At 59.1% G+C, this 55,501-nt stretch carries 58 protein-coding genes and 1 tRNA gene (2 of these 59 only partly in view); 32 read left to right on the top strand and 27 right to left on the bottom strand.

Going from position 1 to position 55,501, the window contains the following annotated elements:
* The 5 genes from AC1RL4_RS08155 to puuE form a co-directional block, all read right to left on the bottom strand.
* Positions 1-208, bottom strand: the start of a protein-coding gene (locus AC1RL4_RS08155) for a urate hydroxylase PuuD (RefSeq protein ID WP_111454644.1). 1,094 nt of this gene lie to the left of the window's left edge; only the first 208 of its 1,302 coding nucleotides appear in the window; it begins with the start codon at positions 206-208; its stop codon lies beyond the left edge, outside the window.
* Between the two features lie 51 nt (positions 209-259).
* Complete coding sequence (locus AC1RL4_RS08150; RefSeq protein WP_018925187.1) at positions 260-763, bottom strand: ureidoglycolate lyase; 504 nt, start codon at positions 761-763, stop codon at positions 260-262.
* A gap of 115 nt (positions 764-878) precedes the next feature.
* Complete coding sequence (gene alc, locus AC1RL4_RS08145; protein WP_007940834.1) at positions 879-1,874, bottom strand: allantoicase; 996 nt, start codon at positions 1,872-1,874, stop codon at positions 879-881.
* A 90-nt stretch (positions 1,875-1,964) separates the two neighbouring features.
* Positions 1,965-2,480 carry a 2-oxo-4-hydroxy-4-carboxy-5-ureidoimidazoline decarboxylase gene (gene uraD / locus AC1RL4_RS08140; protein WP_204125033.1) on the bottom strand — a complete coding sequence of 172 codons (516 nt, stop codon included), beginning with the start codon at positions 2,478-2,480 and terminating at the stop codon, positions 1,965-1,967.
* The gene (gene puuE / locus AC1RL4_RS08135; protein WP_007940832.1) at positions 2,477-3,403 is read right to left on the bottom strand and encodes an allantoinase PuuE; all 927 of its coding nucleotides are present in this window, start codon (positions 3,401-3,403) and stop codon (positions 2,477-2,479) included. Before puuE ends, uraD begins: the two co-directional genes overlap by 4 nt.
* Positions 3,404-3,838: 435 nt before the next feature.
* On the opposite strand from puuE, the gene uraH reads away from it, so the two are divergent.
* Positions 3,839-4,192 carry a hydroxyisourate hydrolase gene (gene uraH, locus AC1RL4_RS08130; RefSeq protein WP_019579699.1) on the top strand — a complete coding sequence of 118 codons (354 nt, stop codon included), beginning with the start codon at positions 3,839-3,841 and terminating at the stop codon, positions 4,190-4,192.
* 189 nt (positions 4,193-4,381) lie between these two features.
* On the opposite strand, the gene AC1RL4_RS08125 is transcribed toward uraH, so the two are convergent.
* From AC1RL4_RS08125 to AC1RL4_RS08115, 3 genes are all read right to left on the bottom strand, one after another.
* On the bottom strand, positions 4,382-5,008 hold the full coding sequence (locus AC1RL4_RS08125) for a LysE family translocator (RefSeq protein ID WP_019579700.1): 627 nt from the start codon (positions 5,006-5,008) through the stop codon (positions 4,382-4,384).
* A 72-nt stretch (positions 5,009-5,080) separates the two neighbouring features.
* Entirely contained in the window at positions 5,081-6,430 is a 1,350-nt protein-coding gene (locus tag AC1RL4_RS08120) for an NCS2 family permease (RefSeq protein ID WP_019648216.1), read from the bottom strand.
* Between the two features lie 361 nt (positions 6,431-6,791).
* On the bottom strand, positions 6,792-7,247 hold the full coding sequence (locus AC1RL4_RS08115; RefSeq protein WP_019648217.1) for a MarR family winged helix-turn-helix transcriptional regulator: 456 nt from the start codon (positions 7,245-7,247) through the stop codon (positions 6,792-6,794).
* 82 nt (positions 7,248-7,329) lie between these two features.
* On the opposite strand from AC1RL4_RS08115, the gene AC1RL4_RS08110 reads away from it, so the two are divergent.
* Positions 7,330-8,496 carry an aminotransferase-like domain-containing protein gene (locus AC1RL4_RS08110; RefSeq protein ID WP_230174216.1) on the top strand — a complete coding sequence of 389 codons (1,167 nt, stop codon included), beginning with the start codon at positions 7,330-7,332 and terminating at the stop codon, positions 8,494-8,496.
* Between the two features lie 100 nt (positions 8,497-8,596).
* Here the strand turns inward: AC1RL4_RS08110 and AC1RL4_RS08105 are convergent, their stop codons facing one another.
* From AC1RL4_RS08105 to AC1RL4_RS08085, 5 genes are all read right to left on the bottom strand, one after another.
* A complete protein-coding gene (locus AC1RL4_RS08105; RefSeq protein ID WP_019579703.1) occupies positions 8,597-8,968 on the bottom strand; it encodes a glutathione S-transferase N-terminal domain-containing protein in 372 nt (123 codons plus the stop codon).
* Between the two features lie 101 nt (positions 8,969-9,069).
* Positions 9,070-9,615: a GTP cyclohydrolase I FolE gene (gene folE, locus AC1RL4_RS08100; RefSeq protein WP_007988130.1), complete on the bottom strand. Its 546-nt coding sequence runs from the start codon at positions 9,613-9,615 to the stop codon at positions 9,070-9,072.
* 77 nt (positions 9,616-9,692) lie between these two features.
* Complete coding sequence (locus tag AC1RL4_RS08095) at positions 9,693-10,250, bottom strand: Smr/MutS family protein (RefSeq protein ID WP_008005647.1); 558 nt, start codon at positions 10,248-10,250, stop codon at positions 9,693-9,695.
* Positions 10,251-10,336: 86 nt separating this feature from the next.
* The gene (locus AC1RL4_RS08090; RefSeq protein ID WP_019579704.1) at positions 10,337-10,657 is read right to left on the bottom strand and encodes a hypothetical protein; all 321 of its coding nucleotides are present in this window, start codon (positions 10,655-10,657) and stop codon (positions 10,337-10,339) included.
* Positions 10,658-10,788: 131 nt separating this feature from the next.
* The gene (locus tag AC1RL4_RS08085; protein WP_007940817.1) at positions 10,789-11,379 is read right to left on the bottom strand and encodes a cysteine hydrolase family protein; all 591 of its coding nucleotides are present in this window, start codon (positions 11,377-11,379) and stop codon (positions 10,789-10,791) included.
* Positions 11,380-11,617: 238 nt separating this feature from the next.
* On the opposite strand from AC1RL4_RS08085, the gene prmB reads away from it, so the two are divergent.
* Entirely contained in the window at positions 11,618-12,526 is a 909-nt protein-coding gene (gene prmB / locus AC1RL4_RS08080; protein ID WP_028941057.1) for a 50S ribosomal protein L3 N(5)-glutamine methyltransferase, read from the top strand.
* Between the two features lie 57 nt (positions 12,527-12,583).
* On the opposite strand, the gene AC1RL4_RS08075 is transcribed toward prmB, so the two are convergent.
* Both AC1RL4_RS08075 and AC1RL4_RS08070 read right to left on the bottom strand, forming a co-directional pair.
* On the bottom strand, positions 12,584-13,375 hold the full coding sequence (locus AC1RL4_RS08075; RefSeq protein WP_096479798.1) for a hypothetical protein: 792 nt from the start codon (positions 13,373-13,375) through the stop codon (positions 12,584-12,586).
* Between the two features lie 87 nt (positions 13,376-13,462).
* Positions 13,463-14,461 carry an alpha/beta hydrolase gene (locus AC1RL4_RS08070; protein ID WP_019579707.1) on the bottom strand — a complete coding sequence of 333 codons (999 nt, stop codon included), beginning with the start codon at positions 14,459-14,461 and terminating at the stop codon, positions 13,463-13,465.
* A gap of 85 nt (positions 14,462-14,546) precedes the next feature.
* On the opposite strand from AC1RL4_RS08070, the gene aroC reads away from it, so the two are divergent.
* The 5 genes from aroC to mtnC are packed head-to-tail and all read left to right on the top strand — an operon-like array spanning position 14,547 to position 18,695.
* Positions 14,547-15,638, top strand: coding sequence for a chorismate synthase (gene aroC, locus AC1RL4_RS08065; protein ID WP_007940813.1), 1,092 nt, complete (start codon positions 14,547-14,549; stop codon positions 15,636-15,638).
* A gap of 28 nt (positions 15,639-15,666) precedes the next feature.
* Complete coding sequence (locus tag AC1RL4_RS08060) at positions 15,667-16,818, top strand: MFS transporter (protein ID WP_019579709.1); 1,152 nt, start codon at positions 15,667-15,669, stop codon at positions 16,816-16,818.
* Positions 16,815-17,441 (top strand): methylthioribulose 1-phosphate dehydratase, encoded by a 627-nt coding sequence (locus AC1RL4_RS08055; RefSeq protein ID WP_019579710.1) that lies wholly within the window; start codon positions 16,815-16,817, stop codon positions 17,439-17,441. The genes AC1RL4_RS08060 and AC1RL4_RS08055 overlap by 4 nt, the downstream gene beginning before the upstream one ends.
* A 20-nt stretch (positions 17,442-17,461) precedes the next feature.
* Complete coding sequence (locus AC1RL4_RS08050; RefSeq protein WP_018925203.1) at positions 17,462-18,007, top strand: 1,2-dihydroxy-3-keto-5-methylthiopentene dioxygenase; 546 nt, start codon at positions 17,462-17,464, stop codon at positions 18,005-18,007.
* Positions 18,008-18,011: 4 nt separating this feature from the next.
* A complete protein-coding gene (mtnC, locus tag AC1RL4_RS08045; RefSeq protein ID WP_230174214.1) occupies positions 18,012-18,695 on the top strand; it encodes an acireductone synthase in 684 nt (227 codons plus the stop codon).
* Between the two features lie 75 nt (positions 18,696-18,770).
* Here mtnC and AC1RL4_RS08040 read toward each other — a convergent pair whose 3' ends face one another.
* Positions 18,771-19,049 carry a DUF3509 domain-containing protein gene (locus AC1RL4_RS08040; protein WP_018925205.1) on the bottom strand — a complete coding sequence of 93 codons (279 nt, stop codon included), beginning with the start codon at positions 19,047-19,049 and terminating at the stop codon, positions 18,771-18,773.
* 343 nt (positions 19,050-19,392) lie between these two features.
* On the opposite strand from AC1RL4_RS08040, the gene AC1RL4_RS08035 reads away from it, so the two are divergent.
* The 10 genes from AC1RL4_RS08035 (at position 19,393) to AC1RL4_RS07990 (ending at position 28,511) form a co-directional block, all read left to right on the top strand.
* Positions 19,393-21,231, top strand: coding sequence for a long-chain-acyl-CoA synthetase (locus AC1RL4_RS08035; protein WP_230174212.1), 1,839 nt, complete (start codon positions 19,393-19,395; stop codon positions 21,229-21,231).
* A gap of 111 nt (positions 21,232-21,342) precedes the next feature.
* On the top strand, positions 21,343-21,861 hold the full coding sequence (locus AC1RL4_RS08030; RefSeq protein ID WP_028941063.1) for an ankyrin repeat domain-containing protein: 519 nt from the start codon (positions 21,343-21,345) through the stop codon (positions 21,859-21,861).
* Between the two features lie 243 nt (positions 21,862-22,104).
* Entirely contained in the window at positions 22,105-22,635 is a 531-nt protein-coding gene (locus tag AC1RL4_RS08025) for a hypothetical protein (protein ID WP_230174210.1), read from the top strand.
* Positions 22,636-22,718: 83 nt separating this feature from the next.
* Complete coding sequence (locus AC1RL4_RS08020; protein WP_019579715.1) at positions 22,719-22,910, top strand: PLDc N-terminal domain-containing protein; 192 nt, start codon at positions 22,719-22,721, stop codon at positions 22,908-22,910.
* Positions 22,911-23,148: 238 nt separating this feature from the next.
* Positions 23,149-24,024: a polyamine aminopropyltransferase gene (speE, locus tag AC1RL4_RS08015; RefSeq protein ID WP_018925208.1), complete on the top strand. Its 876-nt coding sequence runs from the start codon at positions 23,149-23,151 to the stop codon at positions 24,022-24,024.
* 155 nt (positions 24,025-24,179) lie between these two features.
* Entirely contained in the window at positions 24,180-24,413 is a 234-nt protein-coding gene (locus AC1RL4_RS08010; RefSeq protein WP_018925209.1) for a hypothetical protein, read from the top strand.
* A gap of 198 nt (positions 24,414-24,611) precedes the next feature.
* Positions 24,612-24,953 carry a ribonuclease E inhibitor RraB gene (locus tag AC1RL4_RS08005; RefSeq protein WP_018925210.1) on the top strand — a complete coding sequence of 114 codons (342 nt, stop codon included), beginning with the start codon at positions 24,612-24,614 and terminating at the stop codon, positions 24,951-24,953.
* A gap of 379 nt (positions 24,954-25,332) precedes the next feature.
* Entirely contained in the window at positions 25,333-26,742 is a 1,410-nt protein-coding gene (locus tag AC1RL4_RS08000; protein WP_007902187.1) for a circularly permuted type 2 ATP-grasp protein, read from the top strand.
* Between the two features lie 12 nt (positions 26,743-26,754).
* Positions 26,755-27,705: an alpha-E domain-containing protein gene (locus AC1RL4_RS07995; RefSeq protein ID WP_026286340.1), complete on the top strand. Its 951-nt coding sequence runs from the start codon at positions 26,755-26,757 to the stop codon at positions 27,703-27,705.
* Positions 27,702-28,511 carry a transglutaminase family protein gene (locus AC1RL4_RS07990; RefSeq protein ID WP_019579718.1) on the top strand — a complete coding sequence of 270 codons (810 nt, stop codon included), beginning with the start codon at positions 27,702-27,704 and terminating at the stop codon, positions 28,509-28,511. The genes AC1RL4_RS07995 and AC1RL4_RS07990 overlap by 4 nt, the downstream gene beginning before the upstream one ends.
* A 165-nt stretch (positions 28,512-28,676) precedes the next feature.
* Here AC1RL4_RS07990 and AC1RL4_RS07985 read toward each other — a convergent pair whose 3' ends face one another.
* Entirely contained in the window at positions 28,677-29,504 is an 828-nt protein-coding gene (locus AC1RL4_RS07985) for a c-type cytochrome (protein WP_019579719.1), read from the bottom strand.
* A gap of 580 nt (positions 29,505-30,084) precedes the next feature.
* Between AC1RL4_RS07985 and AC1RL4_RS07980 the strand changes: the two genes are divergently transcribed.
* The 3 genes from AC1RL4_RS07980 to AC1RL4_RS07970 all read left to right on the top strand — a co-directional run bounded on the left by AC1RL4_RS07980 (position 30,085) and on the right by AC1RL4_RS07970 (position 34,321).
* On the top strand, positions 30,085-31,290 hold the full coding sequence (locus AC1RL4_RS07980; RefSeq protein WP_028941066.1) for an acetyl-CoA C-acetyltransferase: 1,206 nt from the start codon (positions 30,085-30,087) through the stop codon (positions 31,288-31,290).
* A 38-nt stretch (positions 31,291-31,328) separates the two neighbouring features.
* Positions 31,329-33,473, top strand: coding sequence for a 3-hydroxyacyl-CoA dehydrogenase NAD-binding domain-containing protein (locus AC1RL4_RS07975; RefSeq protein WP_230174208.1), 2,145 nt, complete (start codon positions 31,329-31,331; stop codon positions 33,471-33,473).
* A 107-nt stretch (positions 33,474-33,580) separates the two neighbouring features.
* On the top strand, positions 33,581-34,321 hold the full coding sequence (locus AC1RL4_RS07970) for an amidotransferase (protein ID WP_028941068.1): 741 nt from the start codon (positions 33,581-33,583) through the stop codon (positions 34,319-34,321).
* A 132-nt stretch (positions 34,322-34,453) separates the two neighbouring features.
* Here the strand turns inward: AC1RL4_RS07970 and AC1RL4_RS07965 are convergent, their stop codons facing one another.
* From AC1RL4_RS07965 to AC1RL4_RS07955, 3 genes are all read right to left on the bottom strand, one after another.
* Entirely contained in the window at positions 34,454-35,425 is a 972-nt protein-coding gene (locus AC1RL4_RS07965) for a magnesium and cobalt transport protein CorA (RefSeq protein WP_028941069.1), read from the bottom strand.
* Positions 35,426-35,571: 146 nt separating this feature from the next.
* Positions 35,572-36,294, bottom strand: a complete 723-nt coding sequence (locus tag AC1RL4_RS07960) for a 1-acylglycerol-3-phosphate O-acyltransferase (protein WP_018925219.1) — start codon at positions 36,292-36,294, stop codon at positions 35,572-35,574.
* Between the two features lie 215 nt (positions 36,295-36,509).
* A complete protein-coding gene (locus AC1RL4_RS07955; protein WP_019579724.1) occupies positions 36,510-37,199 on the bottom strand; it encodes a crotonase/enoyl-CoA hydratase family protein in 690 nt (229 codons plus the stop codon).
* A gap of 308 nt (positions 37,200-37,507) precedes the next feature.
* Between AC1RL4_RS07955 and AC1RL4_RS07950 the strand changes: the two genes are divergently transcribed.
* The 8 genes from AC1RL4_RS07950 to AC1RL4_RS07915 all read left to right on the top strand — a co-directional run bounded on the left by AC1RL4_RS07950 (position 37,508) and on the right by AC1RL4_RS07915 (position 41,024).
* Positions 37,508-37,597: transfer RNA gene (locus AC1RL4_RS07950), tRNA-Ser, on the top strand.
* A 315-nt stretch (positions 37,598-37,912) separates the two neighbouring features.
* A complete protein-coding gene (locus AC1RL4_RS07945) occupies positions 37,913-38,095 on the top strand; it encodes a hypothetical protein (RefSeq protein WP_007940783.1) in 183 nt (60 codons plus the stop codon).
* Positions 38,096-38,409: 314 nt separating this feature from the next.
* Positions 38,410-38,730, top strand: a complete 321-nt coding sequence (locus AC1RL4_RS07940; protein ID WP_019579730.1) for a YbjQ family protein — start codon at positions 38,410-38,412, stop codon at positions 38,728-38,730.
* A gap of 148 nt (positions 38,731-38,878) precedes the next feature.
* Complete coding sequence (locus AC1RL4_RS07935; protein WP_007940781.1) at positions 38,879-39,073, top strand: hypothetical protein; 195 nt, start codon at positions 38,879-38,881, stop codon at positions 39,071-39,073.
* Between the two features lie 346 nt (positions 39,074-39,419).
* On the top strand, positions 39,420-39,785 hold the full coding sequence (locus AC1RL4_RS07930; RefSeq protein WP_018925236.1) for a glycine zipper domain-containing protein: 366 nt from the start codon (positions 39,420-39,422) through the stop codon (positions 39,783-39,785).
* Between the two features lie 193 nt (positions 39,786-39,978).
* Positions 39,979-40,404, top strand: coding sequence for a glycine zipper domain-containing protein (locus tag AC1RL4_RS07925; protein ID WP_026331740.1), 426 nt, complete (start codon positions 39,979-39,981; stop codon positions 40,402-40,404).
* A 129-nt stretch (positions 40,405-40,533) separates the two neighbouring features.
* Positions 40,534-40,704: a hypothetical protein gene (locus tag AC1RL4_RS07920; protein ID WP_007940775.1), complete on the top strand. Its 171-nt coding sequence runs from the start codon at positions 40,534-40,536 to the stop codon at positions 40,702-40,704.
* Positions 40,705-40,808: 104 nt separating this feature from the next.
* Complete coding sequence (locus tag AC1RL4_RS07915) at positions 40,809-41,024, top strand: hypothetical protein (RefSeq protein WP_018925239.1); 216 nt, start codon at positions 40,809-40,811, stop codon at positions 41,022-41,024.
* Between the two features lie 607 nt (positions 41,025-41,631).
* On the opposite strand, the gene AC1RL4_RS07910 is transcribed toward AC1RL4_RS07915, so the two are convergent.
* Entirely contained in the window at positions 41,632-42,021 is a 390-nt protein-coding gene (locus tag AC1RL4_RS07910) for a hypothetical protein (protein ID WP_230174204.1), read from the bottom strand.
* A gap of 2 nt (positions 42,022-42,023) precedes the next feature.
* Complete coding sequence (locus AC1RL4_RS07905) at positions 42,024-46,883, bottom strand: RHS repeat-associated core domain-containing protein (protein WP_230174202.1); 4,860 nt, start codon at positions 46,881-46,883, stop codon at positions 42,024-42,026.
* 262 nt (positions 46,884-47,145) lie between these two features.
* On the opposite strand from AC1RL4_RS07905, the gene AC1RL4_RS07900 reads away from it, so the two are divergent.
* A complete protein-coding gene (locus tag AC1RL4_RS07900) occupies positions 47,146-47,841 on the top strand; it encodes an HAD-IA family hydrolase (protein WP_007942158.1) in 696 nt (231 codons plus the stop codon).
* Between the two features lie 89 nt (positions 47,842-47,930).
* On the opposite strand, the gene AC1RL4_RS07895 is transcribed toward AC1RL4_RS07900, so the two are convergent.
* Positions 47,931-48,677 (bottom strand): 3-oxoacyl-ACP reductase family protein, encoded by a 747-nt coding sequence (locus AC1RL4_RS07895; protein ID WP_019579736.1) that lies wholly within the window; start codon positions 48,675-48,677, stop codon positions 47,931-47,933.
* Between the two features lie 124 nt (positions 48,678-48,801).
* Here AC1RL4_RS07895 and AC1RL4_RS07890 point away from each other — a divergent pair, with 124 nt between their 5' ends.
* Positions 48,802-49,725, top strand: coding sequence for a LysR family transcriptional regulator (locus AC1RL4_RS07890; RefSeq protein WP_204125021.1), 924 nt, complete (start codon positions 48,802-48,804; stop codon positions 49,723-49,725).
* 107 nt (positions 49,726-49,832) lie between these two features.
* Here AC1RL4_RS07890 and AC1RL4_RS07885 read toward each other — a convergent pair whose 3' ends face one another.
* From AC1RL4_RS07885 to AC1RL4_RS07875, 3 genes are all read right to left on the bottom strand, one after another.
* Entirely contained in the window at positions 49,833-50,561 is a 729-nt protein-coding gene (locus tag AC1RL4_RS07885; RefSeq protein ID WP_007942162.1) for an aspartate/glutamate racemase family protein, read from the bottom strand.
* Between the two features lie 57 nt (positions 50,562-50,618).
* Positions 50,619-52,160: an NCS1 family nucleobase:cation symporter-1 gene (locus tag AC1RL4_RS07880; protein WP_019648251.1), complete on the bottom strand. Its 1,542-nt coding sequence runs from the start codon at positions 52,158-52,160 to the stop codon at positions 50,619-50,621.
* A 576-nt stretch (positions 52,161-52,736) separates the two neighbouring features.
* Positions 52,737-53,477 (bottom strand): phosphoadenylyl-sulfate reductase, encoded by a 741-nt coding sequence (locus AC1RL4_RS07875; protein ID WP_028941074.1) that lies wholly within the window; start codon positions 53,475-53,477, stop codon positions 52,737-52,739.
* 171 nt (positions 53,478-53,648) lie between these two features.
* On the opposite strand from AC1RL4_RS07875, the gene thrH reads away from it, so the two are divergent.
* Positions 53,649-54,266 carry a bifunctional phosphoserine phosphatase/homoserine phosphotransferase ThrH gene (thrH, locus tag AC1RL4_RS07870; RefSeq protein WP_028941075.1) on the top strand — a complete coding sequence of 206 codons (618 nt, stop codon included), beginning with the start codon at positions 53,649-53,651 and terminating at the stop codon, positions 54,264-54,266.
* A 166-nt stretch (positions 54,267-54,432) separates the two neighbouring features.
* Here the strand turns inward: thrH and pabB are convergent, their stop codons facing one another.
* Positions 54,433-55,501, bottom strand: the 3' portion of a protein-coding gene (gene pabB, locus AC1RL4_RS07865) for an aminodeoxychorismate synthase component I (RefSeq protein WP_028941076.1). Its footprint extends 269 nt past the window's final position; the window shows 1,069 of its 1,338 coding nt (coding positions 270-1,338); the start codon falls outside the window, past its right edge; the stop codon is at positions 54,433-54,435.

The raw sequence follows: 55,501 nt of genomic DNA, 5'->3' as shown, positions 1-55,501 counted from the left end.
GTGGAGCCAGTTTGTATTTTTCCAGGTGGTAGATACCGCCGCCATGGATCGCCCACAAATCGCCCGCCAGCCCGTTTTTCGGGTTGACCCGATTGAGGTTGTTTTCCAGCCAGACGAAATAGAACGACGCGCCGATCCAGGCCACGCCAGTGATCATGTGAACCCAGCGCACGCTCAGGTTCAGCCATTCCAACAGATGTGCTTCCACAGTCTTTACCTCTCGCCTGTCACCCTTGTTGTCGAGTGATCAGACCTTCTCTTATTGGTGGGGGGCGAGGATCAAACACTCATCCTCTTGGAAAAAATGCTCATCGCAGTTATTGCCTGTGCCACTGCGATCAACCACCAGGAAGTCATCCCGCTTTTCGATCGTCAGCACCGGGTGGTGCCAGACGCCGCGATGGTAATTAATGCCCTGCCTGCCGTTGGTGACGAAGGCGCGGACCAAGCCTGATACAGGTGCATCGCCAAGTGGCGCGACCACGATCAGAAAGGGGTTGCCGAGCAGCGGAATGAACGCCTGACTGCCCAGCGGATGGCGCTCCAGCATGCGCACGGTCAACGGCATGTCCTGCGCGTCGGCGCGGAAGATGCTGATGATCGCCTTGTCCTCTGGCGTGGCGGTTTCCACCGTCGCCAGTTTGTGGAAGCGCATGGTCGAACCGTTGTTGATCATGAAGTGATCGCTGCCGTCGGTTTCGATCACGTCACCGAAAGGGGCGAAGGCTTCTTTGGTCAGCGGTTCAATCGTCAATGTGCGCATGCTGGTCTTCTTAATCTCGAGTGTGTTGGGGTACTGCTTTTGTAGGAGCCGGCTTGCTGGCGATGGCGTCAGTGAGGGCGCTATCGCCAGCAAGCCGGCTCCTACAGGCTCAGCATTACTTCGCGACCTTGCCGAGAACGCGCAGGCGGCTCACACCACCATCCGGGAACACGTTCAGGCGGATGTGGGTGATCGGGCCCAGCGCCTTGATCTGCTCGGCGAAGGTGTGTTCGGCGTGCATTTCCAGCTTCTGGCTTGGCAGCAGTTCGCGCCAGAACAGCGATTGGGTTTCGATCTGGCTGTCGGTGCCGCCCTTCACGAATGCGCCCTGGATCGAGCAGCTGTCCGGGTAGTTGCCCTTGAAGTGCAGGGTGTCGACGATGACTTTCTCGACTTCACCGGCATGGCCCAGCGCGACGATCACCCAGTCATTGCCCGGGGTACGACGACGTGCGGTTTCCCAGCCATCGCCCATGTTGATGCCACGGCCCGGGTTGAGGATGTTGCTCATGCGGCCGAAGTGTTCGTCGGAGCAGGCGAGGGCGCGACCGCCGTTCAGGGCGGCAGCCAGGTCGACTTGTTCGTTGTCGCCAACGGCCGACCAGTCGCGGAACGGAATGCCGTACACGCGCAGACGGGCCACGCCACCATCCGGATAGATGTTGAAGCGCAGGTGGCTGAACGCCTGGTCGTTATTGATTTCGTGGTAGTGGTGGCTGTTGCCCTGCAGCTCGACGGCCGACAGCACTTCAGTCCACTGGGTGTTTTCGTCCGGCTCGCCCGAGGCCAGGAAGCAGGCTTCCAGGGACGCCGATGGCGGGTAGTTGCCGGTGAAGAATGAAGTGTCGATGTCCACGCCTTTGATCGAACCCGGTACGCCCAGGCGGATCACCGCGCTGTCGTAGCCTTCGAAGCGCTTGCGGCGCGACTCCCAGCCGTCCATCCACTTGCCGTTGTCATCGAACACGCCCTCCTTCCACACGGCCGGGGTCGGCTGGAACAGACGGTTGGCGTCTGCGAACCAGTCATCGGTGACCGAGATGATTTTGGTGCCCAGGCGGGCGTCGGCCAGGTTGACGAACTTCTCGAAAGGTACGGCGTAAGCTTTCATTCTTCTTGTCTGCCTTTAATAAGTTGGCTTGGGATGCTTGCAGGGCCCTGGGCTCGTTCTGCGTTCGGGAACTCGCTCGGGCCAAGGTCGCTATAGGGTCAGTAATCGGAACAACGCGATTTTGTTGATCTCCGCCAGCGCGCATTTGAATTCGGTGTCGACCGAGTTGTGAATGCGCGTTTCGAACGCCGCGAGGATCTGATGCCGGTTGCTGCCTTTTACCGCCATGATGAAGGGAAACTTGAACTTGGCCTTGTAGGCGTCGTTCAGCTCGGTGAAGCGCTGGAACTCATCGCTCGAGCATTGGTGGATACCGGCGCCGGCCTGTTCATGGGTGCTGGCTTCGGTCAGTTGGCCCTGGACGGCGGCTTTGCCGGCCAGGTCCGGGTGAGCGTTGATCAGGGCCAGTTGGCTGGCGTGATCGGCGCTCAACAGGATGTCGCTCATGCGCTGGTGCAGGGTTTCGATCTGGTCGATCGAAGCGTCCTGGCCCAGGTCGAAGGCCTTCTCGGCTACCCATGGCGAGTGTTCGTAGATGTCGGCGAAGGCGGCGACAAATGCGTCGCGGCTCAGGGTCGAGGGTTTCAGCGTTTGAAAGGTGCTCATTTGGCAGCCCCTTGGTACGGGTGGGTTTGCTGCCAGTGGCGAGCGATGTCGACACGGCGGCTGAACCACACCTGTTCATGACTTTTAGCGTATTCGATAAAGCGCTTGAGCGAGGCCAGGCGCGCCGGGCGGCCGATCAGCCGGCAGTGCAGGCCGATCGACAACATCTTCGGTGCCTCGGCGCCTTCGGCATAAAGAACGTCAAACGCGTCCTTCAGGTATTCGAAGAAGTCGTCGCCCTTGTTGAAGCCCTGGACCTGGGTGAAGCGCATGTCGTTGGTGTCCAGGGTGTATGGAATCACCAGGTGTGGCTTGCCGGTCGGGTTGTTCGGTTCCCAGTAGGGCAGGTCGTCGTCGTAGGTGTCGCAGTCATAGAGGAAACCGCCTTCTTCCATCACCAGCCGACGGGTGTTCGGGCCGGTGCGGCCGGTGTACCAGCCCAGCGGGCGCTCGCCGGTGATTTCGGTGAGGATGCGGATCGCTTCGAGCATGTGCTCGCGTTCTTGCGCTTCGTCCATGTACTGGTAGTCGATCCAGCGATAGCCGTGGCTGCAGATTTCGTGGCCGGCCTCGACCATCGCGCGGATCACGTCCGGGTGACGCTGGGCGGCCATGGCCACGGCGAAGATGGTCAGCGGGATGTCGAATTCCTTGAACAGTTTCAGAATCCGCCAGACGCCGGCACGGCTGCCATACTCGTAAAGGGATTCCATGCTCATGTTGCGCTCGCCTTGCAGCGGCTGCGCCGAGACCATTTCCGAGAGGAAGGCTTCGGACTCTTTATCGCCGTGAAGGATATTGCGCTCGCCACCTTCCTCGTAGTTGAGCACGAAGGACAGGGCGATGCGGGCATTGCCCGGCCAGTGTGGGTGAGGAGGGTTACTGCCGTAACCGATCAGGTCGCGTGGGTAGTCAGCGCTCACTGCAGTCTTCCTTCTTGTTCGTGTCGACTTGTTCAAAGTCAGGGTGTGTGTGGCGGCCTGGCGATGAGAGGGCAGGCTGGCGTCACAGCGATGGAGTGATTGTATACAACTTTATATTCACTTTGTAAGCCTGATTTTTTGCATTTTTCACTGACTGCTCTCATTGGAGGGTACTGCAAGAAACCTGCCTGACTGGTCAGCTAATGGATAGAAGGTCCACTGATCTTATGGTTTGGCGCAAGATTCGCCTGCAAACCCTGAATGCCGTTGGTGGCAGTAAAAATGTCGTTTTTATTGTGTACAATTTTTTTGAAAAATGTCTTAATCAGTCGCTCGCCGCAACGTTTCGTGCTCCGGAACGGTGCGGTCTCCTTTACAACTGACTTCGGGAGGCGCGAGGTCTGACTGCTCCACGCAGGCAGGCGCGCAGAATCAATGGGACGTTTGACTACACACGTTTTGGACGCTGCACACGGTTGCCCGGGCAGTTCGATCAAGGTCGAGCTGTACCGCGTCGAAGGCTCGCAGCTGGAACTGGTCGCCACGGTGCTCACCAACAGCGACGGCCGGGTCGATGCGCCGTTGCTGCAAGGCGATGACTACCGTTCCGGGGTCTATCAGCTGCAATTTCATGCGGGCGATTACTACCGCGCCCGGGGCGTTCAGCTGCCTGAGCCTGCGTTCCTCGACGTGGTGGTGCTGCGGTTCGGCATCTCTGCCGAACAGGATCACTACCATGTGCCTTTGCTGATTTCGCCATATAGCTATTCCACGTATCGCGGCAGCTGATCCCCCAAGCAGCTGCCTCAACCTGGAAGCGACTGCGCATATAGCTTCTTTGGTCTTTCGCCCGCTCACACTGCGGGCTTTTTTTCGCCTGGTGGAAAGTCAAAAGATCGCAGCCTTCGGCAGCTCCACATGGAAACGCATTCCCCCTGTAGGAGCTGTCGAGTGCAACGAGGCTGCGATCTTTTGCCCTTAGCGGCTCAACAATGAGGCCGCGCCCGCACCGCTGAACAACCCGGCACTCACCCGGTTAAACCAGCTCTGCCCCTTGCCGCTACGCAGATACCGCGCCGCGCCATGAGCCCCCAGCCCATAAGCCAGCTTGCACAGCAGATCCAGCACGGTCCAGGTGGCAATCATCACCAGCAACTGCGGCAGGAACGGTTGTTCGGCACTCAAAAACTGCGGCAGGAACGCGGCAAAGAACAAAATGTCTTTCGGGTTGCTGGCGCCGAGCATGAACGCGCGCCCGAACAGTGCACGAAAGCGTGGCACCGGCGCAGCCTGGGGCACTTCGGCGCCCTGGGAGGGTTGGCGTGATTGCTGCCAGCTCTGCCAGGCGAGGTAGAACAGATACAGCGCGCCGACGATTTTCAGGGCGCTGAACAGCTGTTCCGACGCCAGCAGCAATGCACCCAAGCCGAGCGCCGAAGCGCTGAGCAGGCAGATCGAGGCAAACACGCCTCCGAGAAACGCCGGATAAGAACGGCGCAAACCGTAATTCAGACTGTTGCTGATCATCAGCAAAGACAGTGGCCCCGGTATCAGGATCACCACCAGCGCAGCGCCGCTGAACAGCAGCCAGGTTTCCAGACTCATCACTTTCCTCCCTATGCACAAAAGCCCCACCCGACGGGGTGAGGCTGGTTTGAAACGCGTACCGCGTGACGCTTACAAGAAGATGAACTTGGCGATGAAGATCGCGCAGAGCACCCACAGGCTCACCGAAATTTCCTTGTACTTACCGGTGCCGGCCTTCAGCGCCACGTAGGTGATGAAGCCCAGCGCGATGCCGTCGGCGACCGAGAAGGTCAGCGGCATCATGATCGCGGTGACGATCGCCGGAATGCTGTCGGTCGCTTCGTCCCATTCGATGTGCGCCATGCCGCCCATCATCAGCATCGCTACATAAATCAGCGCACCGGCGGTTGCATAAGCGGGGATCATGCCAGCCAGCGGGGCGAAAAACATTGCGGCAATAAATAGCACACCTACGGTCACGGCGGTAAGACCAGTCCGACCACCCGCCGCTACGCCAGCGGCACTTTCCACATAACTGGTGACCGGTGGAACACCCACCACGGCCCCGAAAACGCTGGAGGCACTGTCAGCTTTCATGGCGCGGGACAGGTTTTCGATCCGGCCGTCAGCGTTCACCAGGTTGGCGCGCTGGGCGACGCCCATCAAGGTGCCGGCGGTATCGAACATGTGCACAAAGAGGAAGGCCAGCACCACACTGATCATGCTGACGTTGAACACGCCGGCGATGTTCATGGCCATCCAGGTCGGTGCCAGGCTCGGCGGGGCAGACATGATGCCCTCGTAGTGCACCAGACCCAGACCCCAACCGGCGAGGGTCACGGTGATGATGCTGATGAGGATCGCGCCGAACACTTTGTGGTAGCTGAGTACGGCGATCATCAGGAAGCAGATGGCAGCCAGCAGCGGGCCGGGCTCGCGCAGGGAGCCGAGCTTGATCAGGGTGGCCGGGCTATCGACGACGATGCCTGCGGTTTTCAGGCCGATCAGCCCCAGAAACAGGCCCACACCCGCACCCATGGCAAAGCGCAGGCTCACCGGAATGCTATTGAGCAGCCATTCACGAATCCGGGAAAAGGTCAGGAACATGAACAACACACCGGACACGAACACCGCGCCGAGGGCGGTTTCCCAGTTGTAGCCCATGGTGCCGACCACGGTGTAGGTGAAGAACGCGTTCAGCCCCATGCCCGGCGCCAGGCCCACCGGCCAGTTGGCGTACAGGCCCATCAACAGGCAACCCAGCGCGGCGGCGATACAGGTGGCCACGAACGCGGCACCGTGATCGATCCCGGCGTCGGCCATGATGTTGGGGTTGACGAAGATGATGTAGGCCATGGTGATGAAGGTTGTCAGACCGGCGATCAGCTCGGTCTTCACCGTGGTGCCGTGCAAGCTGAGTTTGAAGATGCGCTCCAGCCAGCCATTGCGTAACGGCGGCGAGAGTTCCAGCGTCGAGGCTTCGGATTTGCGGCTTTCCACAGCGAGTACTCCTCAAGAGTTTTATTGTTATTTCCAGGGCCGGACCCATGAGGGTGGCAGCGACCCTTTGAGGTACTTGCGAATTTGTTGACCTGATGGTCAGGAACTCGCACGAAGCGAATTATGCTTTTGTATACAAATAAAGCAAATAATGTTTTTGATTTTGTAGACGAAAAAAATGGCAGGCGGGGCATATAGATATGAAATGTGATGTGTAGCGAGCTTTTTGTGGCGAGGGAGCTTGCTCCCGCTGGGGCGCGCAGCGGCCCGACTCAGGCGGTGGCAATTTTTCAGGCATACCGGCGTTATCGTTCTTTGCGACTGCTGCGCAGCCGAACGGGAGCAAGCTCCCTCGCCACAGTCAGGTGTCGTCCCGGTCAACTCTGGTTACTTCCCCCAATGCCAGATTCACCGCCAACCACCCATTCACCGCCGTTTCCCCAGCCTCGGCAAACACTCGCTCGAGCAATTTCACCTGCTCGCGCCGCAACGACTGCTCGAACCGCGCGCCTTCCACGGTCAGTTCCAGCAGCCGCTTACGCTTGTCGGTCTGGGACGCGACGCTGTTCACCAAATGCATTTCCACCAACTGCCGCAGCGGAATGTTCAGCGCCTGCTTGGTCACGCCGAGCAACGCCAGCAACTCCTTGACGCTCAGGTTCGGGTAGCGCGCGATGAAAAACACAATGCGCTGATGCACCCGGCTCAAGCCGCGACGCTCGAGCATTTCATCAGCCTTGGCGGTGAAGGCCTGATAGCCGAAGAAGAACGCTTCCATGGCTTGTTGCTGGGTGGTGGGGTTTTTAAGGTCAAGCATGTTGACGTATCCGCTCGGTCTGTCGTAATTTCGGTCAATCAGTTTGACTCATTTTCCTCAGGCCTCGCTACCGGTGACCCCCATGGCTTTTTCCGAACGTGTCTCGCGCCTTAAAAGTTCTTTGATCCGTGAAATCCTCGCCGCCGCCCAGCGCCCGGAAGTGATGTCGTTCGCTGGCGGCTTGCCGGCCGAAGCCATGCTGCCGAAAGTCGAGTGGGCGCAGATGCCGCTGTCCATGGGCCAATACGGGATGAGCGAAGGCGAGCCGGCGCTGCGTGAAGCGTTGGCGGCCGAAGCCCGGGCGTTGGGCGTGCCGTGTGAGGCGAGTCAGGTGTTGGTGGTCAGCGGTTCGCAACAAACCCTCGATCTGGCGGCCAAGCTTCACATCGACAAAGGCACCGAAATCTTGCTTGAAGCGCCGACCTACCTGGCGGCGTTGCAGATTTTTCAGCTGTTTGGCGCCGATTGCATCACTGTCCCACTGGAAGCCGATGGCCCGAACCTGGCGCAACTGCGCAGCCGTCTGGAACAACACAAGCCAGCGTTCATCTACCTGATTCCGACGTTTCAGAATCCGTCGGCGGTGCGCTACAGCGAAGCCAAGCGCGATGCGGTGGCAGCGTTGCTCGACGAATTCGCCGTGACCCTGATCGAAGACGAACCCTATCGCGAACTGACCTTCGATGGCGGCAGCGCCACACCGATCGTCAGCCGCTTGACCAAGGCCAGCTGGATCTACACCGGCACCGTGTCGAAAACCCTGCTGCCTGGCCTGCGGGTTGGTTATTTGATTGCCAGTCCGGACCTGTTCCCGCATTTGCTGCGGCTCAAGCAATCGGCCGATCTGCACACCAACCGCATCGGGCAGTGGCAAGCGCTGCAATGGATCGGTACTGAAAAATACCAGCAGCACTTGGGCGAGTTGCGGGACTTCTACCGGGTTCGTCGGGATGCGTTCCAGTCGGCACTTGAAAGGCATTTTTCCGATCTGGCGGATTGGAACGTGCCGCAGGGTGGGCTGTTTTTCTGGCTGATGCTCAAGCAGCCGCTGGATACCCGCACGCTGCTCAAAGCGGCGCTGGCAGCAGAGGTGGCGTTCATGCCGGGCGAACCGTTTTTCCCCGAGCCGGATAACAACCCCGGCCATCTGCGGCTGAATTTCAGCCACATTGACCCGGCACGGCTGGACGAAGGGCTCAAGCGATTGGCATCGGTGGTGCGTCAGGCCCAGGCGGCGCAAGCGGCCTGAGGCTGTTGGTGGAGGAGGGTGTAGAAATGAATAAACCGGTCATTGGACCGGTTTATTTTTGTTCGGGTTTTGCGGTGTTTATACCGGCGCCACAGAAGCGTCAGACCGCAGCAAACCGCTTATCCAGATAATCAATGATCACCTTGGACTCATACATCCAGGTGGTCTGGCCATTCTCTTCGATGCGCAGGCACGGCACCTTGATCTTACCGCCTTGCTCCAGCAGGGCCTGGCGATCCTTTTCGTTGTTCTTGGCATCGCGCAAGGCCACCGGAACGTTCAGGCGACGCAGGGTGCGACGGGTTTTCACGCAGAACGGGCAGGCGTGGAACTGATACAGCGTCAGGTCCTTGGCGGCCGCTTCGACCTGGGCCTGAGCGGCGGCGGGGCGCTGCTTCTTGCCAGGACGGGTAATGAAGTCGATGAAGATGATCAGTTGGCCGAGGCCGACACGAAGCGCTTTTACGAACACGGTATAAGTCTCTCAGGGCAAACAGAAGGCGCGCAGCTTACCTGATTTTTCGCAGGCGAAAAAAAACCGGCGATCAGTGCCGGTTTTCTTCGTGCTGCGAATTACTTGATCAGGCTGAGAAACTCGCTGCGGGTGGCGGCGTTTTCGCGGAACTCACCGAGCATCACCGAGGTGATCATCGTCGAATTCTGTTTCTCCACACCGCGCATCATCATGCACATGTGCTTGGCCTCGATCACCACCGCCACGCCCAGGGCGCCGGTGACTTGCTGGACCGCATCGGCGATCTGGCGGCTGAGGTTTTCCTGGATCTGCAGGCGGCGGGCGTACATATCGACGATCCGCGCGACTTTCGACAGTCCCAGTACCTTGCCGCTCGGAATATAGGCAACGTGCGCCTTGCCGATGAACGGCAGCAGGTGATGCTCGCACAACGAGTAGAGCTCGATGTCCTTGACCAGCACCATCTCGCTGTTGTCGGAGCTGAACAAGGCACCGTTGGTGACCTCTTCCAGCGTCTGTTCATAACCGCGGCAGAGGTACTGCATGGCTTTGGCGGCACGTTTTGGCGTGTCGAGCAGGCCCTCGCGGGACACGTCCTCGCCCAATTGGCCGAGAATCGCGGTGTAATTCTGTTCCAGGGACATGAAACTACCTGTGGGATTTTACGCAAAGGGCAAGGGTACGGTGGCAAACACGGCGCTGCAAGCGTGAAGCGACAGCTTTACTCGTCGCGACCTTCCATCATGGTTCGTTTAAGCATCACGTAAACCGCTCCTGCGCCGCCGTGTTTCGGCTGGCACGAGGTGAAGCCGAGCACCTGTGGATGCTGACGTAGCCAGGTGTTGACGTGACTCTTGATCATCGGCCGCTTGCCGTCCAGACGCACGGCTTTGCCGTGGGTGACGCGCACGCAGCGGATTTCGAATTTAGTTGCTTCGGCCAGAAACGCCCAGAGGGTTTCACGGGCCTTTTCCACGTTCATGCCATGCAGGTCAAGGCTGCCTTCGAACGGAATCTGTCCGATCTTGAGCTTGCGCATCTGGCTTTCCTGAACACCGTCACGCGCCCACATCAGCTCGTCTTCCGGGCCGACATCAATCACAAACTGATCGGACAGCCCGTCAACGGTGGTCGCATCGGTGCGCACAGTGGCGGCCTGGCGCAGCTTGGCGATTTGCGCGCGGTCGGCCTTGGGTTTGCCGGTTTCGGCGCGATCGTGCTTGATCGGCTTGACGCCTTGGATCGCGCTTTTGAACAGGGAAAAATCGTCGTCTTGCATGTCAGCCTCCGCGAAGGGGGGCAGTTTACCCAAGTCGGAGCGCTATCCATAACAATTGAGGCCCGTCAAAACGCCGGGCCTTTGATTCAGTCGTGTTTTTTCATCAGGTGCGGGGCTATGTTCAGCTCTCGCGACTGGCGCGAACGGCGACGGCAGCGGCGCCATAGCAACACGCCGAGGTACAGCACAAACACGCCCACCGCCAGAATGATCGACGAGCCCAGCGGGCTGGCATTCAACTCGCCCAACGCCGGTGGCCGCCCCAGTAGGCTGGCCGCGCCGGCCATCGCCAGCAATACACCGCACATCGCCAGCAGGGCAGCGAACGCTGCGCCGAAGCGAAATCGCCAATTGCGTTGGCCCTTGGGCCGCAAACGGCGTGCATCAAAACCATCGGATAACTTCATTCCGACCTTCCTCAATGGGTATCGGCCCTTCGACCGGGAGTTGACCGGGATGTTCCTGAGGCTAGGGCAATTACGGCAAATGAGAGGCTTTTGCGGATGAGCGGCGGTATGGGCCGCTCATCGACGGTCGATCAGATCAGATCGCGGGTCAGGGCGAGGGTGGCGAAGTTGTCCGCCATGATCGCCATTTCGGTCTGCTGAACGTGTTCGGCGCTGAGGATCCCGCCCTTGCAAGGCAAATCCCGCGTCGCGCAGGCGTCTTCCACCAGGGTGCAGCGAAAGCCCAGGTTCTTCGCCGCACGCACGGTGGTGCTGACGCTGGAGTGACTCATGAAACCGCAAACGATCAGGTCGAGCGAGCCCAGTTGTTGCAGGCGATCGTACAGTTCGGTGCCGTGAAACGCGCTTGGCAGCAATTTGCCGATGACGGTTTCGTCGCCCTGTGGCTCCAGGCCCGGGATGAACTCACCGCGTTCGCCCTGGGGATCGAACAGCCCACCGACGGTGCCGAGGTGACGCACATGTACGATTGGCCGACCGGCTGCACGGGCAGCGGCCAGCAGGTGTTTGATGTTCGCGACGGCAGCATCCATGCCGCTCAGGGCCAGCGGACCACTGAGGTATTCTTTCTGGGCATCGATGATGACTAGGGTCGCATGACCCAGATTGGCCGCTGCATAACCACGGCCGCTGAGTTGAAACATCGTTTTTGGAACGGACATTCTGGGGCTCCTTCGGGTGGGGCTTTTGCGGCATTGTCCTCTGGCTGAGCGCTTCTGTGAATCGCTTCCATCGCAGGCACCGCCGTTGCTGGCTCGCAGCCTTGTCAAGATACTCGTTCTGTTCAATAGCTGGCTGGAAAAATAGAAGAGTCCTACATCTGATCCGGTGTTTTTCCTGCGTCGTCGCGGCGCCTTTTGGCTGTTAGAATCGTCAGTCGTTTTTTCTGGAGTTTACCCCGTGATCACTTCCCGACTTCGTACCCTGCGTGACCATATCCGTTGGGCCGTCAGCCGCTTCCATGGGGAGGATCTGTTTTTCGGCCATGGGACCGACAACGCCTGGGACGAAGCCCGTCAACTGGTATTGGGTGCGCTCCACTTGCCGTGGGAAATCGCCGACAGCTATCTGGACTGCCGTCTGGAGGACGATGAGCTGGTCAATCTGCAACGCTTGCTCAAGCGCCGCATCGAAGAACGCATTCCGACCGCTTACCTGCTGGGCGAAGCCTGGTTCTGCGGCTTGTCGTTCATTGTCGACGAACGCGTGCTGATCCCGCGTTCGCCGATTGGTGAGCTGATCGAAAAACGCTTCGAGCCGTGGCTGGGTGCCGAACCTGCGCGCATTCTCGACTTGTGCACCGGTTCCGGTTGCATCGGTATCGCCTGTGCCTATGAGTTCCAGAACGCCGAAGTGGTTTTGGCCGACCTGTCGTTCGAAGCACTGGAAGTGGCTAACCAGAACATCGAGCGCCACGGTGTCGACGAGCGCGTGTTCACCGTTCAGGGCGATGGTTTCGATGGTTTGCCAGGGCAACGTTTCGACCTGATCGTGTCGAACCCGCCTTACGTCGATGCGGAAGATTTCGCCGACATGCCGGACGAATATCAACACGAACCCGAGCTGGGCCTGGCCTGTGGCGACGACGGTTTGAACCTGGTACGACGCATGCTCGCCGAAGCGGCGGATCATCTGACCGAGAAAGGTTTGTTGATCGTCGAGGTGGGTAACAGCCAGGTTCACGTCGAGGCGTTGTACCCGGAAGTCGATTTCGCCTGGCTGGAGTTCGAGCGCGGTGGGCATGGGGTGTTCATGTTGACAGCGGAGCAGTGCCGCGATCATCAGGCGCTGTTCGCTTCTCGCGTCTGACCCCGAATATTGTGGTGAGTGAGCAAGCTCCCTCACCACAATTGGGTTTTATGTCGGTTACCGATGCGTGGCAATCCAGATCAACAACCCCGCCTGAAACACCGCAAACGCCACCAGACACGTAATGGTAAAGCGCAGCCCGGCGTCTTCACGCTTGTACTTGCTGACCTTTTCTTCGTGTTTCTTCAGTTTGACTTCCTGTTCCGCCAGGTTCTGCTCGGCTTGCTGGAGCATCTGCGCGGCTTCGAGGATTTCCACCTGTTGCAGCTTTTCGCTGTTCCAGTCGCCCAGCAAATCACCGATCTGCACCTCTTTGACGCTGCCCTTCAAATGCTGGGCATCGGCGTAGGCCACATCAAAACCGTGCACCCGCAGAAAGTGGTCGCGGCGCAGGCGCGTGTCTTCGTTCAACGCGTCCTTGTTGTTCAGGTCGGTGCCGTCGACGGTGTAGGCGGGCCATCGTTTCTTCGCCCAAGTGATGCCTTGAGCCGCCATATAGCGCCCGATGCCACGGTTCATCGGCTCTATCTGCAAGCCGCTATCTGGAGCGAAATGCACGCGTTTGGCGGTGTGATCGACCCACACATCCAGATGATTCTGTTCTTTGCGTACCCGTTGGCCTGGCAGCTTGATGGCCATGCGCAGCAGGCTGTGCTCCTTGCTGTTGCGTTCGGCGTAACCGAATTCGACAAAGCGCAGCGGTCGGCCGCCGGTGTTACGGTCGGTTTGCAACGGCGCCAGGCGGAGCATTTTGTGGTGCTCGACGTGGACGTCCGCCCACGGCAGCTCGACCGCTGGCGGTGTGTCTTTTTCAGCGGTGGAGTCGGGTGAAGTCTGGGTATCAGTCATAACGGCGAGATCCTGTCCAAGCTCTGTTGCCGTCAGTCATAGCGCTGGCGACAAAGGCTTATCGGCCGTTTTTTTCAGGACTGGAGCTTAACTGGGGCGAAGTCCGTCAATAAATCCGAGGATTCGTGCGCCGAGTTCCGCCGCCAGGGGCAATTGCGGATCTTTATAGGAGGCCAATTGCCGCTTCACGTCGTTGGGCACGATGCGCATGACGTGGTTCATGCCTTCGATCAGTGCCAGTTCGGCGTCCGGTTTGGCGGCTTTGAGCGCCCTGGCGTCACCCACGCCGACCTGGATGTCGTTGCTGCCCTGAATGATCAGTGCCGGCATCTTCAGTTTGGCAAAGGCTGCCGCCGGGTCCTGGCGGAACAGCGAAATCAGGTACGGCTGCACGCTGGGGCGGAAAATCACCTGCAACTGCGGCGGCACGTTGTCGTCAGTGTGGCCAGCCTTGAGGCTGTCGAGCAGTTCATTGCTGCGCAGCATCAAGGCTGGCGGCAGGCGATTGCTCAACTGCTGGCGCAGCACTTGATCGATCGGCCGCGCGCTGCCGGACAGGGAAATCACCGCCGCAGCGTCGACGCTTGGCGCCGCCAGGCTGGCAATCAACGCACCTTCGCTGTGGCCCAGCAAAATCAGTTTGCCCAGACGCGGGTCGGCCTTGAGCTTCTGCCCCCAGGCCACGGCATCGGCCACATAGGCTTCCACCGACAGATTGCGTTCATCCGGTGTGGCCGCAAGGCTCGCCGCCACGCCGCGTTTGTCGTAACGCACACTGGCGATGTTGTGTTTGGCCAGCACCCAGGCCAGCCGTTTGAGGCTGTCGTTGCGCCCGCCGTCGGGGTTGTTTCCGTCACGATCCGTAGGACCGGAGCCGGAAATGATCAGGACAACCGGTACCGGCGTGTCGGACTTGGGCAGCAACAGCGAGCCGAAAAGCTCGCCACTGCCGGTGTCCAGGGTAATCGGGCGTTGCAGGACGGAGGCCTGTACAAAACCGGTAAACAGGGTAAGGCTCAAGGCTAGAACTCGCAGCATCATCACGCCATCATCAACAAGGTGCCGGTTGGACTCGCAGGCACCCATAAGGTTCGAGGATGAACTACTTGGGTAGCCTGCGTATACTGGCGCGCATTACGTATTTTAGGTTCGATTTCACGGAGCGTCCTGCATGTCCGGCAATACCTACGGCAAGCTGTTCACTGTCACCACCGCGGGCGAAAGCCATGGTCCGGCGTTGGTCGCCATTGTCGATGGCTGCCCGCCGGGCCTGGAGATCTCCCTTGAGGACCTGCAGCGCGACCTGGACCGCCGCAAGCCCGGCACCAGCCGCCACACCACCCAGCGCCAGGAAGCCGACGAAGTCGAGATCCTTTCCGGCGTGTTCGAAGGCCGCACCACCGGTTGCGCCATCGGCCTGTTGATCCGCAACACCGACCAGAAGTCCAAGGACTACTCGGCGATCAAGGATCTGTTCCGTCCGGCCCACGCCGACTACACCTACCATCACAAATACGGTGAGCGCGATTACCGCGGCGGCGGTCGCAGCTCGGCCCGTGAAACCGCCATGCGCGTAGCCGCCGGCGCGATTGCCAAGAAATACCTGGCCACCCAGGGCATCGTCATTCGTGGCTACATGAGCCAGCTCGGCCCGATCGAAATCCCGTTCAAGACCTGGGATTCGGTGGAAGAGAACGCTTTCTTCAGCCCCGACCCGGACAAAGTGCCGGAGCTGGAAGCCTATATGGACCAGTTGCGTCGGGACCAGGATTCGGTCGGCGCGAAGATCACCGTGGTCGCCGAAGGCGTGATGCCGGGCCTCGGCGAGCCGATCTTCGACCGCCTCGACGCCGAACTGGCCCATGCGCTGATGAGCATCAACGCGGTCAAGGGCGTGGAAATCGGCGCCGGTTTTGCCAGCATCGCCCAGCGCGGCACTGAACACCGCGATGAAATGACCCCGGAAGGTTTCCTCAGCAACAACGCCGGCGGCATTCTCGGTGGCATTTCGTCGGGCCAGCCGATCGTTGCGCACCTGGCGCTCAAGCCTACATCGAGCATCACCACGCCGGGCCGTTCCATCGATATCCATGGCAACCCGGTGGAGGTCGTCACCAAGGGCCGTCACGACCCGTGCGTCGGCATCCGCGCCACGCCAATCGCCGAAGCGATGATGGCCATCGTGCTGATGGACCACTTGCTGCGTCACCGCGGGCAGAACGCCGATGTGCGCGTGAGCACTCCGGTGTTGGGGCAGCTTTAATGGCTGATCTGAAAGCCGCTACAGTCTGATGACGGTGGCGGCGCTCCCGTACTGGCGGCTTTCCAGCTTCTACCTGTTCTATTTCGCCTTGCTCGGTTCGACAGCGCCGTTTCTGGCGCTGTACTTCGATCATCTGGGCTTCAGCGCCGCGCGCATTGGCGAACTGGTGGCGATCCCGATGCTGATGCGCTGCGTGGCGCCGAATATCTGGGGCTGGCTCGGTGACTACACCGGGCGGCGGCTGGCCATCGTGCGTTTCGGCGCCGCCTGCACCTTGCTGACCTTCTCACTGATTTTCGTCAGCAAAAGCTACGCCTGGCTGGCGATGGTCATGGCCTTGCACGCGTTTTTCTGGCACGCGGTGTTGCCGCAGTTCGAGGTCATCACCCTGGCTCATTTGCGGGGGCAGACCTCGCGCTACAGTCAGATCCGCCTGTGGGGTTCCATCGGTTTCATCATCACCGTGGTGGCGCTGGGCCGATTGTTCGAATGGCTCAGCCTCGACATTTACCCGGTGGCGCTGGTGCTGATCATGGCCGGGATCGTCGTCAGCAGCTTGTGGGTGCCCAACGCACAACCGGTTCAGGGTGAACGGTTGACGGGGGACGGATTCCTCCAGCAATTGCGCAGCCCCGGGGTGTTGGCGTTTTACGCGTGTGTGGCGTTGATGCAGATGAGCCACGGGCCGTATTACACCTTTCTGACCTTGCACCTTGAGCGACTCGGTTACAGTCGCGGGCTGATCGGCATGCTCTGGGCGGTCGGCGTGGTCGCCGAAGTCTTGATGTTTCTGTTCATGAGCAAGATTCTCGCGCGCTTCTCGGTGCGTCGGGTGCTGCTGGCGAGCTTCCTGCTGGCGGCTTTGCGTTGGTTGTTGCTCGGCTCGTTTGCCGAGTTCCTTTGGGTGTTGTTGTTCGCCCAGGTGCTGCACGCCGCCACCTTCGGCAGCTTTCACGCCGCTGCCATCCAGTTCGTGCAACGTAGCTTCGGCGCGCGCCAGCAAGGCCAGGGTCAGGCGCTGTATGCCGCGCTGGCCGGCACCGGCGGCGCACTGGGGGCGTTGTATTCCGGCTACAGCTGGAATGCCCTCGGCGCCACATTGACCTTTAGTATTGCCAGCCTCGCAGCCTTTGCCGCTGCCGTTATCATTGCCACACGTATGCAAGAGGACAGGCCATGAGCCTTACCCGTGAACACCTCGCCCAGGAAATCATCGACGCCGGGCGTTTTCTGTATGGCCGCGGCTGGTCGCCGGCCACCAGCAGCAATTACTCGACCCGCCTGTCGCCGACCGAAGCCTTGCTGACCGTGTCCGGCAAGCACAAGGGCCAACTGGGCCCGGACGATGTGCTGGCTACCGACTTGTCAGGCAACAGCCTGGAGCCAGGCAAGAAGCCGTCCGCCGAAACCCTGTTGCACACCCAGCTCTATAGCTGGCGTCCGGAGATCGGCGCGGTGCTGCACACCCATTCGGTGAACGCCACGGTGCTGTCGCGCCTGACGCCGGAAGATTTCATCGAGTTCGAAGACTACGAACTGCAAAAGGCCTTCAGCGGCGTGTCGACCCACGAGTCCCGGGTGCGCGTGCCGATTTTCGACAACGACCAGGACATTGCGCGGCTGGCCGCCAAGGTGCAGCCTTGGCTCGACGCCCACCCTGATTGCGTCGGCTACCTGATTCGCGGTCATGGCCTCTACACGTGGGGCGCGCGCATGAGCGACGCACTGCGGCAGATCGAGGCTTTTGAATTTTTGTTCGAGTGCGAGTTGAAGACGCGCTCGCTCTTTAACCGTAATGCATGAACTGTTAAGGAGTTGCCCTGATGAGCAGCCTGTCCGTTTACCACGTCTCAAGCCCTGACATTCCGAACAAGGTGCTGACCCACTTTGAAGACATCGCCTCGACCCTGGCCGAGCAGGGCGTGCGTTTCGACCGTTGGCAAGCCGCAGCGAAAATCCAGCCTGGCGCCAGCCAGGAAGAAGTGATCGCCGCGTACCAGGAGCAAATCGACAAGCTGATGACCGAGCGCGGTTACATCACCGTCGACGTGGTCAGCCTGAACAGCGATCACCCGCAAAAAGCCGAGTTGCGTGCCAAGTTCCTCGATGAACACCGCCATGGCGAAGACGAAGTGCGATTTTTCGTCGCTGGCCGTGGCTTGTTCACCCTGCACATCGACGATTACGTGTATGCCGTGCTCTGCGAGAAGAACGACCTGATCTCGGTGCCAGCCGGCACAAAGCACTGGTTCGACATGGGTGAAAACCCGCATTTCGTCGCAATCCGCCTGTTCAACAACCCCGAAGGCTGGGTGGCCAACTTCACCGGCGATGACATCGCCAGCCACTTCCCGTGTCTTGAGGACTGAACCGATGCCGATCAAAGCGATTCTCACCGACATCGAAGGCACCACCAGCGCGGTGAGTTTTGTGTTCGACGTGTTGTTTCCGTACGCGGCTAAACACCTGCCGGACTTCGTTCGCGAAAATGCCGAACGTGCTGACGTCGCCGAACAGCTCGCGGCTGTGCGGCGTGACAGCGGTGAACCGCAAGCAGACGTTGAGCGGGTTATCGAAATCCTCTTGGGCTGGATCGCCGAAGACCGCAAAGCCACGCCGCTCAAAGCGTTGCAAGGCATGGTCTGGGAGCAGGGGTATCAGGCCGGGCAGTTGAAAGGCCATGTTTACCCGGACGCCGTTGAAGCGCTGAAACGCTGGCATCAGGAGGGCTATCAACTGTTTGTTTATTCCTCGGGTTCGATTCAGGCGCAAAAACTGATTTTCGGTTGTTCGGAGGCGGGGGATCTGTCGCCACTGTTCAGTGGCTATTTCGACACCACTTCAGGGCCCAAGCGCGAAGCGCAGTCCTACCAGCGCATCACCCAGGCGATGGGTGTCGAGGCTTCGCAGATTCTGTTTCTGTCCGACATCGTTCAGGAACTGGACGCGGCGCGCACGGCCGGCATGGCAACCTGTGGCCTGGCTCGTGAGGGCGGGGAATTGGCAGGGCATGTGACGGTGGACAGTTTTGCGCGGATCAGTCCGTCTGTCTTTTAAACATCAGCCGTAGAAACAACTCAGGCCGTGAAGCGAAAGCTCTCACGGCCTGATCGTTTATAGCGTTGTTACGGGTTACGCCGAGTGATAGGTCGGCAGTGCGAACCGTTGCTGGCTTTGCAGCATGGAAATCTGCGGCAGTTCGCTGGCCTGTTCGGCGACGTCACGGCGAATCGCGCTGATGACCCATGACAGCTGATCGCCGGCATGCAATTGCTGGTAGGAAATCGAACGTTTGAAGACTTTACCGTCGTGGCTGCGCAGGGTCAGCAGAATGCCGCCATCCGGCCGGGGCTGGGTGGTCACTTCGAAGTTGGAGAACAGCGACGAAAATTTTTCCTGGATCAGGCTCATGTCTATCAGCTCCATTTTGTGCTTGAAGGGCAACATGGAGGGGTAGTTGCAGTGATTGTGCCAGCACCTATATTTTTAAAATTTCATATAAATCAGTAAGTTATATTTTTATGATTTTTTGGCTTTCGTGCAATTTGCATGAATGGCCATCGTGCATCCTGCATTTTGCGAGATCGTCGACAACTGGACGGAACCAATCGCAACGGCGGAGTTCCGCTTTGCGAAGGCTTCGGCCGTGGATACAAAACATTGCAAAAACCGCGTGTACAGCTCAAGAAGCCCTGACGTATTTTCGGCCTCAATCAACGCCACCCGACAATAAGAAGATCGAACGGGAGCAACCATGAGCCGCACGCTGCACGACACGATTACCTGGGGCATGATGCTCCGCAAGCTGCCTTCCATTGCCAAAGCCATCCCCCGCGTGGTGAAGGGCATGAAAGTCGCCAACGTCAAGGATCCGACCCAACCGTGTGGTCTCGGCTGGAGCTTCGAGCAGGCGACGTTGCGCAATCCCGATGGCCCGGCATTGCTGCAGGGCGACGTGATACTCACTTATGCACAGGTCAATCAGTGGGCCAACCGCATCGCCCATCACCTGATTGCCCAAGGCATCGGCAAGGGCGATGTGGTCGCGGTCTTTATCGAGAACCGTGTGGAACTGCTGGTGACGATATTGGCGGTGGCCAAGGTCGGTGCGATCAGCGCCTTGCTGAATACCTCTCAGACCCGCGATACCCTGGCTCATAGCCTGAACCTGGTGGCGCCTGTAGCGATCGTAGTTGGAGAAGAGCTGGTTCCGGCCTTCAATGCGGTCCGCGAGCGGGTGGTCATCGATGCGGCGCGCACCTGGTTTGTCGCCGATCAAGACACTTACCACGATCCGGGCAAAACACCCGATGGCTTCATTAATCTGATGACGGCCAGCTGCTACGCGCCCAGTGACAATCCCGTCAGCAGCCGGCAGGTTTTTTTCGACGACCCTTGTTTCTATATCTACACCTCGGGCACCACCGGGTTGCCCAAGGCCGGGGTGTTCAAGCACGGCCGCTGGATGCGCAGCTCCGCCAGCTTCGGGCTGATCGCCCTGGACATGCAGCCGCAGGACGTCGTCTATTGCACCTTGCCGCTGTACCACGCCACCGGGCTCTGCGTGTGCTGGGGCTCGGCGATCAGCGGGGCGTCGGGGTTTGCCATCCGCCGAAAATTCAGCGCCAGCCAGTTCTGGAGCGACGTGCGCAAATACCGGGCGACCACCCTCGGGTACGTCGGCGAATTGTGTCGCTACCTGGTGGATCAACCGCGTAGCGTCGACGACAGTCGGCACAGCGTGACGAAGATGATCGGCAATGGTCTGCGCCCCGGCGCGTGGAGCGAGTTCAAGACGCGGTTTGCCGTCGACCACATCTGCGAGCTGTACGCCGCCAGCGATGGCAATATCGGCTTCACCAACATCCTCAACTTCGACAACACCATTGGCTTTTCCCTGATGTCCTGGGAGCTGGTGGCGTACGACCACGACAGCGGCGCCCCCACGCGGGATGCCAAGGGGTTCATGCGCAAAGTGGCCAAGGGCGAGCAGGGGCTGTTGTTGGCGAGGATCGACGATAAGGCGCCTCTGGACGGCTACACCGATCCGCAGAAGACCGCAAAAGTGGTGCTCCACGATGTGTTCGTGAAGGGCGACCGCTACTTCAATACCGGTGACCTGCTGCGCAACATCGGTTTCGGTCACGCGCAGTTTGTCGATCGCCTGGGCGACACCTACCGCTGGAAGGGCGAAAACGTCTCCACCACCGAGGTCGAGAACATCCTATTGCAACACCCGCACATCGCCGAAGCCGTGGCCTATGGCGTGGAAATTCACAACACCAATGGGCGGGCAGGGATGGCGGCCATCACCCCGGCCGAATCCCTGGCGACCCTGGATTTCAGTGAGTTGCTGGCGTTCGCCAGGCAACAAATGCCGGCCTATGCGGTGCCACTGTTCCTGCGGGTGAAAGTGAAAATGGAAACCACCGGGACCTTCAAGTACCAGAAGACCCGGCTCAAGGACGAAGCCTTCGATCCGAGCAAAACCGGCGATGACCCGATTTATGCCTGGCTGCCGGGCACCGAAACCTACGTGCGAGTCACCGAGCAGGTGCTGGCGGATATTTACGGAGGCAGGCATCGCTATTGAAAGGGTCGCTATTGAATATCGCTATGACCGTCCATGAGAAAAAACAAGTGACAGGTTCCGGGCTGCTCGGGAAACTATCGGCTTTCCGATTGACCGAATGTGGAGTCCCCAATGTCAGACAAAAGCCGCCAGATGACCCCCGAAGAGGCAGCTGAATTTGCCGAACAGGTGTTCAACAAAGCGCGCGATGGTGATGCGGTGATGCTGGACCGGTTGATCAGCTCCGGATTGCCGGTGAATCTGCGTAACAGCAAGGGCGATACCTTGCTGATGCTCGCCAGTTACTACGGGCATGTAGAGGCGGTGCAGGTGCTGCTCAAGCACAAGGCCGATCCCGAGTTGCGCAACGGCAACGGTCAGAGTCCGATTGCCGGTGCAGCATTCAAGGGCAACCTGGCGGTGGTCAAGGCGTTGGTTGAGGGGGGCGCTGAAGTGGAAGGTTCGTCCTTCGACGGACGCACTGCGTTGATGATGGCGGCGATGTTCAACCGCGTCGAAATCATCGACTACCTGATCAGCAAAGGCGCCGATCCAGCGGCCAAGGACGCCAACGGTGTGTCTGCGCTGGACGCGGCCAAGACCATGGGCGCGGCGGATACCACGGCTCAGCTGCAAAAACTCCTGGCCTGACCTCTGTAGTGTCGCGGGGCTTTTGTGGCGAGGGAGCTCTGTGGCGAGGGGGCTTGCCCCCGTTGGGCCGCGAAGCGGCCCCCTTCGGTATCTCATTCAAACCCAGTTCTCTGGTTTTACGACTGCTTCGCAGCCGAACGGGGGCAAGCCCCCTCGCCACAGGTTCCTGCCAGGTCCCGCAATCCGTTTCCGAATGCGTTATCCTTCGCGCCCTCAAAATTCCCTCGCTACAGGATCCACCTCATGAAAGCCGCACTCGTCGAACTCATCAGCAAAATCAGCTCCGGGTGCATGGGCGAGGACGAAATCCTGAAAATCGCTGACGAAGCGGCTCAGGCCTACGCCGATCCCGAGGCTTTTCTGGCGGCCAATCCAGACGTCAACTACGACGACACCTTTCCGATCCCGTTGGGCGAGTGGGTTGTCGTCGGCAGTCTGCCAGAAACCGTGTTGTTCCAGGCCGACACCTACATGGACCTGTTCGCGCAGATCGTCGCCTCGTTCGGCCCCGGCGTTGAGTTCAACATCAAGCCCAAGCAACTGGCCAAAACCGAAGCTCTCACGGCACTCAATCGCATTCAGGTGCAGATGAGCAGCCTGAACAAGGAAAACGGTGGCTACACCTTGATGAATTTCAGCCAGTTGCTCGACGACGAACTGCAAGTGGTGCTGGTCTATGGCAACGACGTGCCACGGGTGCTGGAGTTGTGCGCCGAAGTCGGCATCGCCGCCGCGCCCTCCCTGGAAGCCCTGAAAGTGGCCATCCACGTCTGAAACCATCTACAACGGTAATAAAACGGAACCCTCGCCAGGCCCGACTATCCTAAGAGTGCCTACCATTTTTTTGGAGCGACACCATGGGTTCCACGTTCAACACCCTGATCGGCCTGATTATTTTTGCCCTGGATATCTGGGCCATCATCAATGTGCTTAAAAGTGGCGCCGAAGTCGGGATGAAAGTCCTCTGGGTGCTGTTGATCCTGTTGCTGCCGGTGCTGGGCCTGATCATCTGGGCCATCGCCGGGCCAAGAGGCGATGTGCGGATCTGACGATCTTCATGGTAGGAGCGAGGCTTGCCCGCGAAAGGATCGCTGCGGTGTACCTGATAGACCGAGTCATCGTTCTTCGCGGGCAAGCCTCGCTCCTACCGGTGTGTGCATCAGAAGGTTCGACCTGTCATGTTCCGCGACGTAGAATGCGCGCCTTTCCCGGTCAATCGAGGTGATCGATTGGCCATCATGGGCGGGTAACCGTCCGTTGCCACCCGCATTCATCGGAGCACTTCCCATGAGCAATACCCCAACCAGCGAGTACCTGGAAACCCTCTACGAAGGCTATGGCCAGCGTTTTCGCATGGAAAAACTGCTGCACGAAGTGCGCACCGAACACCAGCACCTGGTGATCTTCGAAAACCCGCGCATGGGCCGGGTGATGGCGCTGGATGGCGTAATCCAGACCACCGAAGCCGACGAATTCATCTACCACGAAATGCTCACCCACGTGCCGATCCTCGCCCATGGCACCGCCAAGCGCGTGCTGATCATCGGTGGTGGCGATGGCGGCATGCTGCGTGAAGTGGCCAAGCACCGCAGCGTCGAGCACATCACCATGGTCGAAATCGACGGCACCGTGGTCGACATGTGCAAGGAATTCCTGCCGAACCACTCCAAGGGTGCGTTCGATGATCCACGCCTGAACCTGGTGATCGACGACGGCATGCGTTTCGTCGCCACCACCACCGAAAAGTTCGACGTGATCATTTCCGACTCCACCGACCCGATCGGTCCGGGCGAAGTGCTGTTCTCCGAAAACTTCTACCAGGCTTGCCACCGCTGCCTGAACGAAGGCGGCATTCTGGTGACCCAGAACGGCACCCCGTTCATGCAAATCGAAGAAGTCAAAACCACCGCGGGTCGCCTGCGCAGCCTGTTCCCGGACTGGCACTTCTATCAGGCGGCCGTGCCGACCTACATCGGCGGCGCAATGACCTTCGCCTGGGGCGCGACCGATACCGCCTATCGCAAATTGTCCCGCGAAACCCTGCAACAGCGCTTCGCCGGCAGCGGCATCATCACCCGCTACTACAACCCGGAAATCCACATTGGTGCCTTCGCGTTGCCGCAGTACGTGCTGCAAGCGGTGAACAAACCTAGCAACGACTGATGCTTCGTCGATAAGAAAGGCCGTCGCCGGTGTGTGAGACACGCGGGTGACGGCCTTTTTTCATGTCTCGCTTTTAGGATCCCTTGGAACGATCGGCCAATGCACGAGTCGAGATAGATGTAAGCCCATCCATGGGTTTTACCGAGGAGGCACCGATGCAAAAGTGGAAAATCACTTTCGTGGATGAACACGGTGAATCAGTCGACGAACTCTTCGAGTGCGAGGAGTGCCCGAGCAACGAGCAAGCCGCCCAACTCATTCGCGACCGGCGACTGCCGGTGGCTGCGAAACTGGACCTCAATGATCTGGAGGGTCGTACCGATGATCCGACCGTCAAAAGTCTGAAATCCCAGCACAGCATTGAAATCCTCAGCATTACTCCGATTTGATACACCTCCTGTCACATTCACCACCAGGCCTTGGCAGCGGCTCTGTCTTGAGGCTACTCTGCAACCGAGATCAGCGAGTGACTCGCTAAGGTCTGGTCTTGTCAGCTACATGCTTGTTTCCCGGCGGCAACCTCTGTTGCCGCATCGAAAGTGCAGGGAATACGGAAAGTCTATCCATCAGTCTGAGGGGGACGTTTCATGAGCACAGCCTATCAAGAAGACATCAGCAGCAGCGTGCTGCGCCGCATGAAAGAAGGCGGTTTCGATTTTTCACGATTCCATCCCATCGAGTTCTACGCCATTTTCCCGGACGAGGAGCGGGCACGCAGGGCGGCAGGTCATTTTTGTGGTGAATCCTTGAATGCCCAGATCAGCGCGCGTGACGACGGCGCGTGGTCGCTGGAACTGAGCAAAGTGATGTACGCCACCTACGACGGGATCGGCGACTTCGAGCAGGACTTCGAGGCGGTGGTCGAGCCTCTGGGTGGCATCATCGAGGGATGGGGCGTCAAACAGGAGATACGAGGGCTACTCGCATAAGCTTATGAACAGTGACACTTAGTAACGGCTGACCTTTGGGTTGGCCGTTTTTGTTTCAATCTTTTTATTTCGCCACATTTCAAACGGACAAAAAAAAGCCACCTGAACAGGCGGCTAAAGGGAAGAGCGATCAGTTTTCCAGCGAATGCACGGATTATCCGCATCTGCCTCCCGAGCAGTGAAATCAACTCTGACTATGCTGCTGATAGGCGACAGCATTGCTTCGCCATGAAGCGGGGGCGATCAGGGTGGGGCATTTACCGCACAGGATTGGTGCGGTGCGTGCAGCGACATTATCCAACTGATTGATATCAAAGCGTTTCTGCCTATGGCACGGGCCTTGCGAAGGCCTGGATGTCCGTGTGACAAGGAGTACGGCATGATCCGCACCTATTTTGATGAGATGTACGATGCCGGCGGCCAGGTCCGTCCGCATTATCGGGAGTTTGCCCGTTGGCTGGCCGAAACGCCTGACGAGCTTTTGGCACAACGGCGACGCGAGGCCGATCTGTTATTTCATCGCGCCGGGATTACCTTCACGCTCTATGGTGATGAGCAGGGGACAGAGCGCCTGATTCCCTTCGACACCATTCCCCGCAGCATCCCCGCCAGTGAATGGCGGGTCGTCGAACGCGGCTGTATTCAGCGGGTCAAGGCATTGAACATGTTCCTTGCCGACCTCTATCACGAGCAGCGCATCATCAAGGCCGGCATCATCCCGGCCGAACAAGTGCTGGCCAACGAGCAATACCAGTTGGCGATGCAAGGGCTGGATCTGCACCGCGATATCTATTCGCACATTTCCGGTGTCGACCTGGTGCGCGATGGCGACGGCACCTACTACGTGCTCGAAGACAACCTGCGTACCCCCAGCGGCGTGAGCTACATGCTCGAAGACCGCAAGATGATGATGCGCCTGTTCCCCGAGTTGTTCGCGGCCCAGCGCATCGCACCGATCGACCACTACCCGAACCTGTTGCTCGACACCCTGAAAAGCTCCAGCCCGATCGACAACCCGAGCGTGGTGGTGCTGACGCCGGGGCGTTTCAACAGTGCGTTTTTCGAGCATGCGTTCCTCGCTCGGGAAATGGGCGTTGAACTGGTGGAAGGCGCGGACCTTTTCGTGCGCGACGACAAGGTGTTCATGCGCACCACGGACGGGCCGAAAGCGGTCGACGTGATCTACCGTCGCCTCGACGATGCGTTCCTCGATCCGCTGGCGTTCAACCCCGATTCGATGCTTGGCGTTCCAGGGCTGCTGTCGTCCTACCGCTCCGGCAATGTGGTGCTGGCGAATGCCATCGGCACCGGGGTCGCGGACGACAAGTCGGTGTATCCCTTCGTCACGGACATGATTCGTTTCTACCTCGATGAAGAGCCGATCCTGAAGAACGTGCCGACGTGGCAGTGTCGTAATCCTTCTGAACTGTCCCACGTGCTGGCCAACCTTCCGGAGCTGGTGGTCAAGGAAACCCAAGGCTCCGGCGGTTACGGAATGCTGGTGGGGCCGGCGGCGACGGCGGCGGAAATCGAATCTTTCCGCGAGCGGATCAAAGCCAAGCCCCACGCATACATCGCGCAACCGACGTTGTCGTTGTCGACCTGTCCGACCTTTGTCGAAAACGGCATCGCACCGCGCCACATCGACCTGCGTCCGTTTGTATTGTCTGGCCGCGAAACCCGGGTTGTGCCCGGCGGTTTGACCCGTGTCGCCTTGCGTGAAGGCTCCCTGGTGGTGAACTCGTCCCAGGGCGGCGGAACCAAGGACACCTGGGTGGTCGAGGATTGAAGGAAGCTTGCCATGTTAAGTAGAACTGCCTCGGATCTGTACTGGATGTCGCGTTACCTGGAGCGGGCGGAAAACCTCGCGCGGATGCTCGACATCAGTTATTCGCTGTCGCTGATGCCCCAGGACGGTCGTGGCGACGGCTTGCACGAACTGGCCATGCCGTTGCTGATCACCGGCACCCTGGACGATTACCTGGCGCGCCACGGCGATCTGCATGCCGAACGGCTGCTGCATTTTTTCGCCCTGGACGCGGCCAACCCGGCGAGCATCTACAGCTGCCTCGGTGCCGCGCGAGCCAGCGCCCATGCGGTGCGTGGGCGAATCACCGCCGACATGTGGGAAAACATCAACGCCACCTGGCTGGAAATTCGCGGGATCGCCGAGCAGGGCTTGAGTCGCTACGGCATGAGCCGTTTCTGTGAGTGGATCAAGGAACGTTCCCACCTGTTCCGCGGCGCTTGCTACGGCACGATCATGCGTAACGACGCGTTCCGCTTCATTCGTCTGGGCACCTTTATCGAAAGGGCCGACAACACCTTGCGCCTGCTTGATGCCCGTTACGAAATGGCCGGCGATCAAGCCGAAGCCGTCAGTGACGGTACGGCCCACGCCTATTACCAATGGAGCGCCTTGTTGCGGGCCTTGTCATCGTTCGAGGCCTACACCGAAATCTACCGCGACGCCCCCGGCGCCCGGCATGTGGCCGAGCTGTTGTTGCTGCGCGCCGATGTGCCGCGATCCCTGCGAGCCTGCACCGAAGAGGTCGATCAGATTCTCGCTCAACTACCGGGGGCCAACGGCCGTCCCGCACAACGCCTGGCGGCGGAAATGGACGCGCGCCTGCGCTACACCGGTATCAACGAAATCCTCGACGAAGGCCTGCACACCTGGCTGACCGAGTTCATCCCGCTGGTGCGCCAGTTGGGCAATGCCATACACAGTTCCTATCTGGAGGCTGCATGAGACTTTCCATTAGCCACGAGACCGCCTATCACTACGAAGATCAGGTGCGGGCGAGCATCCAGTACCTGCGACTGACACCCCACGACAGCGAGCGCCAGCACGTGCTGAGCTGGCAACTCGACCTGCCGCGCCCGGTGCGCGCGCAACTCGATCCGTTCGGCAACATCCTGCATGTGTTGACCCTGGACGAGCCGCATGAGGCGATCATCATCGGCGCCCGTGGCCAGGTCGATATCGACGAGCTGCGCGAAGCCGAGCACGAGAGTCAGTCGGCGCTGCCGTTCCTGCGTTTCACCCGGCTGACCGAAGCCGACGAAGCCCTGCGCGCGTTTGCCGAGAAGGCGTGCAAGCAACGGCGGGATCGCACGGCGCTGATCGATTTAATGCATGGCCTGAACCAGCACATGACCTACACGCCGGGTTCCACTGAAGTGGAGACCAGCGCAGCGCAAGCTTTCGCCGGGCGTTCCGGGGTCTGCCAGGACCATACCCATGCGTTTCTCGCCTGCGCCCGCAGCCTGGGCATCCCCTCGCGTTATGTGTCGGGGTATTTGTACAGCGAGAACAGTGAACACCTGGCCAGTCACGCCTGGGCGGAAGCCTGGCTGGATGACGCCTGGTATAGCTTCGATGTAACCAACGAACTGGCCCGGCCTGAACGTCACTTGAAACTGGCCGTGGGCCTGGACTACCTCGACGCCTGCCCGGTGCGCGGCATGCGCCGTGGCGGTGGGTATGAGCAGATGCATGCCAAGGTGTTGGTCTCGCCGACGCCTGCGCCGGTGATCTCCGTCCAACAGCAGTAGCAGTCATTCATTGTGGCGAGGGAGCTTGCTCCCGCCGGCCGATCCGCGACCGGGCGCAGCAGTCGCAAACCCGGCGAATGCGGTTTGCCTGACGGATCGCGTCGCCTGATTTGAGGGCCGCTTCGCGCCCCAGCGGGAGCGAGCTCCCTCGCCACAGGTGGATGTTTACTTGGCCGTAGACACCTTGCGTCCCGCCATGTGCTTCAAATACCCCACCAACAACTCCAGATCCCTCTCCGGCAATACCGTCGGCGAGAACCCGGGCATCTTCGCCTGCGGCCACTGGCGCAAGCTCTGCGGGTCACGAATGTAACGCTTGAGGAAATTCGCGCCGAAATACTCGGTCGGGTTGAACGGAATATTCAGGTCCGGTCCGAACTGCGCATCCCCCGCGCCATTGAGTCGATGGCAGGCCAGGCAGTTTTTCTGAAACAGCGCAAAGCCTTTGTTCACCGGATGGTCCGCCTTCAGCGCGGGATCGGGGAGCAGGGCAGGGAAGCGTTCGGCCACCGGGGCCATGCGTTTGATACTCGCGACCTCGAACGGCCATTGCTCGGGGCTGATATTGCCCGCCTGCGGATCGGTCCAGACCAGGTAAAACGGCCCTGCACTGTGTTTGCCCTCGGACAGCGGCGGCCACGGCTTGGCCGGGTCTTCAATCGCCAGCCAGGCCTGCGCACCCTGAGTATTGAGCAACGGCGCGGCGGCCAGTTCGGCGGCAAAACCGTCCAGAGCTACCGCTTGCAGGTGATCGTCAGGCTTGGTGCCCGTCAACAACGCCGCCATCGGCACGGCGCGATAGCTCATGTCCCGTTTGTAGGAAACGTCGTTAGTGATCGTGATGGTCTGAACCTGAGGATGCTTGAGCAATTCATCGGTCTGCCAGGTGCGAGAACTTGCACCCAGCTCAAGGTTCAGCTGTGCGGCGGACAGAGGCGTGCTGAGCAGCAAGGCCCCCAACAGAATGAGCGCTTTCAAATGATCGTCGTCCATGTCGTGGAAGTGCCGTAAAGGTTGGCACAGCCAAGCAGGCCCGGATAGCGAGCCAGTCACATTTTTATCAGGTGTAATGAAAACCCCCGCTGCTCGATCAGCCAAGCACCTTGGTCAGGTTCGGCAAAATCAACAACAGCGTAGTAGCAAATAGAATGAGCCCGGCTTGACGTACTTTCGAATGTTTGAACATGGCTTGACCGCCTTTTTTGTTATTTCCTGGTTGCCTGCCTGCATATCTCCATGACGGCAGAGCGCTGCACTTCCTGTAGGACGAGAGCCTCGGCAAAACCCGACGACAACTTCGTACAGGTTTACATTAGGGCCCGCGTCACGCTTGGCTTAGATCCATTTCGTATGGAATTAGCGCTGATCGCTGCCAAAAAGACATGAGGCCTATGGCCAGCTTCTTGGGCGCCCGTTGGCTAGACAGCTTGGTGACACGAATCGATTAATCCGATAGCTGACTACCGTTCGTCTGAGCGTGACCGTCAACGCCTATGAGCGCTGTGGTCATTGAATCCACGGCTGCTCGGCATAAGGTGAGGGTATAGAGATCACCCTCAGGTTCGAGAACGCCATGACCCAAGCTTTGATATTCGACGCGTTACGCACGCCCCGTGGCAAAGGCAAGGCCAATGGCGCCTTGCACAGCGTCAAGCCAGTGAACCTGGTGGCCGGGCTGCTGACGGCGTTGCAGCAGCGCACCTCCCTGGACACCAGTCAGGTCGACGACGTGGTGCTTGGCTGCGTGACGCCTATCGGTGATCAGGGCGCCGACATTGCCAAGACCGCCACACAAGTGGCCGATTGGGACGTCAGCGTGGCGGGTGTGCAACTCAATCGCTTCTGCGCGTCGGGGCTGGAAGCAGTGAACCTGGGTGCGATGAAAGTGCGTTCCGGCTTCGAAGATCTGGTGGTGGTCGGTGGCGTCGAGTCGATGTCCCGCGTGGCCATGGGCAGCGACGGCGGGGCCTGGGCGCTGGACCCGGAAACCAACTTGCGCAGCCATTTCACACCCCAGGGCGTGGGCGCCGACCTGATCGCGACAATCGAAGGTTTCAGTCGTCAGGACGTCGATGCCTTCGCGTTGCACTCGCAGCAGAAGGCGGCGCGGGCGCGGGCGAATGGTTCCTTCAACAAGTCGCTGGTGCCGGTGCAGGACCAGAACGGCATCATCCTGCTCGATCATGATGAGTTCATTCGCGCCGATTCGACAATGGAAGGCCTGGGCAAGCTCAAGCCGAGTTTCGAAATGATCGGGCAAATGGGCTTCGACGCCACGGCATTGCGGGTGTACAGCCAGGTCGAGCGGATCAACCACGTTCACACACCGGGCAACAGTTCCGGGATCGTTGATGGCGCGGCATTGATGCTGATCGGCTCCGAAGCGAAGGGCCGGGCACTGGGTTTGCAGCCACGGGCGCGGGTCGTCGCCACGGCGGTCACCAGCACCGACCCGACCATCATGCTCACCGGCCCGGCGCCGGCCACCCGCAAGGCACTGGCCAAGGCCGGGCTGCGAGTCGAAGACATCGACCTTTTCGAAGTCAATGAAGCGTTCGCCTCGGTGGTGCTCAAGTTCATCAAGGACATGGCCATCGACCCGGACAAGGTCAACGTCAACGGCGGCTCCATCGCCATGGGCCACCCGCTCGGCGCCACCGGTTGCGCGATTCTCGGCACGCTGCTCGATGAACTGGAAACCCGGCGCCTGCGCTATGGCCTGGCGACATTGTGTGTCGGCGGCGGCATGGGCATTGCCACCATCATCGAACGCCTCTGAGCCTGCCTTTAAGAAAATCCGACTCAAGGAAAATTGCCATGACCCAAGCCATTCGTTACGAAAAGGGCCAGGACCGGATCGTCGTCCTGACCATCGACATGCCGGGCCAGAGCGCCAACACCATGAACGCGGTCTACCGCGAGGCCATGGCCACCTGTGTCGAGCGCCTGGTCGCCGACAAGGATGCGATTGCCGGCGTGATCATCACCTCGGCCAAGAAAACCTTCTTCGCCGGTGGCGACCTCAATGAACTGATCAAGGTCGGCAAGCCCGAAGCCCAAGCCTTTTACGACATGGTGCTGACCCTCAAGGGCCAGTTGCGCACCCTGGAAACCCTTGGCAAACCGGTGGTTGCCGCCATTAACGGCGCGGCGCTCGGCGGCGGCTGGGAAATCTGCCTGGCGTGCCATCACCGTGTAGCGCTCGACAACCCGTCGGTGCTGCTTGGCCTGCCGGAAGTCACCCTCGGCCTGTTGCCGGGCGGTGGCGGGGTGGTGCGCATGGTGCGCATGCTGGGCATCGAAAAAGCTCTGCCGTATCTGCTGGAAGGTAAGAAAATCCGTCCGCAACAGGCGCTGCAAGCGCGGTTGATCGACGAGTTGGCTGTCGATCACGATGAGCTGATGGCCAAGGCGCGGGCGTGGATTGCTGCTCATCCGGTTGCTGTGCAGCGCTGGGATGTGAAGGGTTATCAGATCCCTGGCGGTACGCCGTCGGATCCGAAAGTCACGCAGATGCTGGCCATCACGCCATCGATCCTGCGCAGCAAAACCCAGGGCTGCCTGCCCGCACCGGAGAAAATCCTCTGCGCCGCAGTGGAGGGCGCTCAGGTGGATTTCGACACCGCGCATCTGATCGAAACCCGCTACTTCACCGAACTGACTACGGGCCAGGTGTCGAAAAACCTCATCGGCACCTTTTGGTTCCAGCTCAATGAGATCAATGCCGGCGGTTCGCGACCTCAGGGCATAGCGCCTTACGTGACGAAGAAAGTCGGCGTGCTCGGCGCCGGGATGATGGGCGCGGGCATCGCGTTTGTCAGCGCCTCGGCCGGTATCGATGTGGTGCTCAAAGACATCAACCTCGTCGCGGCAGAGAAGGGCAAGGCTCACTCGGCGGCGCTGCTGGACAAGAAGGTTGTTCGGGGTCAGTTGAGCCGGGAGCAGCGCGAGGCGATTCTGACGCGAATCCATACCACTCAAGACGATGCGGATCTGGCCGGTTGTGATTTGATCATCGAAGCGGTGTTTGAAGATCGCGAGCTTAAAGCCAGGGTCTCATCGGCAGCGCAAACCGTCGTCGGCCCGGACGCGGTGATCGCCTCCAACACCTCGACGTTGCCGATCAGTGGCCTGGCCACCGCCGTGCCAGACCAGAGCAAATTCATCGGCCTGCATTTCTTCAGTCCCGTGGAGAAAATGCCGTTGGTGGAAATCATCAAAGGCGTCCATACCAGCGACGAAACCCTGGCTCGCGGTTTCGATTTCGTCCTGCAAATCAAGAAAACTCCGATTGTGGTCAACGACAGTCGCGGTTTCTTCACATCGCGGGTGTTCGGCACCTTTACCAACGAGGGCATCGCCATGCTGGGTGAAGGGGTGAGTGCGCCGATGATCGAGACCGAAGCGCGCAAGGCCGGCATGCCTGTCGGGCCTCTGGCGATCTCCGACGAAGTTTCCCTCAGCCTCATGAGCCATATCCGCGAGCAAACCGCCAAAGACCTGCAAGCGGAAGGGAAACCGCTGATTGAGCACCCGGCGTTCGCCGTGATTGACTTGCTGCTCAAGGAATTCAAGCGTCCGGGCAAGGCTGCTGGAGGTGGTTTCTACGATTACCCGGCTGCCGGGCAGAAACATTTGTGGCCGGAGTTGAAAACCCGCTTCGAGAAAGCTGACGGGCAGATTTCGCCTAAGGATGTGCGTGATCGACTGCTGTTCATCCAGGCCATCGAAACCGTGCGTTGTGTAGAGGAGGGCGTGCTGACCTCAACGGCGGATGCCAACGTTGGCTCGATCTTCGGCATCGGTTTCGCGGCCTGGACCGGCGGTGCGTTGCAGTTCATCAACCAATACGGTGTGAAAGACTTTGTTGCCCGCGCCCAGTACCTGGCCGAGCAATATGGCGAACGCTTCACGCCGCCTGCGCTGTTGCTGGAGAAAGCCGCCAAGGACGCGTTGTTCTAAGGGGCGTTCTAAGGGACCGATGACGCCTTCCGGGGCTTGCCTTGCCACCGTGTTTCAAGGCAGGCTCTGGGGTGTGCATTATTCCCACCATGTGTCAGGTATTTTTTATGTCGTTACGCATCTGCATTCTGGAAACCGACATCCTGCGTCCGGAACTGGTCGATCAATATCAGGGTTACGGGCAGATGTTCCAGCGTCTGTTTTCGCAGCAACCCATCGCGGCCGAATTCAGCGTGTACAACGTGATGCAGGGCGAATATCCAAGCGATGATCAGACCTTCGATGCGTATCTGGTCACCGGCAGCAAGGCCGATTCCTTCGGCACCGACCCATGGATTCAAACCCTCAAGACGTATCTGCTGAAGCGCTACGAGCGTGGCGACAAACTGCTGGGCGTGTGCTTCGGTCACCAACTGTTGGCGCTGCTATTGGGCGGCAAGAGCGAGCGGGCGACCCAGGGCTGGGGCGTCGGCACCCACAAATACAAACTCGCGGCCAAGGCGCCGTGGATGAGCCCGGTGAGGGAAGAGCTGACGTTGCTGATCAGTCACCAGGATCAGGTCACCGCGCTGCCGGAAAACGCTACGGTGATTGCCTCGAGCGATTTCTGCCCGTTCGCCGCCTACCATATTAACGATCAGGTGCTGTGCTTCCAGGGGCATCCGGAGTTCATTCACGATTACTCACGGGCGTTGCTGGATATTCGTCAGGAAGCGCTGGGCGAGCAGATTTATTCGAAAGGTATGGCGAGTCTTGAACACGAGCATCACGGCACTACCGTCGCAGAGTGGATGATGCGGTTTGTGGCGCACAAGCCTGATGCTGGACCGGTTGAAGCTAAAAGCTAAAAGCTTCGCGAGCAAGCCCGCTCCCACAGTAGATCCTCGGTGTGCACACGATGGGTGACACACTGAGAATCCCTGTGGGAGCGGGCTTGCTCGCGAATGGGGGCAACCGGCTCTCACTGAAAACACGCGGCTCTACAACCATCCTGACCGCTTGAAACTCGCCCACAAACCGACGCATCCAACGGTAATAAACCCCAACACCGCAAAATACCCGTAATGCCAAGTCAACTCTGGCATGTCCTGGAAGTTCATCCCGTAAATCCCCGCTATCGCCGTCGGAAACGCCAGAATCGCCGCCCACGCCGCAAATTTGCGCTGCACCACGCTCTGGCGCGACGCCTCAAGCAACACCCCAACCTCGATGGTCTGGCTGGCAATGTCCGCCAGGGTCGTCAGGTCTTCCATCTGCCGCGTGACATGAATCTGCACATCGCGAAAATACGGGCGCATGTTTTTGTCGATAAACGGAAAACTCAGCTTTTGCAGTTCCTCACCGATCTCCACCATCGGCGCCGCAAACCGGCGCAAGCGCAATACATCGCGACGCAGGCCGTGGAGTTTCTGGATATCGCGCTCGTTCAGCGAACCGCAGAGGACATTGCTTTCCAGCTCATCGATCTCGGCATGAATCGCTTCGCCCATCGGCTGGTAGTTTTCGATCACGAAATCGAGGATGGCATAGAGTACGAAATCTTCCCCATGCTCCAGCAACAGCGGACGTGCCTCACAGCGTTGTCGGACATGGGCGTAGGACGCCGAGTGACCATTGCGCGCGGTAATGATGTAACCCTTGCCGGCGAAGATATGCGTCTCGATGAACTGCAATTTGCCTTCATGGCGGATCGGCGAATATGTGACGATGAACAGCGCATCGCCGAACGTTTCCAGCTTCGGTCGACTGTGTTTTTCCAGGGCGTCTTCGATGGCCAGTTCGTGCAGGTTGAACTGGCGTTGCAGGTTGAACAGCTCCTGCGCATTGGGCTCTTCGAGGCCGATCCACACAAAGTGGCCAGGCTTGGCAGCCCAGGCCGCACCTTCGTCAAGCGTGATATTGGTGACTTTCTTACCAGCGCTGTAAACCGCAGCAGCAACGACTCTACCCATGATGATTCACTTCTTATCGGTCGCTTTCTATTGGTAAAGACTGGCGGTGCCAGGCAGGTTTCAGCTTAACCTTGTCTACTGCTTGAGAGTCAGCAAAATCGGTAGAGTTCGCAGGCAAAAGAAAACCCGCACAGGGCGGGTTTCATTCAGGCGGCTTGCAGTTGCCGATCCATCGAGTCGATGCACTCACGCATCTGTTCGCGGCACTGGGCGATCAACATCGGCATGTCATCCAGGCTCAATCCGGCCGTAGGAATTGCCGGCAGCGAACGGATCAGAATCTTCCCACTGCGCCAGCGGTTCAATCGCATGTGTTTGACGTAACTGCTGACACACACCGGCACGATTGGCACGCCGGCGGCGATTGCCATCTGGAACGCGCCTTTCTTGAACGGCAGCAGCTCTTCGCCCAAGTTGCGGGTGCCCTCGGGGAAGACCCAGATCGAGGTGTCTTCATTTTGCAAGGTGTGCGTGGTGGTCAGCATCGACTGGCGTGCCTTGTGCGCATTGCCGCGATCGATCAACACATTGCCGGCCAGCCAGAACAACTGCCCGAACAACGGCACCCACTTCAGGCTCTTCTTGCCGATGCACACGGTGCGGCGGGGCACCACGTTGCCGAACACAAACAGATCGTAGTTGGACTGATGGTTGGCGATGATCACACAGCTGTCGGGTTTATCCATCAACGGCCCGACATCGGCCTTCACCCGCAAACGCAAAATACACATCGCGGGCCACGCATACAGACGCGCGCACAAACGGCTGTTGTCCGGATTGAACGGGCGGCACAGTCCGAGAATCACTCCGAGCACTCCGGCCAGAATAAAGTGCAGGCCCATCAATAACATACGAAACACAAACAGCATTTAAAGGGCCCACCGGCACAAAAGGTGGCGCAGTGTACGGATGTGCACTGTTTTCGGCAATTGCCGCTATAGAAGAGGGAGATAGCCGATGTTTGAGCGCATGTTTCCGACTTGTGGGTCAGATGCGGCCTAGAGCGGTTGTAAGGTTTTAAACCAGACACCCAAGAAAAAAGCCCGACACGACGGTCGGGCTTTTCGGTGCAGCGCATTTGGGCTTAACCCATGTGCTCCTGATCCAGGATGATCGCGTTGTCCAGCGTCTCCAGCAGCGTCTTGCGCGTTTTCAGCTTGGTGTTCTTGTGGGCGATCATGTTGAGCTTCTTCAACTGACGAGCCGCCGCCAGCGCCGCGCCTTGCAGCTCTTCGGCCGACACCACCTTATCGAGGAAGCCGGCATCCACGGCGCTTTGTGGGTTGAACATCTCTGCATTGATCACCGCGCGATGGAACGCCGACTTGCGCAGACGATCACGGGCCAGTTCGATACCGGCATGGTGCATGGTCATGCCGATCTGCACTTCGTTCAGGCCAATGCTGAACGGGCCATCGACACCGATGCGGTAGTCAGCCGACAACAGAAGAAACGCACCCTTGGCCACCGCATGCCCAGGACACGCCACGACCACCGGGAACGGATGCGACAACAGGCGACGAGCCAGGGTCGAACCCGCAGCCACCAGCGCCATGGCCTCGTTAGGGCCGGCCGTCATCACCTTCAAATCATAACCACCCGACAAAATCCCCGGCTGACCGGTAATGATCACCACCGCCCGATCCGCTACCGCCCGATCCAGCGCAGCGTTAAACGCGACAATCACGTCTGGAGAGATGGCATTGACCTTGCCATTGCTCAAGGTCAGGGTCGCGATACCGTCTTCGAGATGGTAGGAAATCAACTCACTCATGACGCCAATCCTTCTAATAAAGTAGGGCAGACGTTACCCACCGCTGTAGGCCAGGTAAAGCGCCGTGACTGACCCGCCAGTCACCCTTTTCCCGCCCGCCAGGCACAGCCCGCCCCATCCACCGCGCATTGGCCTCTATATAGAAGGGGAGGTGAAGCCGGAGATTGGCAGGTTTGCCATGCCCTTGAACGCCCCCAAAGCGTTAATCGCGTTAAGCGCATGAAAATTCTGAAAAAAATATTTGCCATCAGAAAAGCTTTCGACTACATTAGCGCGCCTCGACAGACTGAATAAGTTTGACGAGATACGGTGAAGTGTCCGAGTGGCTTAAGGAGCACGCCTGGAAAGTGTGTATACAGGAAACTGTATCGAGAGTTCGAATCTCTCCTTCACCGCCAAATTAGATATACACAAAACCCCTGATTTCGAGAGAAGTCAGGGGTTTTGTGGTTTCTGGCGTCTGGATTTTATGCATGGCGGTATCAGCGAAGGCGCTTCCGAAATTGATGTAGGACGATGGATAGGCGTGTGGGAAGCAATGCTGGAAAGCCATATGGTTTGGGGGCTTTCATAGGTTTTGGCACCTTGCATGAGCCGCATCGGGAGGGGGTATTCGTTTTGCGCCTTTAAGGTACAAAATGACCCAAAGGGCAGTGCACACGACGCGCCCCATTATTCGGAACGGACGCACGCAGGTTATGCAGGAATTCACCATGAAGCAGGCGGAGTTGGAGAAGGTTCACGTGGAAATCGTCAAGCTGATGGCTGAGCAGCGCAAGCTGAATGCCGAAGCGGGCAAGATGACCCGTGAAACTTTTTGGTACCCGGTAGCTGTTGCGACTGGCTTGATCGGTACGGTGGCGACTGTCACTGCGGTGTTGATCAAGCTGCTCTGACCCCTGATTCTTTCGATGCCGTGAAAGGCTGATTCACCTCGCCTCGCGATCCGTTCGGTGCGAGTTTTTTGTGTATGAAGGGATTCATGAGCGATTTACTCGATTTCATCAGTGCGCTGTGCCAGGTATCCGATTGGACGCCATCACGCCCCAGGCGCGTATTTTCACGACGGTTCGTGTTCTTTATGGTGCTTGTAGCGGCATTCGAGTTGGTATTACTCAACCATTACTGGGGGTAATCCAGTTCCGGGCTTTTTGTTTTCATCACCTGGCTGCCGAGGAATAATGCGCGCTTCTATGAACAAGGACATCCCATGATCACCACCACAACCCACACCATCGAAGGTCGGCAAATCACCGCCTACCTGGACATCGTCAGCGCCGAGTCGGTGCAGGGCGTTAACGTGATTCGCGACATGTTTGCCGGGATGCGGGATTTTTTCGGTGGGCGTTCTCAGACGTTGGAGCGGGCATTGAAGGAGGCGCGGATTCAGGCGACCGACGAGATCAAGGAGCGGGCGCGGGTGCTTCAGGCGGATGCGGTGGTGGGGCTCGATTATGAGATCAGCATGCCGGCCGGCAAGGGTGGGATGGTGGTGGTGTTTGTGACCGGGACAGCGGTCAAGCTGAGGTAGGTCGCGCGGTACTGGCCATTCGTCGGGCATGTAACGATCTGAATCACAAGTCTGGGAATGACCGGCTAGTCTCAAAAACCAGGGTGGTCGATATTTTTCAGGCAAAGAGGGCTTGCCGGTATCGACCCGTTTTGAGAGGAGCGAAGATATGGCTGAGCCGTATATCGAAGACGACGGTGCAGAGTTTCCAATCAATGATTGCGTGCAGTGTGGTCAGACGGACTATGTGCCGAGCTTCGGTGAAGACCGTATCAAAATAAACAAAATCAAATCTGCAGTGCCTAGGACTCGAGGGCCGAAATCGAAATTTATGCCCAAGCTGGGGGCGCCCTCCAGGAAGTAAACCGATAACAGCACGAACCCCGCCATCGAGCGGGGTTTCTTGTTTCTGAAGGGCAGGAAACGTGGTTCGGTGGCAATGCCGAGAAATGTCCTACAACTTTTCTGGTGCTGGTGTTTTTTCACAAACTTTTCACACCGGCCTCCGTAGGCTCAGCTCATCCGTTAGAAAGCAGTACCCTGGCCCGTCTCCCCAGCGGGCTTTTTTTTGCCTGTCATAAAACCTTTTGCATAAACGCTGTCCAACCGTCGCCAATGGCGAGGTTGTTCTGGTTTTGTGTCTGGACTTTCCCTCCGCTAAAGCATTCAATCTCCGGCCTTTCGGTTCCCACTTTTTTGAGGTTCTTGTTATGCGTTTGACACTGCCTGCTCTGGTTCTGGGCCTTTTGGTTGCTCAAGGTGCGATGGCTGCCGGCGACGGCACAGCCGCGCTCGGTGGTGGTCTGGGTGGTGCGTTGGGTAACGTGGTTGGCCAGAAAATGGGCGGCAGCACTGGCGCAGCGATTGGTGCTGGCGTAGCGGGTGCAGCCGGCAGCGCTGTTGCCGCACGTAAAGGCAGCCGCACCAAAGCGGCCATCGGCGGCGGTGTTGGCGCGGCCGGCGGTTCGATAATCGGTAACAGCCTGGGCGGCAAGACCGGCTCCACCATCGGCGCAGGCCTGGGTGGCGCATTGGGCGGCGGCGTAGGCAGCAACCTGTCCAAGAAGCGTCATTGATTCTGAAGGTCAGCTGAAAAAGCCCGGCTTAATGCCGGGCTTTTTCGTTTTGGAACGTTTCTGCATCATGTGGCTCAAATCTCATACAGTCGGTATTGGTTTTCTGTATAACAGACCCAGATGCAGGCTGATGCCTATCCGCGGCACGTTCTTCCCCCCAATGCGGAAATTAGAGGTGCATATCATGCGTTTCATGCGTTTGACATTGTCCACGGTGTTTTTGGGGCTTTTGGTCGCTCAGGGCGCAATGGCGGGCGGCAACGGTGATGCCGCAGTCGGCGGTGGTCTTGGCGGTGTGTTGGGCAACGTAGTCGGCGGGCAGTTGGGCGGCAGCACCGGGGCCGCGGTGGGCGCTGGCGTCGGCGGTGCGGCAGGCAGTGCGGTCGGTGCGCGCAAGGGCAGTCGCACTGAAGCGGCCGTCGGCGGTGGTCTCGGCGCGGCGGGTGGTTCGGTGATCGGCAACAGCCTGGGTGGCTCCACTGGTTCGGCCATTGGCGCAGGCCTGGGTGGCGCAGCCGGTGGCGCGGTGGGCAGCAGCATGGGTGATGACCGCGGCAGTTCGCATTCCGGTGGCGGCTACTACAAACACAAGCATAAAAATAAGTACAAGAATCACTAACTCGATATCGAGTGACAGTAAAAACCCGGCCGAGTGCCGGGTTTTTCGTTTCTATCAATAGGACTCCGGAACGATTGGCCGTAGGACGTCTCGAACTTAATATACACACTGAACGTTGTGAGGCATGCCATGACTCCGGAAACTGAAGACAAGGAAGAAGAAGGCCCGATCAACGATCCTGGCAACGAAGATCCGGGGTCTCTGATGGACGACGCCACGGTGCCGCTCAACGATGCCGATGACGCGGGCGATGTGGGCAACTTAGAGAATGATGAGTATGACGAGGAAGACGACGAGTGATTTTGTAGTCGGCCCGACCGATTGATCCCTCTGATCGAACCGCGTCTGTCGTGTTGGCCTCGAAAGGCAAGGATCTGCTTTTCGGGTCCATTGAGAGGTGCGTTATGAACGCTGATCCGAAAGACTCCGATATCGACGATACCCCCGAATATCCGCTGCCTTCGCCCACCAATTCGCTGCGCCGCGACCAGCGCCCGCCCGACGATGACGACACCGCTGTCGAACAGGTGCCCGCCGATGATGTGAGGCGCGGTAATGTGGAAGCCGACCCGGAAGACCCGGACATCGCCGGCGATGACGCCTCGGGCGAACCGAGCTGAAACCTGTGAGGTGGTGCATCGCCGATTGTCGATTGTGCGGCTTCTTTAAAAAGCGATCACCACCAGAGATCAGGTAAAGCACTCTTTAAAGGAGATGCACCATGATCAGGTCAAAATGGATGGCGCTTACGATGGTCGGCTTATTGTCGATCAGTTCATTGGCGGCGGTTGCTCAATCTACTGGTCGCGACGCACCGGTCGATAAGGGTGGGATGCCGCCCTACTCGGAAATGAATGCAGGTACCTCGGATGGGAAGGCGCTGCCACCGGACACCATTGGTGGTGGGAGTGGTGGTGATGCCAACGGGAGTAGCATCGACTCGGGGAAGGGCAGCGGGTCGGTGAGTGGTGGAAGTTCGATGGGGAGTGGTTTTGGAAGTGGGTCTGGAGGATCAGGTGGTTCTGGGCAAAGTGGACGCTCGGAAAGTTCTGACAGTGGGGAAGATGGTAGAACTGGTGGTTAGATTAAGGTCGAGTAGATATCGAAGCCCAGCAACCAGATGGGCTTTTCATATGAGTTGGTTTTTACGACCCCCCCAGCCCCCAGCCCCCATGCTAGTGCCTAACTTCAAAGCTCGGAAATCTAGATGTGTATGTATCGGGTTCATTATGCTAATGATTCGAGCCAACGTTTGTAGAAATCCTTTTGTTGTTGAATGTCATGTGTGATGTCGTTTTCTTCGTAATCGAAGATGTTGACTACGTCTTCAGTTTCGGTTGGTTTTCCCATGTGAAGTTCATACGCTACGACTCCACCAGACATTTGTGATGACATGCGCGAGGGATGAACGTTAAGTTTTGAGCCTTTACACAGAAATTTTGTTTCTGGGAAGTCGGCTCGTAACAGACCAAGGCATAAGTAAAGATCAGGGGCTACGTATGTTTTTTTTAAGCCGTTTTTTATTGTGAAAGTTAGTGCCGATTTTTGCCGATCGCATTCGATCAAAACTTTCTCAGTGATACCTTGAGTGTATATAGATACTTCTACTATTTTCATGGTCACTTCCTGTTTGGGTTGGGGGTTGAGTAGCCCACATAGCTACCATCGGCGTTGACGGGGGTAACGCCGATAATGTCTCGGGTGTCAATTCCACCCGGAAAAGCAATTTCAACCTCACCCCTATGAGGGGACATCATGCCGAGTTTCTTATTCACATCTATTCCGCGAATATTCTTTATCACGTAAATAAATCCGGCTTCATATCCGTAGCCTGTAGCGAACTTTATTGCTTCCTTTTCGGATGTTGTAGTGCTGACAAATAGGCTGGGAGGGCTTCTGTTGTCCAGAGCATGCAGGTAGAGATCAGTACTATCACCCAAGGGCTCAAACCCAGCTTCAAAAATCTCCCAAGATTCCCGCGAGTCTCCACGGTACAAATACCGATTTCTTGGGGTAGGGAGACCGGGCTCCCCCAGAGCAGCTCTGGCGTCTACCGTCGGGTCTTTAATCCCGTCCGCCGGCCTACACCCATCCCCCCCAGGGCACTCACTCAACCCCAACGGATCAACCCAACCCGCCGGATTGCGCGTGTACTGATACCCGTTTAACCCACCCGCCAGCTTGCTCGGATCCGGGGTCAAATACCGCCCGACATCCGGATTGTAGTAGCGATGCCGGTTGTAATGCAGGCCGGTTTCCGCGTCGAAATATTGCCCTTGAAAGCGTAGCGGCTGGTCGAGGACCTGGTGGGTGTCGCGGTTGAGGCGGGTGAGGCGGCCATAGGCGGTGTATCGGGCGGCCCAGATGATGTCGCCGCTGTAGTCGGTGAGTTCTTGCGGGGTGCCGAGGTGGTCGAGTTGGTAGTAGAACGGACAGGCATGGCGCGGGCCCTTGCCGTCGAGCATGGCCAGTGGGCGGAAGCTGCCGGGTTCGTAGATGTAGCTGCGGTGGTGCTCGCTGCTGCTTTCGGCGACAAGGTTGTCGCCCTGCCAGAAAAACTCGGTGGTCTTGCCGTCGACGGTTTTGGCGATGCGGCGGCCGAAAGCGTCGTAGCGATAACTGGAGCAGCGGCCATCCGGAGTGGAGACGCCGACCAGCCGGTGCTGGCAGTCATAACGGTATTCGGTGACCAGTTTCTGTCCGGTGCCACGGCGCTCGCGGATCAGGTTGCCGAAGGTGTCGTAGTCGAAGTGGCGGTCGCCTTGCATCAACAGGCGATTGCCTTTGATCGTCGTCGGGCCGGGGCGGTCCTGCATCAGCAGGTTGCCGGCTGGGTCGTGGGTGTAGCTTTCCGGCTGTTGGTCGCGGGAGTAGCGCACGCGGATCAGTCGATTGAGCGGGTCGTACTGATAGCTGCGCTGGCCATGGCGGGTGTCGGCGATGCTGTCGAGATTGCCATTGAGGCTGTAGGCATAGTCGCGGCGGTAGAGCGGATGTTGGTGCTGGCCGACAGCGTGGGCCTTCAGACGGCCCTGTTCGTCGTAGGCATATTCACTGAGCAGCAGGCCCTGTTGACGGTTTTGTTCGCGACCGGCAAGGAACGTATGCGAGGTCAGTCGTGCGCCATTGAGGTCGATGGCCGTCAGCGCACCGCCCTTGGCGTGGTAGTAGTCGAGTTTGCTGCCGTCCGGCAGGCGTAGGCGATTGAGCTGGCCGCAGGCGTCGTAGCCGTAACGCAAGGTACCCCAGCCCTGATGTTCGGTGATCAGCCGGTCCTGCTGGTCGTACTCGAACTCCAGCGGGTGATCGTGGCCGTCGTCGACGCTGGTCAGCCGGCCCAACGAGTCGTAGCGGTATTCGACCTGGATGCCGTCGGGCAAAGTCTTGACCAGCAACCGCCCGGCCGAGTCCCGTTGATAGCCCGTGACCAGCTGCGAACCGTCATCACCGAACTCGGTTTTCTCCTGCAGGTGACCGTTGAGGTCGTAGGCATACGCGGTACGACGGCCGTCGAAACCGGTTTCCTGTCGGATCAAGCCGTTGGGTGTGTAGTCCAGCCGATAGTGTTCGCCGGATTCGTTTTCGATTTCCGTGAGCAGCAGCTGCGCATTGTCATAGCGGTACTTGAGCTGGGTGCCATCGGGATTGATCCGGCGGCTGACCAGGTGCAGGTCGTCGACGTATTCATAGCGGGTGACGCGGCCCAGTTCATCGCGTTCGGCGGTGATCTTGCTGTAGGTGTTGTAGCTGAACCCACGGGTGGCACCGGTAGGATGCGTCGTCTGGATCAGTCGGCCGACGGCGTCCCATTGGTACTGGGTGACGGCACCGTGTTCGTCCTGACGAGTCGTCTGCCGTCCCAGCGCATCGTAGGAAAACGTTCGCTGCCCACCGTCCGGCAGTGTTTCCTCAAGCAACTGGCCCAAGGCATTCCAGACAAAGACATGCCGACTGGTGTCCGGGTAGCGGATCGACAGTAACCTGCCCTGAGGGTCGTAGTGGTAATGGGTGACCTGGCCGTCGGGATCAACCGCTTCGGTGACGTCGCCCTGAGCATTGCGTCGATAGGTCCACACCGCCTGGCCGCGAGAGCGCGCATGCAGGAAACCGTTGCGATACTCGTAGGACGTCGGTTCGTCCTGCGGCGGAATCAGTGCCACCAGCCGTCCGACGTCGTCGTAGCGGTATTCGGTGACAGCGCCGAGCGGATCCTGCTCGGCCACCAATCGGCCCTGCTCGTCGTAGGCCTTGAGCTGTTCACCGCCATCCAGTTCGACCCGGCGCACCAGCCGCGCCCGGTCGTCGTGGACGTAAACCTCTTCGCTGCCGTCGATGTTCCGGACGGTGACGCTGCCTTGGTCATTCCAGACATAGCGCGTGTCCATCTGCGCAAACGACGCCCAATGCCGTACGCAGCGCGCCGACTTGCCAGACCGTTCCCACTCCCAGAAGAAACTCGCGCCGCCGGCCAGTTGCCGCTGCAAAATTACGTGGTTGTCGTCGTAGTCGTAACGCTCGCTTTCCCCGGCGGCATTGCTCGCTTCGATCAAGCGCTGGCGGGCGTCATAGCGGTAGAAAGCCAGTGTTTGCTCTGTACGCCAGGCTTCACCCAAGTCATCGCTGGGGTGAAACGACTGGTATTCGACGGCGATGAGGTGCCTGCGCTCGTAGCACAACAGCAGCGAACGACCGGCACCGTTGTCGAGGCGCTGGATGCGTTCCTGACGGTCGCGGGTGATGCGCAGGCGGTTGTTGTAGGCATCACTGATGGCGGTCAGCCGACCGTTGTGAAAGTGGTAGAACCGGCTCGTTTCGCCGGCCAGCGCGAGAATCAATTCCTCCGGCTCGTCTCCGAGGTAAATCGCTGCTCGCGACAGGCTGTTATGAATGGCCGGGCGCTCGACGCTCGGCAACGGGAACGTCGTACGACGGTTTTCATGGTCGATCCAGACGACCTGTTCAACGCCCAGCTCCAACCGCTGCGCCAGCGAATGGCTCCAGCCAAAGCCGAGGCCGCAGTCGATCTCGGCGGCGCTGGTGCGATAGAGTCGGGTGAAGTCGAACGGCAGGATGCCGTCCAGCGCACCGTCGGTGAGGGTCAGCAGTTCTTCGCCGCTGACCATCGACACAGGACAGCCGTTGGTGCAGGTCAGTGCCGAGCAATCGGCGCTGTCGCCATTGGGGTTTTTCGCTTGATTCGGTGCATCGTCGTGGGGTTCGTGACGACCCAGCCGGGTTTTGGCGGCAGACTTGTCGCGGGCAATGGCGATCGGATTGTTCACGTGCACAACCGGTGAGTTGCCGGCGCTGATCTGCAGTGGAACCGTCGGTGCAGGTCTCAGCGGTGCATTGCGCGCGCTGACCACAAGCGGTTTGAGGACGCCAGCGTGGGCCGTCAGATCGGATTTGGCCGTCAGTTCGGCCAGTCGCAAACTGGCCGCCGCCAACCATTGTCGAGCCCGCGGGGATTTGATTTTGTCCAGGACCCTGGCGCTCATGCCGAGATTCAGCCCCGTAGGGCCGGTGAGGCACATCAGCAGGAAACTGATCAATATTTCCGTACGAACTTGTGCCACGGCTTCGGCGATGTACTGCGGCGGCAACATCCTCAGCCAACTGGTGAAGGCTGCGAGATGGATGAACATCAACGGCTCATCGCTCAGCATCAGCAACACATTGGCAATGGTTTCAGCCGAAGCGTTCAGCAGCGTCTCAAGCTCGCCTTGTGTCAGGTACTCAAGGAGTTTTTCGCTGCTGCCTTGCAGGTCCGCCACCAGGGCGTAGACCTGCTTCACGTCATCCCACAAACCGTGCAGCGAGCGCTCGAAACTGTGCCAGTCAGCCTGTTGCAGCAGGCCGTAGCGTTGGGTGAAACCTGCTTTGGAAAAATCTGCCCATAAAGGCTCGAATTCGCTCCTCCATTCGTTGCGCAACCAGCCTTCCAGCTCGCCGATCACGCCCTGATAGGAGGCGTAGAGCGCTTTGACGTGTTCAGTGGTGACATTGGGAAAGAAGGTGATGCGATAGCGATGGCCGCGCCAGCATTCGGGGATTTCGAGAATGCCGCTGGGGCCGATGGTTGCGTGGACGGGCTCACCGAACGTCAGCTCACCGTTGTGCTGGGAGATAACCGGCTCGAGCATCACCGGCGTATCGCCGATCGGCACGAAACGCGCGGCTTCAAACATATGCACCAGGGTCAACGGACCGCTGGCCGGGCACACGGCGAGTGTCGAACTGACAGGCGCGGTGGAGTCCTTCGGTGCGCTGAGCCGGACTTCGTTGCCGACCTTGAACACTTGCTCGACGTTCAGCGCGCCACCGGTCCAGAAGTTTTCCGCCCAGGCCTCGTAGTCGTTGAGGCAGAGTCGGAAATCACTGAGCAGCGCTTCGATGTTCGGCTGCTCGGGGTTCATGGCGGCGACCACCAACAGACCGATGGCGTTGTTCAAGGCCAGGACCTTGTCAGGTTCGAACATTCGCAATCCCTCGCGCAGATCAATGTGGAGCGAGAGACTTTGCGGGGGATCAAAAAGGAAAGAAGTCGGGAAAGGAGGTGTTTGGTGTAGGGGAAATCGCTAAATCATCACGGCGCCCTTGGCAGAGGATTTTGTATCCGCCAGGCATTGCCCGTTGCTCTCGACCAATCGCGCTCGCTATGCTGCTGAACCCTTTAATCCATCACGGATCCGGCCATACCTGAGCCGCCCTGAGATGTCATGAGAAAACGGATCAGATGCGATGAGTGCACCCTTGGATGAGTTCGGTCCGATCAAGGCCGTGATTTTCGATATGGACGGTTTGCTGCTGGACACCGAGGGCATTTACACCGAGGTCACGTCCATCATTGCCGAGCGTTATGGGCGGACCTTCGACTGGAGCGTCAAACAGAACATCATTGGCCGTGGCGCGGGTGATCTGGCGCGCTATGTGGTCGAGGCGCTGGACCTGCCGATCACCGCCGAAGAGTTTTTGGTGATCCGCGAGCCCTTGATGCGCGAGCGTTTTCCGACGGCGCTGGCGATGCCCGGCGCGGAGGAACTGGTTCGGCACTTGAAAGCCAACAACATTCCTATCGCGGTGGGCACCAGTTCTTCGCGTCAGTCGTTTGGTCAGAAAACCACCTTGCACCGCGACTGGTTCGCGCTGTTCGACTTCATCGTCACCGCTGACGACCCGGAAGTGGGGGCGGCGAAACCGGCGCCGGATATTTTCCTGACGGCGGCACGACGCCTTGGGGTCGCGCCTCGGGATTGTCTGGTATTCGAAGATTCGCCGTTCGGCGTCACTGCAGCCAAAGCGGCAGGAATGACGGCGATTGCGGTACCGGATGCGGCGATGGCCGACGAAAAATACGCACACGCCGATGGCATTCTTCGTACGTTGAAGGCGTTCAAGCCCAGCGCATGTGGCTTGCCGGCGCTTGAGTGGGCCTGATCATTCGGTAGTCCCTGAGACAAAAGTCCCTGACACAAAAAAACGCCGACAATTGATTGCCGGCGTTTTTGTTTCAATCGAGCGGTGTGTCAGGCGCCGAAACCACCGTCGATGGTCAGGCTGGCACCGGTGATGTAGCCAGCTTCGGGACCTGCGAGGTAAGCGACGAAGCTGGCGATTTCTTCCACGTTGCCGTAACGACCCACAGCCATCAGCGGGATCAGGCTATCGGCGAAGTCGCCGCTGGCGGGGTTCATGTCAGTGTCCACCGGGCCCGGTTGCACGTTGTTGATGGTGATGCCCCGTGGGCCGAGGTCGCGAGCCAGGCCTTTGGTCAGGCCGACCAGCGCCGATTTGCTCATGGCGTACGGGCCGCCACCGGCGAAGGGCATGCGCTCGGCATTGGTGCTGCCGATGTTGATGATGCGACCGCCTTCGGTCATGTGGCGGGCGGCTTCCTGGGTGGCGATGAACACGCTTCTTACGTTGATGGCCAGGGTCTGGTCGAAGTCTTCGAGTTTAAAGTCCTCCAGCGGTGCGACGGCCAGAACGCCTGCGTTGTTGACCAGGATGTCCAGACGGCCGAAGGCCTCGACGGTGGCGTTGACCGCATTGCGAATAGCAACGGCATCGGCGCTGTCGGCCTTGATGGCCAGGGCTTTGCCGCCGGCGGAGATGATGCTGTTTTGCAGGTCTTCGGCTTTGGCGGTAGAGCTGACATAGGTGAAGGCGACGGCTGCGCCTTCTGCGGCCAGGCGTTTGACGATGGCAGCACCGATACCGCGTGAACCGCCTTGAATCAGAGCTACTTTACCGCTGAGGTGTTGAGTGGTCATGTCGATCTCCAGAAGTTCAAGGCAGGCTGCCTTGTTGTCGGAGTCGAGTATCGGCTTCGCATTACCCGGCGGGTAGACCGTGATTGCTATAGTCTGTGTAAACCAGAAGTTTATAGTGGCGCTTATGGAAACCTTCAGCAGTATCGAATGCTTCGTGCGCAGCGCTGAGGTCGGCAGCTTCGCCGAGGCTGCGCGACGCTTGAGTCTGACACCTGCTGCGGTGGGCAAGAGCGTCGCCAAGCTGGAGGCGCGACTTGGTGTGCGGCTGTTCCAGCGCAGCACGCGTAGCTTGACGCTGACCGAGGCCGGTCAGCTGTTTCTCGGCGAAGTCAGCGCCAGCTTGCACACGATCCAGAATGCCGTGGCCAACCTGGCCAGCGCCGAAGGACGTCCGGCGGGAACGCTGAAGGTCAGCATGGGTACGGTGTTCGGGCGCTTGTACATCGTGCCGTTGCTCGGAGAGTTTTTGCGGCGCTTTCCGGCGATCAACCCGGACTGGCATTTCGATAACCGTCAGGTCGACCTGATCGGCCAGGGGTTCGATGCGGCGATTGGTGGTGGATTCGAACTGCCCCAGGGCGTGGTGGCGCGCAAGCTGACGCCCGCCCATCGGGTGCTGGTGGCTTCAACCGAGTATCTGGCAATGCACGAGGCGATCGTCGAACCTGACGACCTCCAGCGCCACGATGGCATCCTGATACGGTCGCCGCAGACGGGGCGTGTGCGTTCCTGGCAGTTGACCTGTCGCAACCGGCAACACAGCCCGCTGATGCTCAAGGCGCGAATGACCATGAGCGATTCGGAAGCGGCCTGCGCGGCGGCGACCCAGGATTTGGGCATTGCATTGGTGAGCCTGCCGTTCGCCGTGGGCTATCTGGACGCCGGGACCTTGCAGCGGGTGTTGCCCGACTGGTACGTCGACGATGGCAACATCTCCATCTATTACGCCGAGCACAAACTGCTGCCGGGCAAGACCCGGGCGTTTGTCGATTTCATCATCGAGCAGTTTGCGCAGCAGGGGTTGGGGCAGCGGTTCAGTGCAGTTTGAGCCCGGCTTGGGACCGAGGGGAGGCCATCGCGGGCAAGCCACGCTCCCACAGAGTGATGCAAACCCCTGTAGGAGCGAGGCTTGCCCGCGAAGAACGATAACGCGGTCTAGCGCCCAAACCGCCCAGGCCAACCAATAATGGTCTTCGGCCGAGGCGTCGCATACGTCCGCACTTTCGACGTCGACAACCCCAGCCGCACCAGCGATTCGGCAATGGTCACCGCCGCCGTCACGCCATCCACCACCGGTACACCGGTGCGCTGACGAATCTGCTCATCCAGCCCGGCCATACCGCCACAGCCCAGGCAAATCACCTCGGCCTTGTCCTCGCTCACCGCCAGTTCCGCCTGGCGGACAATCGCCTCCAGCGCACGCTCTGGATCGGACTCCAGCTCCAGCACCGCCAACCCACTGGCCCGCACCGATGCACAACGATCCCAGAGCCCGGAGAGTTTGAGGCGATCCTCGATCAGAGGCACGGTTCGGTCCAGTGTGGTCACCACCGAATAGGCATGGCCGAGGAACATCGCGGTGCTGGCGCCGGCATCGGTGATGTCCACCACCGGCACGTTGAGCAACTCCTGCAAACCTTCGCGGCCGTGCTCGCCATAGCCGGCCTGGATTACCGCATCGAAGGGCTGATCGTACGACATGACCCGGTCCATCACGGCGATGGCGGCCAGGTAGCTTTCGAAATTGCCTTCGATGGAGTCGGCGCCGAAATGCGGGGTCAGGCCGATGATTTCCGTGCCGGGCGCGGCCACGGACTGTGCTTGACGGGCGATGGCTTGGGTAATGGATTCGGTGGTGTTGACGTTGACCACGAGAATTCGCATGGGAGGTCCTTATAGCGAGGTGGTTTGCGTCCCGATGTCACCGGGCCGCCGAGAGGATTAATGGCTGACGTTATCGACCGCGATGGCTTCACCGCTGACATCGGCGTAGTAAGGCTGCCGTTTGGCGATGATCAGGTAGAGCATCCCTGCAATCCCGGCGCCAATCAGCCAGGAGAATGGCGAGACGCTGTCGAAACCCGGCACCAGGGCCAGGACAATGGCGATCAAGGCGGCCGGAATGAACGCCGCCACGGCGCGCAAATTGACCCCACGGCTGTAGTAATAATCGCCATCGGGATCTTCGCTGTACAACTGCGGCACGTTGATCCGGCCTTTTCGTACCTGCCAGTAGTCGACCATGATCACCCCGTACAACGGGCCGAGCAGGGCGCCGAGGCCCGACAGGAAATACACGATCACCAGCGGGCTGTTGTAGAGGTTCCACGGCAGGATCAGCACAGCGATGGTCGCGCTGATCAGCCCGGCGCGGCGAAAGGTCAGGTATTTTGGCGCCAGATTGCTCAGGACAAAGGCCGGGGCCACGAAGTTGGCCATGATGTTCACCGCCACGGTGACAATCAGGAACGCCAGACAGCCGAGTACCAGAAAGAAGGTATTGGGAATTGACGCGATGATCTCGGTCGGGCTTTCGATGATCCGGCCATTGATCTGAAATTGCGCACCGCACAGCAGGACGGTGATCCCGGCGAATACCAGAATGTTGACGGGCAGGCCCCAGAAATTTCCGACCCGGATGGTCTTGCGGCAGGGAGAAGAGCGGGCGAAGTCGCAGAAATTGAGGATCAGCGTGCCGTAGATCGACAGCCACAAGGCGCCGCCGGCAAAGATATTGCGCCACATCTCACCGCCACTCAGCGGTTCACGAATCGACCAGGCGATGGTGGCGTTGGCCTGGAAGTACATCCAGCCGGCGAGGGCGGCGACGGTCAACAAAATCACCGGGCCGGCAAACGCCTCGTAGCGTCGCACCATTTCCATGCCATAGGCCAGGATCGCCAACTGCACGAACCAGATCGCCACGAAACACACCCAGCCCAGGCTCGACAGCCCGAGTATCGAATTGTGGTCGTAATCGGCGAGTCCGGGATGCACCGCCGTCAGCAATACGCGAAAGACCACTGACGCCAGGTACGTCTGAATTCCGAACCAGGCAATGGCGATAACGGCGCGAATCAATGCAGGAATCTGCGCCCCATGGATGCCGAAACTGATCCGGCTGATCACCGGAAACGGCACCCCGGTTTTCTGGCCCATGTAACCGGAAAGGTTCATGAAGCAATACACCAGCGCCGCACCGATTCCCAAGGACAGCAGAATCTGCCAGCCGCTCAGGCCCAACGCGTACAAGCCAATGGCGAAAGAGTAGTTGGCAATGTTGTGCACATCGTTTGTCCACAGGGCAAAGATGCTGTAACGACCCCAGCGCCGACCTTCGGCCTTGGTCGGTGCAAGATCCTTATTGTGCAAGCGGGGGCTGAGCACGACGGGTGGTTGAAACGTTTGATCGTGAATCACGGAGGTAGAAAGAGGAGAGGGCAGATCCAGCGCAATATTGTTATTGGGGAGGCTAGTACGCATTCCGGCAGGCTCCTGAAGCTCGTTGCCGCGATGACTGTGCATGAGCGTGGGCTCGACAAATCTTCGTCGCGGATGCAAGAGCGTCATTGGTTACGGGGCATCTGCAGCCTGTACGGGATAGGGCGCTTCAGGCTTGCGGATCTAAAGTGTGTGTATGTTTTTGTATTTATTGTATACAAAACATGTGTTCACTTAAGCCAGATGTGTGCCAGTTGGTGATCTATAAAATTTAAGGCTAATTTCGTTTTGTTATTGATTGAAGATAAGTAGTTGAAAAAAAGACGATATAAATTGACCGATTGAACAGGTATTTATTTTGGGTGGGGTTTTGTGCGAGTGATCGACTGAGAAAATCAGGGCCGGGGAATGTAACTTTTTGGGGCGCTAAAACTAAAAGTGCACACAGATATGGCACTTATGGTGACATTTCTGTGTACACATTTATTCGAGCTGACTCACGTCAGCGTGGGAGCGGGCTTGCTCGCGAAGAGGCCGTCACATTCAATGCTGATATTGACTGACAGTCCGCTTTCGCGAGCAAGCCCGTTCCCGCGAGGGATTGCATCGGGCGTGAGATTACGCCTTGGATTTGCTGATGATATTGCCCGCATGCAACCCACATTCTTTCTGCGTAGCTTCTTCCCACCACCAACGACCTTCGCGCTCATGCTGGTTCGGCAGCACCGGACGGGTGCAAGGCTCGCAACCAATGCTGATGAATCCGCGTTCATGCAGGCTGTTGTACGGCAGCTCCAGCATGCGGATGTAACCCCAGATCTCTTCGCTGGTCATCTGTGCCAACGGGTTGAACTTGTACAGGGTACGTTCCGGGGTGGAAAACGCGGTGTCGATTTCCAGCACCGCGACGGCGCTGCGGGTGCCCGGGCTCTGGTCCCGACGCTGGCCGGTGGCCCAGGCGGTCACGCCGGACAGTTTGCGACGCAGCGGCTCGATCTTGCGAATGCCGCAGCACTCGCCATGGCCATCCTTGTAGAAACTGAACAGGCCTTTTTCCTTCACGAAAGGTTCGAGCTTGCTGTAGTCCGGCGACACCACTTCGATATCGATCTTGTAGTGCTCGCGCACCTGCTCGATGAAGCGGTAGGTCTCGGGGTGCAAGCGGCCGGTGTCGAGACTGAACACTTTGACGTTCTTGTTCAGCTTCCAGGCCATGTCCACCAGCACCACATCCTCGGCGCCGCTGAAAGATATCCACAGCTCATCGCCGAACTCGGCAAACGCGAGTTTCAGGATGTCCTGGGCGGATTTGTTGGCATAGGTCGTGGCGAGTTCCACGACATCGAACGATGGGCTCATCAGGGCGGCTTCCTACAGGTCGGTGGCGCTGGGCGCTCTATATGCGTCGATGGTAACAAAATCCTGCGGTGGCTGGCGCGTCCTCTGCGTTGCACGGAGGGGGGCGAGTCGCTAGAGTTCGGCAGTCCTTTTGCTCGCTCGACTCATAAACAATACCAATGGGAGTGTCTTGTGGAAATTGCCTGTCTGGATCTTGAAGGTGTGCTGGTCCCGGAAATCTGGATCGCCTTTGCCGAAAAAACCGGGATCGAGTCCCTCCGGGCCACCACTCGGGACATTCCCGACTACGACGTGTTGATGAAGCAACGTCTGCGGATTCTCGACGAGCATGGCCTGAAGCTCTCCGACATCCAGGAAGTGATCGCCACGCTCAAGCCTCTGGAAGGCGCCAGCGAATTTGTCGACTGGCTGCGTGAGCGCTTTCAGGTGGTGATTCTGTCGGACACCTTTTACGAATTTTCCCAACCGCTGATGCGTCAACTGGGCTTCCCTACGTTGCTCTGCCATCGTCTGATCACTGACGATACCGGTCGGGTCACGGGCTATCAGTTGCGTCAGAAAGATCCCAAGCGTCAGTCGGTTTTGGCGTTAAAGAGCCTCTACTACCGAGTGATCGCGGCGGGTGATTCCTACAACGACACCACAATGCTGGGCGAGGCGGATGCCGGGATTCTGTTCCATGCGCCGGACAATGTGATTCGCGAGTTCCCGCAGTTCCCGGCGGTGCACAGCTTTGCCGAGTTGAAGCAGGAGTTTATCAAGGCTTCGAACCGGGCATTGAGTTTGTAAACACAACACTGTGGCGAGGGGGCTTGTCGGAACGCCGCATCGCCCCGTTCGGCTGCGAAGCAGTCGCAAACCGGTGCATGCGTTCTATTTGAAAATTCGCGGTGTCGGATTTTAGGGGCGCTTCGCACCCCAACGGGGCAAGCCCCCTCGCCACAGAAGTGCGATATCAGAGGTTCTGCAACGTTTCGAGCAGCACCTTCACCTTGGTAATCGATTCCTGATACTCCGCCTGCCAATCCGAATCCGCGACGATCCCCCCGCCGCCCCAGCAGCACACCTGCCCATCCTTGACCAACAAACTGCGAATGGCGATGGAACTGTCCATCTCCCCGCGCACGTCCAGATACAGCAATGAACCGCAATACAACCCGCGACGGGTCGGTTCCAGTTCATCGATGATCTGCATGGCGCGAATTTTTGGCGCGCCGGTAATCGAGCCGCCGGGGAAGCTGCCGGCGATCAAGTCCAGTGCGTCCTTGTCATCCGCCAGTTCGCCGGTAACGCTGCTCACCAGGTGATGCACGTTCGGATAGCTTTCCAGGCTGAACAGCTCCGGCACCCGTACCGAGCCGATACGGCAGGTACGACCCAGATCGTTGCGCAGCAAGTCGACGATCATCAGGTTTTCCGCGCGATCCTTGGGGCTGGCCAGCAGTTCGGCGGCGTTCGCTGCATCTTCGGCAGCGGTCAGCCCGCGGGGGCGGGTGCCTTTGATCGGGCGGGTTTCGACGTGGCGCTCGCTGACTTTGACGAAGCGCTCCGGCGACAGGCTCAGCACCGCGTCGCCGTCGGGCAGGCTCTGGAAGCCGGAAAACGGTGTCGGGCAAGCCGCCCGCAGCGCGCAATAGGCCGCCCACGGATCGCCCTGGCATTGGGCGCGAAAGCGCTGGGCGAAGTTGACCTGATAGCAGTCGCCAGCCTGGATGTACTGCTGAATGCGTTCGAAGGCTTGCCGATAGTCGTCAGCGCTCAGGTCGGCACTCATCGGGCCGTCCAGCTTGAACGGCTGGATGTTCTCGGTGGTGGGCTGAGTGAACAGTTCGATCAGCCGTTGTCGCTCGCTATCGATCAGCGTCGGGTGGAACACCAGTTGACTGGTGGCCTGGTGGTGATCGCTGATCAGCGCCCAGTCATACAGCCCGAAGCGTGCGTCGGGCAATTGCAGATCGTCCCGCGCCTGGCTCGGCAGGTTTTCCAGATGCCGGCCGAAGTCGTAGCTCAGGTAGCCGATCAGG

Source organism: Pseudomonas sp. GW822-FHT07A10 (assembly GCF_058798795.1).
The sequence above is the reverse complement of the archived record's forward strand: the minus strand, read 5'-3'. Positions and strand labels throughout refer to the sequence as shown.

Excerpts from the sequence above, each read along its gene's own strand:
- AC1RL4_RS08150 (WP_018925187.1), bottom strand. The coding sequence starts at position 763 with ATGCGCACATTGACGATTGAACCGCTGACCAAAGAAGCCTTCGCCCCT.
- alc (WP_007940834.1), bottom strand. The coding sequence starts at position 1,874 with ATGAAAGCTTACGCCGTACCTTTCGAGAAGTTCGTCAACCTGGCCGAC.
- uraD (WP_204125033.1), bottom strand. The coding sequence starts at position 2,480 with ATGAGCACCTTTCAAACGCTGAAACCCTCGACCCTGAGCCGCGACGCA.
- uraH (WP_019579699.1), top strand. The coding sequence starts at position 3,839 with ATGGGACGTTTGACTACACACGTTTTGGACGCTGCACACGGTTGCCCG.
- AC1RL4_RS08125 (WP_019579700.1), bottom strand. The coding sequence starts at position 5,008 with ATGAGTCTGGAAACCTGGCTGCTGTTCAGCGGCGCTGCGCTGGTGGTG.
- AC1RL4_RS08115 (WP_019648217.1), bottom strand. The coding sequence starts at position 7,247 with ATGCTTGACCTTAAAAACCCCACCACCCAGCAACAAGCCATGGAAGCG.
- AC1RL4_RS08110 (WP_230174216.1), top strand. The coding sequence starts at position 7,330 with ATGGCTTTTTCCGAACGTGTCTCGCGCCTTAAAAGTTCTTTGATCCGT.
- folE (WP_007988130.1), bottom strand. The coding sequence starts at position 9,615 with ATGTCCCTGGAACAGAATTACACCGCGATTCTCGGCCAATTGGGCGAG.
- AC1RL4_RS08095 (WP_008005647.1), bottom strand. The coding sequence starts at position 10,250 with ATGCAAGACGACGATTTTTCCCTGTTCAAAAGCGCGATCCAAGGCGTC.
- AC1RL4_RS08090 (WP_019579704.1), bottom strand. The coding sequence starts at position 10,657 with ATGAAGTTATCCGATGGTTTTGATGCACGCCGTTTGCGGCCCAAGGGC.
- AC1RL4_RS08085 (WP_007940817.1), bottom strand. The coding sequence starts at position 11,379 with ATGTCCGTTCCAAAAACGATGTTTCAACTCAGCGGCCGTGGTTATGCA.
- AC1RL4_RS08075 (WP_096479798.1), bottom strand. The coding sequence starts at position 13,375 with ATGACTGATACCCAGACTTCACCCGACTCCACCGCTGAAAAAGACACA.
- AC1RL4_RS08070 (WP_019579707.1), bottom strand. The coding sequence starts at position 14,461 with ATGGGTGCCTGCGAGTCCAACCGGCACCTTGTTGATGATGGCGTGATG.
- aroC (WP_007940813.1), top strand. The coding sequence starts at position 14,547 with ATGTCCGGCAATACCTACGGCAAGCTGTTCACTGTCACCACCGCGGGC.
- AC1RL4_RS08060 (WP_019579709.1), top strand. The coding sequence starts at position 15,667 with ATGACGGTGGCGGCGCTCCCGTACTGGCGGCTTTCCAGCTTCTACCTG.
- AC1RL4_RS08055 (WP_019579710.1), top strand. The coding sequence starts at position 16,815 with ATGAGCCTTACCCGTGAACACCTCGCCCAGGAAATCATCGACGCCGGG.
- AC1RL4_RS08050 (WP_018925203.1), top strand. The coding sequence starts at position 17,462 with ATGAGCAGCCTGTCCGTTTACCACGTCTCAAGCCCTGACATTCCGAAC.
- mtnC (WP_230174214.1), top strand. The coding sequence starts at position 18,012 with ATGCCGATCAAAGCGATTCTCACCGACATCGAAGGCACCACCAGCGCG.
- AC1RL4_RS08040 (WP_018925205.1), bottom strand. The coding sequence starts at position 19,049 with ATGAGCCTGATCCAGGAAAAATTTTCGTCGCTGTTCTCCAACTTCGAA.
- AC1RL4_RS08035 (WP_230174212.1), top strand. The coding sequence starts at position 19,393 with ATGAGCCGCACGCTGCACGACACGATTACCTGGGGCATGATGCTCCGC.
- AC1RL4_RS08030 (WP_028941063.1), top strand. The coding sequence starts at position 21,343 with ATGTCAGACAAAAGCCGCCAGATGACCCCCGAAGAGGCAGCTGAATTT.
- AC1RL4_RS08025 (WP_230174210.1), top strand. The coding sequence starts at position 22,105 with ATGAAAGCCGCACTCGTCGAACTCATCAGCAAAATCAGCTCCGGGTGC.
- AC1RL4_RS08020 (WP_019579715.1), top strand. The coding sequence starts at position 22,719 with ATGGGTTCCACGTTCAACACCCTGATCGGCCTGATTATTTTTGCCCTG.
- speE (WP_018925208.1), top strand. The coding sequence starts at position 23,149 with ATGAGCAATACCCCAACCAGCGAGTACCTGGAAACCCTCTACGAAGGC.
- AC1RL4_RS08010 (WP_018925209.1), top strand. The coding sequence starts at position 24,180 with ATGCAAAAGTGGAAAATCACTTTCGTGGATGAACACGGTGAATCAGTC.
- AC1RL4_RS08005 (WP_018925210.1), top strand. The coding sequence starts at position 24,612 with ATGAGCACAGCCTATCAAGAAGACATCAGCAGCAGCGTGCTGCGCCGC.
- AC1RL4_RS08000 (WP_007902187.1), top strand. The coding sequence starts at position 25,333 with ATGATCCGCACCTATTTTGATGAGATGTACGATGCCGGCGGCCAGGTC.
- AC1RL4_RS07995 (WP_026286340.1), top strand. The coding sequence starts at position 26,755 with ATGTTAAGTAGAACTGCCTCGGATCTGTACTGGATGTCGCGTTACCTG.
- AC1RL4_RS07990 (WP_019579718.1), top strand. The coding sequence starts at position 27,702 with ATGAGACTTTCCATTAGCCACGAGACCGCCTATCACTACGAAGATCAG.
- AC1RL4_RS07985 (WP_019579719.1), bottom strand. The coding sequence starts at position 29,504 with ATGGACGACGATCATTTGAAAGCGCTCATTCTGTTGGGGGCCTTGCTG.
- AC1RL4_RS07980 (WP_028941066.1), top strand. The coding sequence starts at position 30,085 with ATGACCCAAGCTTTGATATTCGACGCGTTACGCACGCCCCGTGGCAAA.
- AC1RL4_RS07975 (WP_230174208.1), top strand. The coding sequence starts at position 31,329 with ATGACCCAAGCCATTCGTTACGAAAAGGGCCAGGACCGGATCGTCGTC.
- AC1RL4_RS07970 (WP_028941068.1), top strand. The coding sequence starts at position 33,581 with ATGTCGTTACGCATCTGCATTCTGGAAACCGACATCCTGCGTCCGGAA.
- AC1RL4_RS07965 (WP_028941069.1), bottom strand. The coding sequence starts at position 35,425 with ATGGGTAGAGTCGTTGCTGCTGCGGTTTACAGCGCTGGTAAGAAAGTC.
- AC1RL4_RS07960 (WP_018925219.1), bottom strand. The coding sequence starts at position 36,294 with ATGCTGTTTGTGTTTCGTATGTTATTGATGGGCCTGCACTTTATTCTG.
- AC1RL4_RS07955 (WP_019579724.1), bottom strand. The coding sequence starts at position 37,199 with ATGAGTGAGTTGATTTCCTACCATCTCGAAGACGGTATCGCGACCCTG.
- AC1RL4_RS07945 (WP_007940783.1), top strand. The coding sequence starts at position 37,913 with ATGAAGCAGGCGGAGTTGGAGAAGGTTCACGTGGAAATCGTCAAGCTG.
- AC1RL4_RS07940 (WP_019579730.1), top strand. The coding sequence starts at position 38,410 with ATGATCACCACCACAACCCACACCATCGAAGGTCGGCAAATCACCGCC.
- AC1RL4_RS07935 (WP_007940781.1), top strand. The coding sequence starts at position 38,879 with ATGGCTGAGCCGTATATCGAAGACGACGGTGCAGAGTTTCCAATCAAT.
- AC1RL4_RS07930 (WP_018925236.1), top strand. The coding sequence starts at position 39,420 with ATGCGTTTGACACTGCCTGCTCTGGTTCTGGGCCTTTTGGTTGCTCAA.
- AC1RL4_RS07925 (WP_026331740.1), top strand. The coding sequence starts at position 39,979 with ATGCGTTTGACATTGTCCACGGTGTTTTTGGGGCTTTTGGTCGCTCAG.
- AC1RL4_RS07920 (WP_007940775.1), top strand. The coding sequence starts at position 40,534 with ATGACTCCGGAAACTGAAGACAAGGAAGAAGAAGGCCCGATCAACGAT.
- AC1RL4_RS07915 (WP_018925239.1), top strand. The coding sequence starts at position 40,809 with ATGAACGCTGATCCGAAAGACTCCGATATCGACGATACCCCCGAATAT.
- AC1RL4_RS07910 (WP_230174204.1), bottom strand. The coding sequence starts at position 42,021 with ATGAAAATAGTAGAAGTATCTATATACACTCAAGGTATCACTGAGAAA.
- AC1RL4_RS07905 (WP_230174202.1), bottom strand. The coding sequence starts at position 46,883 with ATGTTCGAACCTGACAAGGTCCTGGCCTTGAACAACGCCATCGGTCTG.
- AC1RL4_RS07900 (WP_007942158.1), top strand. The coding sequence starts at position 47,146 with ATGAGTGCACCCTTGGATGAGTTCGGTCCGATCAAGGCCGTGATTTTC.
- AC1RL4_RS07895 (WP_019579736.1), bottom strand. The coding sequence starts at position 48,677 with ATGACCACTCAACACCTCAGCGGTAAAGTAGCTCTGATTCAAGGCGGT.
- AC1RL4_RS07890 (WP_204125021.1), top strand. The coding sequence starts at position 48,802 with ATGGAAACCTTCAGCAGTATCGAATGCTTCGTGCGCAGCGCTGAGGTC.
- AC1RL4_RS07885 (WP_007942162.1), bottom strand. The coding sequence starts at position 50,561 with ATGCGAATTCTCGTGGTCAACGTCAACACCACCGAATCCATTACCCAA.
- AC1RL4_RS07880 (WP_019648251.1), bottom strand. The coding sequence starts at position 52,160 with ATGCGTACTAGCCTCCCCAATAACAATATTGCGCTGGATCTGCCCTCT.
- AC1RL4_RS07875 (WP_028941074.1), bottom strand. The coding sequence starts at position 53,477 with ATGAGCCCATCGTTCGATGTCGTGGAACTCGCCACGACCTATGCCAAC.